Source organism: Limobrevibacterium gyesilva, assembly GCF_025989185.1.
GTDB lineage: Bacteria > Pseudomonadota > Alphaproteobacteria > Acetobacterales > Acetobacteraceae > Limobrevibacterium > Limobrevibacterium gyesilva.
The window spans coordinates 1-55412 of sequence record NZ_JAPDNT010000020.1; the positions used below are offsets into that span (position 1 = coordinate 1).

Consider the following 55412-nt stretch of genomic DNA (forward strand, 5'->3'; position numbering starts at 1 on the left):
GCGATCGGCACGGCGCCGCCGGCGATGGCGGCCTGCATGATCGCGTCGCGCAAGGCGGCCAGCGCGTCGCCGGGGGAAGCGGCCAGCGCCGCTGCGGCGAAACCCGCGATGGCCGGCAGCGGCGGCGTGCCGCCGCGGCGTCCCCGCTCCTGGCCGCCCCCGACGATCAGCGGGCGGAGCCGGGCCGAAGCCTCAGGGGACAGCAGCAGCGCCCCGGCCCCGGCGGGGCCGCCAAGCTTGTGCGACGACAGCGCCATGCTGGCGGCGCCGAGGCCGGCGAAATCGACGCCGACGCGCCCGGCGGCCTGGACCGCGTCGACATGCAGCAGCGCGCCGGCGGCCCGGCACAACGCGGCGGCCTCGGCGACGGGCTGGAGCGTGCCGGTTTCGTTGTTCGCCAGCATCAGGCTGACCAGCGCCGGGCCCTCGGCCAGCAGCGCCTCCAGGGCGGCGAGGTCGGCGACGCCGGAGCGGTCCACCGGCAGGATGGCCGCACCGGGGGCAGCGGCGCGCACCGCGTCGTGCTCGGTCGCGCCCACGATCAGGCGGCGGCCCTGCCCCAAGGCATGGATCGCCAGCGCGTCCGCCTCGGTGCCGCCGGAGGTGAAGACGAGATCGGCCGGCCGGCCGCCGAAGCGCCCGGCGATGGTCTCGCGCGCATCCTCCAGCACCCGGCGGGCGGCGCGGCCGGCGGCGTGGACGGATGACGGGTTGCCGGTGAGGTCGAGCGCCGCCAGCACCGCGGCACGCGCCTCGGGGCGCACGGGCTCGGTGGCGTTTGCGTCCAGATACGTCATGTCGTCGGCTCCGGCAGGCGGGCCGGCTCAGTGCCGGTCCGGGTCAGGGCGCGGCCCACGACCCGCCCCTCGACGACGTCCGCAACGCTGATCGAGGCCAGGAACAGGTGGATCTGCCGCCCCAGTTCGCTCCACAGGTCGTGGGTGGCGCAGACCATACGCTCGCCCTGCGAGTCGCGCAGGCAGCCGATCTCGCCCTCGGTGCAGCGGGTCGCCCGCATCGGCTCGTCCACCGCCTCGACGATATCGGCGATGGTCATGATGTCCGCCGGGCGGGCCAGCCGGTAGCCGCCGCCGGGACCGCGCGCGGAGGTGACAAGCCCGGCCCGGCGCAGCCCGCCGAAGAGCTGTTCGAGGTAGCACAGGCTGAGCTGCTGCCGTCCGGCGATGTCCGCAAGAGTCACCGGGTGCGCCGCGTCGCGGCAGGCAAGCTCGACCATGGCCATCACCGCATAGCGGCCCCGCGTGGACAGATGCATCCCCTAACCCTCCGCCTGTTGATCCATGTCCGCTGCCCGGGATTGGACCATGCGGGCCACCCGTGCCTCGAACGCGGCAAGTTCGGCACGCATCCCGTCGATGTCCCGCAGCAGCGGATCCAGCACGCCTTCGGCCGGCGTGCCATACGCATCGAAAGAAGGGCGGTCGCGCCCGGGCCGGCGCTCGACCGGCCGGGCCGGAATCCCCACGACAGTGGTGCCGGCCGGCACCGCCGCAAGCACGACCGCATTCGACCCGATCCGGGCGTTGTCGCCGACCGTGATGGCGCCCAGGATCTTCGCGCCGGCACCGATGATGACGTTGTTGCCGATGGTCGGGTGTCGCTTGCCGCGGGCCAGCGACGTGCCGCCCAGCGTCACCTGGTGGTACAGGTAGACGTCATCGCCGATCTCGGCCGTCTCCCCGATCACCACGCCCATGCCGTGGTCGATGATCACGCGCCGGCCGATGCGCGCGGCCGGGTGGATCTCGATCCCGGTCAGGAAGCGGCCGAAATGGGAGAACAATCGCGCGCACAGGTACAGGCGCCACCGCCACATGGCGTGGGCCAGCCGATGCCAGATCAGGGCGTGCAGGCCGGGGTAGCACAGCAGCACCTCGAGATCGGAGCGCGCGGCCGGATCCTTTTCGCGGTACGCCCGGATCGTCTCCCGCAAAAACATGAACGCCATGCGACATTTCCGTTATGAAAGATCGGGCCGCCGACATATATTCCGGCGGCTTCGGATGTGGCGACCCCGCCCGAAGCAATTCAAGGGCGATATGGGGTCGCACGTCGTCAGTTGGAACGGTACGCACAGACGGTTCTGGTCGGAACGGGGGGTATCCCCGCGGCATCGGTATCACCCGGCGCCGCGCGCAGCCTAGGCATTCCCTATCTGGTGGAAGAAGAATCAGTGCCGGGGATGGTTTGCAAGGGAGTGGCACCCTATCTCGTGCTGATCGGCAGATGGTCCGGAGGTCATCAGGGTGGTCTTGACCACGTATGTTGCCCGGGAGTCTGCGGACAGCAGGCGCCAGCCGCCGTGCATGGGTCTTCAGCCCGGCCATATTCGGCCCGGAGCGAACAGGAAACGGATTTCGAATCATCATGCCTGAGGTCATGTTCGCCGGCCCTGATGGCCGGTTGGAAGGTCGCTACCATCATTCGAAGGAGACCGGCGCGCCGCTCGCACTGATCCTGCATCCGCACCCGCTCCATGGCGGGACGATGAACAACCGCATTTCCTACACGATGTATCAGTCCTTCCAGCGGCTGGGCTTCTCCGTGATGCGGTTCAACTTCCGCGGGGTCGGGCGCAGCCAGGGTCGCTATGACGGCGGCATCGGCGAGATCGGCGATGCCGCGGCGGCACTGGACTGGATGCAGGCGGTGAACCCGAATTCCGGCGGCCTGTGGATTTCCGGCTACTCGTTCGGCGCGTTCATCGGCATGCAGCTGCTGATGCGCCGCCCGGAGATCTCCGGCTGGGTGAGCGTGGCGCCGCCCGCGAACCACTACGATTTCGGCTTCCTGGCGCCCTGCCCCTGCGGCGGGCTGATGCTGCACGGCGATTCCGACGAGCTGGTGCCCGAGCCGGCGGTGCGCAAGCTGGTGGACAAGCTGAACACCCAGAAGGGCGTGCAGGTCGACTACCGCATCTTCGCCGGCGCCGACCACGTCTTCGCCAGCCACGCCGACCATGTCTCCGACGCGGTCGAGGATTATGTGAAGAAGACGATGGCGCGCAGGACGATGGCGCTCGCCGCCGACTGACGCGCCGGCGGATCGGCGACCGACAGCGAGGCCCTGGAACCGTCGGTTCCGGGGCTTCTGTCATTCTGGCCGTCGGTCAGGGTGCGACGATCACTCCGCCCGGCAGGGCGCGGGGGGCCCCGGTGGTGCCGGGATAGCTGAGCGGCAGCCCCGCTCGCACCCGCACGGCCAGGAAGCCGAAGCACTGCGCCTCCAGCGCGTCGCCGTCCCAGCCGACCGCCTCGACCGGCTCCACCGGCACATGCAGCCGCTTGTGCAGGGCTGCCATGATCGTGGGATTGTGCCGCCCGCCGCCGGTGACGAGCCAGCGCCGCACCGGCCCCGGCAGCAGCGCGCTCGCCGCCGCCTGGGCGGTGAAGGCAACCAGTGTCGCGGCACCGTCGGCGGGCGAGAGGCCGTCCACCCCGCTGGCCGCCAGCGCCCGGCCGAAATCCAGCCGGTCCAGTGATTTCGGCGCCGGCCGGGCGAAATACGGATGCGCCAGCAGCCGCGCCAGCACCGCCGCATCCACCTGCCCTTCGGCGGACAGGGCGCCGTCCTGGTCCACGCCCTGGTTGGTGTGGCGCGCCGCCCAGTCGTCCAGCGGGCCGTTGCCGGGGCCGGTATCGAACGCCAGCAATCCGCCATGGGCGCCGACCCAGGTGACATTGGCGACGCCGCCGATGTTCAGCACCGCGAGTGGCCGCTCCAGGTCCTGCGCCAGGGCGGCATGATAGACGGGCACCAGCGGCGCGCCCTCGCCGCCCGCGGCCACGTCGGCCGAGCGGAAATCATGGGCGACCGGCGTCGCCGTCTCCCGCGCCAGCATCGCGGCATCGCCGATCTGCCAGGTCCGGCGCTGCTGCGGCTGGTGCAGGATGGTCTGGCCGTGGAAGCCGATGATGTCGGCGGGCCGGCCGATCGCCCGCACCGCCTCCACATGGCGCTGCGTCAGCCGCGCGATGACGTCGGCGAGGAACGGATCGGCGGGGTCGAGCGTGGGCGCGAGGTCGAGCAGCCGGCGCAGATCGGCCCGCAGGATGGCATCATAAGGCAGCGTCAAGGCAGGCCCGAAGCCGCCGATCCGCTCGCCGTCCGTCTCCAGCCAGGCCGCATCGACGCCGTCCAGTGACGTGCCGCTCATCAGCCCGATCGCACGCAGCATTTTCATGCGGCCCCTCCCTGTGCTAGCCCCACGCCTCCGACCACCGGGACCAAGGCCGATGTCCAGCAACGAATTCCTGCGCGAAGCCACCGAACGCGGCTTCCTCTTCCAGTGCACCGACGCCGAGGGCCTCGACGCGGCCCTGCGGGAGGCGGTCGTGTCGGGGTATATCGGCTTCGACTGCACCGCGGACAGCCTGCATGTCGGCAGCCTGGTGCAGATCATGCTGCTGCGCCTGATGCAGCGCCACGGCCACCGGCCGGTGGTGCTGATGGGCGGCGGCACCACGCGCATCGGCGACCCGTCCGGCAAGGACGAATCCCGCCAGTTGCTGACCGACGCGCAGATCGCCGCCAACATGGCCGGCATCCGCCGCTGCTTCGACCCGTTCCTGACCTTCGGCGACGGGCCCACCGACGCGATCATGCCCAACAACGCGGATTGGCTGGATCGCCTGGGCTACATCCCGCTGCTGCGCGATGTCGGCGTCCATTTCACCATCAACCGGATGCTCGGCTTCGATTCCGTGAAGCTGCGGCTGGACCGTGAGCAGCCGCTGACCTTCCTCGAATTCAACTACATGATCCTGCAGAGCTACGACTTCCGCGAGCTGTGGCGGCGCCACGGCGTGATGCTGCAGATGGGCGGGCGGGACCAGTGGGGCAACATCGTCTCCGGCGTGGACCTGGTGCGCCGGACCGAGGGCAAGACCGTGTTCGGCCTGACCACCCCGCTGATCACCACCGCGTCCGGCGCCAAGATGGGCAAGACCGCCCAGGGCGCGGTGTGGCTGACCGCCGACCGGATGCCGGTGTTCGACTACTGGCAGTTCTGGCGCAACACCGAGGACGCAGATGTCGGCCGGTTCCTGCGCCTGTTCACCGACCTGGCGCTGGACGAGATCGCCCGGCTGGAACGCCTGGGCGGGGCCGAGATCAACGAGGCCAAGAAGATCCTGGCCACCGAGGCGACCGCCCTCGCCCATGGCCGGGCCGCCGCCGAACAAGCGGCCGAAGCCGCGCGCCGCACCTTCGAGGCCGGCGAGGCCGCCGACACCCTGCCCCGCGTGACCGTGCCGGCAAGCGAACTCGCCGACGGCGGCATCGCGGCCTTCCGCCTGTTCACGCTGGCCGGGCTCGCCGCCAGCAACGCCGAGGCCCGCCGCCTGATCCGCGGCGGCGGCGCGCGCCTGAACGACGCGGCGGTGCAGGACGAAGGCCACATGGTCGGCGAAGCCGAGCTGCGCGCGGGCATCAAGGTCTCCGCCGGCCGCAAGCATCATCGGCTGCTGCAGGTGGCGTAAGGGCCGTCAGGTCCCCATCCGGCCCGCGAGGTCACCGATATCGGCGGCGACGACGTCCCAGTCGCTGTCGGCGGCGAAGTCGCGGCTTTGCAGCGGGCCGTATTCGGTGGGCCGGGGGAAGAAGCAGGTCTGCAGCCCGCAGGCCCGGGCGGCCTTCAGGTCGTTGTTGTGCGCGGCGGCCATCATCACCTCCGCCGGCGGCAGGCCCAGCAGGCGGCAGGCCCCCAGATAGGCTTCCGGGTCGGGCTTGTAGTGGCCGAACAGCTCGGTCGAGCACACCATGTCCCAGGGCAGCCCCGCCGCCTTGGCCATGTTCACGAGCAGCGCGACATTGCCGTTCGACAGCGGGCCGATGACGTAACGGGTCCTGAGGCGCTGCAGGCCGGGCACCGAATCCGGCCAGGGCCGCAAGCGGTGCCAGCCACGGTTGATGTGGTCGAGATCGGCTTCGGACAGGCCGGCGATGCCGAACCGTAGCACCAGCTTGTTCAACGTGGCGCGGTGCAGGTCATCGAGGATCGTCCAGGGCAGCTCCCCGCTGCGCACGCGGTCCATCGACGGCGCATAGGCCCCCCGCCAGGCATCGACGAGCCCGGCCCAGTCGGCGGTCAGCCCGCGCGAACGGCCCCAGGCGGTCAGGTCGCCGATCAGGCTGCCGCGCCAATCGACGACGGTGCCGAAGGTGTCGAACAGGATGGCCTTGACGGCGGGAACCGGCTGCGCTTGGTCCCCCCGCCTACCGAGGAAGATGTTTTGGCGGCGCCTTGATCTGGCGGGAACCGGCTGCGCTTGCACCCCCCGCCTACCGCTTACGTGCCGTATGCAGCACGCCGCCCTGTTTCAGCGCGGCGATCTCGGCGTCGCTGTAGCCGTGCTGGGCCAGCACGGCGTCGGCGTGCTCGCTGAACGCCGGCGGCTTGCGGCGGGTCCCGCCGGGGGTGCGGGACAGCTTGATGGGCGTGCCCAGGCCACGATAGTCGTCGAGCTCCGTCACCATCTCCCGCGCCGCCGTGTGCTCCGCCGCCATCGCCTCGTCCACGAACAGCACCGGGCCGGCGGGCAGGCCGGTTTGCAGCAGGCGGCGGGTCAGCGCATGGCCATCCTGGTCAGCGAAGGCGGCTTCGAGCTGCTCGGTCAGCGCCGCGCGGTTGACCAGGCGGTCGCCGTTGGTGAGGAACCGCGGATCGCTGCTGAGCTCCGGCCGACCCACCGCCTCGCACAGCTTGCGGAACTGGCCGTCATTGCCGGAGGCGATGAAGATCTCGCAGGTCTTCGTCTTGTATTTCTCGTACGGCGCGATGTTCGGATGCGGGTTGCCCATGGGCATCGGCCGCTTGTTGTTCAGAAAGTAGTTGGCGGCCTGCGGATGCAGCAGCGCCATGCCGCAATCGTGCAAGGTCATGTCCACGTACTGGCCACGGCCGGAGCGGTGGCGCTCCTGCACCGCCATCAGGATGCCGACCGCGGCATACAGGCCGGTGGCGAGATCGACGACCGGCGTGCCCATGCGCATCGGGCCCGTGCTCGGGTCGCCGTTGATGCTCATCAGCCCGGTCATGGCCTGCAGGATCGCGTCGTAGCCGGGCAGGCCGCCGAGCGGACCGTGCCCGCCGAAGCCGGACACGCGGCAATGGATCAGCCCGGGGAAGCGCGGCGCCAGGTCCTGCTCGTAGCCGAGCCCCCATTTCTCCATGGCACCCGGCTTGAAGTTCTCGATCAGGACGTCCGCGCCCTCCAGCAGGCGCAGCAGCACCGCCCGGCCCTCCGGCTTGCCGAGGTCGAGCGCGATGGAGCGCTTGTTGCGGTTCACGCCGATGAAATAGCTGGCGTCGTCGCCCAGGAAGGGCGGGCCCCAGTCGCGCACCTCGTCGCCCTGGGGCGGCTCGATCTTGATCACGTCCGCCCCGTGGTCGGACAGGATCATGGTGCAATAGGGGCCGCCGAGCACGCGGGTGAGGTCGATCACCTTCATCCCGGCCAGTGCGCCCGGCGAGGCGGCGAGCCCCTTGCCCCGGGTCTCGGGCTTCAGCGGTGCGTCCATCAGGCGGCTCTCCCAGCAAGGCCGGTCCGGTTCCAGACGCGGCGGCAGAATTCAGGATAGGTTTCCAGCATCTCGTCACACACCGGACCGCGCAGCAGGGCAAGCTCGGCCGCACTCGGGTCCGCCGTGACCGGGGCGGAGGCGCCGTCATAGGCGAAGCCGGTGGCGTCGCGGACGGTTTCGGCGGTCTCGCCGGGGTGGATGGACGCCAGCGAGAAGCGCGCGGATGCGGCGTCGAAGGCGAACACGCATTTCCCCGTCACCAGCGCCTGCGCGGTGCCGCGGCGGAACACGCCGGGGGGCGAGACGCCGGGGGCGGAGACGATGTCCACCCGTGGCACCAGCACACGCTGCGAGTGCTCCTCGCGGAACAGGATGGTGCGCGGCGTCATGAAATACATGAAGGCCGAGCCGAAGCTGCCGGGGAAGCGCGCGGCCCGGCCAGGCCAGTCGCCGGTGCCGATCAGGTTCAGGTTGGCCTGCCCGTCGATCTGGCCGCCGCCCAGGAAGAACAGGTCGATGCGGCCCTGGCCGGCCAGGTCGAACAGCTCGCGCGTGCCTTCGGTGAACGGGTTGCCGGTGGGGCGGTGCAGCAGCGACAGCCGCACGGGATGGCCGAGCTTCTTCACCAGCCAGCACGCCGCCGCCGGGATCGGGCTCGCGGCACCCACGGCGATGTGGCGGGCGGGCGGCGCCGCCGGGTCCAGGATCAGGCGGGCGATGGCGCCGATGAGGCGTTCCTGCGGATGCACGTCGCTCATGCCGCGGCGTCCGCGCGCGGGGCGGTCACGTATTGCGCCAGATAGGCCCGGAACCCGTCCTCGGTGCGGGCCATGCGCGCGTATTCGGCGATATGGGCGGCGTCGAAGCGGTACTCGTCCAGCAGGCCGATCGGCCAGGCGCCGCGTTCGGCCACGGCGACGGCCTCGACATAGATGCCGTTGATGGTGCCCGGCGCCAGGCGTTCGTCCTCCAGCAGGTTGCCGTCCACCATCCGCTCCACCGTGACCAGCACCCGGCGGGAGGCATGGGCGATGGTCGCCAGCTCGCGCCGGCGCCCGACATAGACGTTGCCGTGCGCATCGGCGCAGACGGCGTGGAAGGCGGCGATGTCGGGCGCGAGCGCCGGCAGCAGCAGGATCGGGTCGCCGGTTTCGGCGAAAGGATTGTCCATCACCTTCCAGTCCGGCCGGTGCGCCAAGACGTCGCTGCCGATGACGCCGCGCAGGGGCATGAACGGCACGCCCTTCTCCGCCGCCTGCAGCATGGTGTGGATCGCCGGGCAGGTGGCGTCGATCACCTCGATCGTGCCCGCCGCCACCGCCGCGGAGAAGCGCGGCGCCATGCCGGCCTCGCCGAGCGTCACCGCGCTGGTCTGCACCGACGCCACGCAGCCGGCGCCGATCAGCAGGTCGGTGGCGTAGCCGGACACCGGCACGCCCAGCAGGCGCAGCCCGCGCACGCCGCGGCGCACCAGCGCGCGGGCGAAGGCCGCCGGCGAGAGGGAGTTGTCGGGCGGCAGCGCCATCAGCGCCCCATCCGGGACGAGGGCGGCGAGCGCATCCAGTTCGAGCGGATTCATCGGAAACTCCAGCGTGTCAGCCGAGGGCCGCGACCAGGGCCTCGGCGCTGCGGCCATTGGCGATCCAGGCGGACCGCCCGTCCCAGTGCACGCCGCCCACGCGGGCGAAGGCATGGTTGGCGTTCGGGTAGACATGGGTGGCGACGGTCTTGTTGCCCTTTGCCGCCTCGATCACCTTCGCCTGGCCTTCCGGCGGAAAATACTCGTCCTTCCCGGCGATATGGACCAGCAGCGGCTTCGTCACCTTGCCGATGTCGCCGATCAGCCCGTCCAGCCCGACGCCGTAATAGGAGATGTTGACGTCAGCGTCGGATTGCTCGGCCATCATGAACGCGAGCCGCCCGCCCAGGCAGTAGCCCATGGTGCCGGCGCGGCCGTTGCAGCCCGGCAGCTTGCGCGCGGCGGCCAGCGTCGCCTTCAGGTCGCCGATGCCCTTGGCGGCATCGAACGCCTGCATCAGCGCGAACGCCTTCTGCCACTCCTCCGGCGTCTTGTCGGTCAGGTCCACGTTGCGCTCGATGCGCCAGAACAGGTCCGGCACCACCACGAGGAAGCCGAGATCGGCAACCTGGGCGGCGGTTTCGCGCATGGACTGGTTGACGCCGAAGATCTCCTGGATCAGCACCACCGCGCCGGCCGGCTTGTTCTTCGGCTCCACGAGATAGGCGTCGAAGCTGCCGGCGCCGTCGGGCGCGGCGATCTGGATGGTTGCCATGGCTCGGTTTCCCCCGCTCGGTTGTCCGCGGAACCATAGCGTCGTTGGCGGCGCGGACCAGGGGGGCTCTGCCCCCCTGGCGCCAATGTCAGATGTAATGCTCGGCCAGCGGCGCGAAGCCGTTGAAGCGCTGGCTGGCATAGGTGGTCACGTAGGCGCCGGTGGACAGCAGCTCCACGCGGTCGCCCGAGGCCAGGGCCATCGGCAGCCGGTAGTTGCTGCGCTCGTACATGATGTCGGCGCCGTCGCAGGTCGGCCCCGCGATCGCCACCGGGCCGGTTTCGCCGCCGTCATGCGGCGTGGTAATGCGGTACTTGATCGCCTCGCCTTCGGTCTCCGCCAGCCCGCCGAAGCGGCCGATGTCGAGATAGACCCAGCGGATCGGGTCGTCCTTCACCCGGCGGCAGACCAGCACCACCTCGGCGCTCACCACGCCGGCGTCGCCGACCACGAAGCGGCCGGGCTCGATCACGATCTCCGGCAGCGCGTTGCCGAAATGCCCGGTCATGGCCTGCATGATCGCGGTGGCGAAGCGGTCGATCCCCGGCACCTCGTCGCGGTAGCGGGTCGGGAAGCCGCCGCCCAGGTTGATCATGCGCAGGTTCACGCCGGCATCGCGCAGGTCGGTGAACAGCATGGCGACCTTGCCGATCGCCGCCTCGTAGGCCGCGGTGCTGGTCTGCTGGCTGCCGACATGAAACGACAGCCCGTACGGGTCCAGCCCCATCTCGCCGGCGCGCAGCATCAGCTCGCGCGCGGTCTCGACGTCGGTGCCGAACTTGCGCGACAGCGGCCAGTCGGCACCCGCGTTCTCGACCAGGATGCGGCAATAGACGCGGCTGCCCGGCGCATGGCGCGCAAGCTTCTCCAGTTCCTCGGCCGAATCGAAGGCGAACATGGTCACCCCGGCGGCATGCGCGCGCCGGATGGCCGAGGCCTTCTTGATGGTGTTGCCGTAGCTGACGCAGGCGGGGGTGGCGCCGGCCTCCAGGCACGCCTCCACCTCTTCGATGCCGGCGGCGTCGAAGCTGCTGCCCAGGCGCACCAGGCGCTCCAGGACCGGCCGGGCCGGATTGGCCTTCACGGCATAATAGATGCTGGCCAGCGGAAGGGCCGCGCGCAACGCGCGGAAATTGCTTTCCACGCGATCGATGTCGAGCACCAGGCACGGCGTGGCCGGCTGCTGCTCAGCAAGGTAACGTGCGACCTTCGGAGTCATCGCGCGTGGCCTCCCTGGATGATGCGCCCGCCTGTGAAGGCGACGGGTGCAGATTGCGAAACGGTCGAACGAACCAGCGACCAGACGATTGCCAGAACGCTTGACGTCGTTGCGTAACCCGGTCGGGACGACCGTTGGGGGCCAGAGGCACGTGCGTTGCTGCGTGGGGGGCCCACATAGGACCCCCACCCCCCCGGCGCAAGAAGATTTTTCGGGCAACGGGCAACACATGTTCCAGTGTCGCGTTACGATGTGCCAACCCATTGGCAATCCACGCGGGATTCGCCCGCTTCCTGCCGGGCGACGGAGGGACGGATGGGCGGATCGCTGAACGCATGGCGCAAGCTGCGCCCGCGCATCGCCGGCTGGTGGCGGACGCTGTACCCCACGCTCGACCGCCTGCAGAGCCATCGCACCAGCCTCGCCGCGGCCGGCTGCGCCTTCTACGCGACGCTGGCGCTGTTTCCGGCCATCAGCATGCTCGTGTCGCTGTACGGGCTGATGTTCAACCCACAGACGGTCGAGCCCCAGCTGGAGCTGCTGCGGCCCCTGCTGCCGCCCGAGGCGTATCAGCTGATCGCACGGGGATTGCATGCCTTGGTGTCGCAGCCGGGCCGCTCGCTGGGCCTCAGCCTGGCGATCGGCGCCGGAGTGGCGCTCTGGAGCGCTTCCACCGGCACCAAGTCGGTGATCGCGGCCCTCAACCTTGCCTATGAGGAGACGGAGCGACGCGGGATCCTGCTGTTCCAGTTCATCGGGCTGGTGATGACGCTGGCGGCGATCCTGGGGGCGGTGTTGGCGGTGGCCCTGCTGGTGGCGCTCCCGGCAGTGGCCTCGTTTGTCGGCCTTCCGCCACATGCCGGCTGGCTGCTGCGCCTGGCGCCGCTGGGCGTGATGATGCTGTTCGTCTCCGCGAGCTTCGCCGCCCTCTACCGGTTCGGCCCATCCCGCCGGCCCGGGCGCACGTACCGCATCCTGCCGGGCACCGCGCTGGCCACGCTGCTCTGGCTCGGCGCCTCGGCGCTGTTTTCGATCTACGCCGCGGATATCGTCAGCTTTGACGCCACCTATGGCCCGCTGGGCGCCGTGGCCGGCGTGATGCTGTGGTTCTGGGTGTCGGCCTATGCCGTGCTGGCCGGGGCGGAGCTGAACTCCGCCCTGGAGCTGCAGGCCGAGCGGCGGGAGAGCGTCAGCGGATCAGTCCGGTAAGCGGGCTCGACGGGTCGGCGCCCATGCGCCGCGGCATCCGGCCGGCGAGATGGCACAGCCGCCCGGACTCCACCGCCAGCTTCATCGCCCGCGCCATCCGGACCGGGTCCTTGGCATGCGCGATGGCCGAATTGAGCAGCACCGCCGTGCAGCCCAGCTCCATGGCGATGGCGGCATCGGACGCGGTACCCACGCCGGCATCCACCAGCAGCGGCACTTTCGTCTGCTCGATCAGCATGGAGATCATCGCCGGGTTCTGGATGCCCAGGCCCGAGCCGATCGGCGCGCCCAGCGGCATGATGGCCACGCAGCCCATGTCCTCCAGCCGCTTCGCCGCCACCGGATCGTCGGAGCAATAGACCATCACCTCGAACCCGTCCTTGAGCAGCGCCTCCGCCGCCTCGAAGGTCGCGGCCATGTCCGGGTACAGATGCGGCGGCGGGCCCAGGACCTCCAGCTTCACCAGGTTCCAGCCGCCGGCCTCGCGGGCCAGGCGCAGGGTGCGGACCGCATCCCTGGCGGTGTGGCAGCCGGCGGTGTTGGGCAGGTAGGTGTATTTCTTGGGATCGACGTAATCCTGCAGCATCGGCGCGTTGGGGTCGGACAGGTTCACCCGGCGCACGGCCACGGTGACCATCTCGGCCCCGCTCGCCTCGATCGCCGCCGCGGTCTCCTCCAGGTCCTTGTACTTGCCGGTGCCGACCACCAGGCGCGAGCGGAAATTCCGCCCCGCGACGGTCCAGACATCCTCGGCGCCCGCAACGAGCGCAGCCGTTCCAGTGATGCCGTCCATGTCAGCCTCCACCGATAAAATGCACGATTTCCAACGAATCGCCCGACTCCAGCCAGGTCTGTGGATAGGCCGACCGGGGCACGATCTCCTCGTTGCGCTCGACCGCGACCTTGCGCGTGTCGAGCCCGATGCGCGCAAGCAGGCCCGCGACCGTCAGCGGCGTCTCGAAGGCCCGGTGTTCTCCGTTCAGGGTCAGGGTCAGTGCGTCGTCCATGTGACCACTATGGGCATCCCTGCCGCCGTGAACAAGAAAGCCCCGCCGCGCATTCTGCCGGCGCGGCGGGCGGATCTGCGCCGCGCGCCCGGCAGCGATGGGCGCATTGAAGCGACACGGTCCGACATGCTAGGCGACAGCACATGTCGACACCCCCCCTGCCGCTGATCGCCGTGCTGAACGGGCCCAACATGAACATGTTGGGTCTGCGGCAGCCGCATGTGTACGGCCGCGCCACCCTCGACGATGTCGAGGCGTTGTGCGCCGAAACCGCCGAGGAGCTCGGACTGGCCATCGATTTCCGCCAGACCAACGGCGAAGGCGAGCTGGTGTCCTGGGTGCAGGAATGCCGCGGGCGGGCGGCCGGCATCGTGATCAACCCCGCCGGCTACACCACCACCTCGATCGCGCTGATGGACGCGCTGCTGGCCAGCGAGCTGCCGGTGATCGAGGTGCACGTGACCAACATCCATCGCCGCGAGGAGTTCCGCCAGCACTCCTACGTCTCCAAGGCCGCCGTCGGCGTCATCTGCGGCCTGGGTGTCACCGGATATGCCCTGGCGCTGACGGCCATGGCCGAACTGCTGGAGGAGCGCCCGTGACGTCACTTCCCTTCGACGCCGAGGCCGTGCGGTCGCTGGCGGTCATCCTTGCCGACACCGGCCTGACCGAGATCGAGATCGAGGGCAAGGAAGGCCGGATCCGCGTGGTCCGCGCCCCCGCGCCCGTGGCCGCGGCGACCGTGGCGGTGGCGCCGGTGGCGGCTGCCGCCGTGCCCGTGCCGGTGGCGGCAGAGCCGGACGACGCATCGCATCCCGGCGCCGTGCTCAGCCCCATGGTCGGCATCGCCTATCTGGCGCCCGAGCCTGGGGCGCAGCCCTTCGTCGCGTCCGGGCAGGCGGTCACGGCCGGGCAGACCCTGCTGCTGATCGAGGCGATGAAGACCTTCAACCAGATCAAGGCCCCGAAGGACGGCGTCGTCACCCGCATCCTGGTGACCGCCGGCGCGCCAGTGGAATATGGTCAGCCGCTGATGATCCTGGAATAGCCGCTTGTTCCAGAAGATCCTCATCGCCAACCGCGGCGAGATCGCGCTGCGCATCCAGCGCGCCTGCCGCGAGCTTGGCATCCCCACCGTCGCCGTCCATTCCACCGCCGATGCCGAGGCGATGCATGTGCGCCTGGCCGACGAGAGCGTGTGCATCGGCCCGCCGCCGGCACGCGATTCCTATCTGAACGTGCCCGCGCTGCTGTCGGCCGCCAGCATCACCGGCGCCGACGCGATCCATCCGGGCTACGGCTTCCTGTCCGAGAATGCCGCCTTCGCCGACATGGTGGAGGCGCATGGCCTGACCTTCATCGGCCCGTCCGCCGCGCATATCCGCATGATGGGCGACAAGATCGCCGCCAAGTCCGCCATGGCGTCGCTGGGCGTGCCGCTGGTCCCCGGCTCCGACGGCGAGGTGGCCGACATGGACGAGGCGGCGCGGGTTGCCGCCCGCATCGGCTATCCCGTGCTGATCAAGGCGGCCGCCGGCGGTGGCGGGCGCGGCATGAAGGTCGCGAGCAGCGCCGACGGGCTGGAGGAGGCATGGCGCGTCGCCCGCGCCGAGGCCCGCGCCGCCTTCGGCAACGACGCGGTCTATATCGAGAAATACCTCGACCGCCCGCGCCATATCGAGCTGCAGATCCTGGCCGACAGCCACGGCAACGTGGTCCATTTCGGCGAGCGCGACTGCAGCCTGCAGCGCCGCCACCAGAAGCTGCTGGAAGAGGCCGGCTCGCCGGCGCTCACCGCCGCGGCGCGCGACGCCCTGGGGGCGACCGTCACCGCCGCGCTGTCGCAGCTGGGCTACCGCAACGCCGGCACGCTCGAATTCCTCTACCAGGACGGGCAGTTCGCGTTCATCGAGATGAACACCCGCCTGCAGGTGGAGCACCCGGTGACCGAGATGGTCTGCGGGGTGGACCTGGTGCGCGAGCAGATCCGCATCGCCGCCGGCCAGGACCTCGGCTACACCCAGTCCGACGTGACCTTCACCGGCCACGCGATCGAGTGCCGGATCACCGCGGAAGACCCGGAAACCTTCACCCCGACCCCCGGCCGCGTCACCGCGTTCCACGCCCCGGGCGGGCTTGGGGTGCGCGTGGATTCGGCCCTCTACGCCGGGTATGTCGTGCCGCCCTACTACGACAGCATGATCGCCAAGCTGATCGTGCATGCCCCCAGCCGCGCCGAAGCGATCGCACGGCTGCGGCGCAGCTTGGCGGAGTTCGCGGTGGTCGGCATCAAGACCACCCTGCCGCTGCACCAGCGCATCGTCGAGGACCCGCAATTCCAGGCGGGCGACTATACGATCCACTGGCTCGAGCGCTTCGTCGCGGCGACGTAATCCCGCGGCCATAGCCCCGCGGCCTGGATTTCGGCAAACTGCCCCCATGTCGCAACGATCCTTCGAGATCACGCCGGAACTGATGCTGCGTGCCTACCGGGCCGGGCTGTTCCCCATGGCTGAGACCCGCCGCAGCGACCGCCTCTACTGGCTCGACCCGGAAATGCGCGGCGTGCTGCCGCTGGAGGGCTTCCACCTGCCGCGCCGGCTGCGGCGCACGGTGCTGTCCGGCACGTTCGAGGTCGCGGTGGACCGTGACTTCCGCGCCGTCATCGCCGGCTGCGCCGCAGCGTCCCCGGGCCGCGAGGACACCTGGATCAACCCGCAGATCGAGCATTTGTTCACGCAACTGCATGTCCTGGGCCATGCGCACTCGGTGGAGTGCCGGCAGGGCGGCAGGCTGGTCGGCGGCCTGTACGGCGTTGCCGTCGGCGGGGCGTTCTTCGGCGAGAGCATGTTCAGCCGCGCCCGGGACGCCTCGAAGGTGGCGCTCGTCCACCTGGTCGCACGGCTGCGCCTGGGGGGATTCCGCCTTCTCGACACCCAGTTCGTCACCGAGCACCTGACCCAGTTCGGCGCCGTCGAAATCCCGCGCGACACCTACAAGTCACTGCTCGTCCGCGCCGTCGACCTGCCGGCGCACTGGCTGCATGACGTCGCCACCACCGCGCTGGAAGCGGAGTTCCAGGCGCTGGCGGGAGAGGGGAAGAACGCGCAGCCGGGGCTCCGTCCGTGGCATGGCGGCGCGCAACGCACCTAGTGTCCTGAATCTGAAGTTCGCATAGGTGGCGAACTTCAGATTCAGGACACTAGCCCTTTGTTTTCTGTGGCCTGCTGGCCCCTGCGTCCGCCGCAAGATGCGGCGAACTTCGGGGGCAGGACACTAGCGCAATGCCAAGGGGCGTGATCGCGGTGCCGCGGGCGTCGGGCCGATCCGCGCCTCCGCGACAAGGCAGAGCGCCACCACGAACCAGAAGATCGGAACGCGGACGACCAGGTTGGTCAGACTGAAGACCCCGAGTCCGCACAGCAGCGCGGTGAGCCCGGCGACCCGGGCCCGGTAGGAGACGGCGAAGGCCGTCGCCATCAGCCAGACGAAGCCCAGGACGGCAATGACACCCCCCTGGGTGAAGAGATCGAGCGGCGTGTTATGGGCCTCGAAGTTCGGCATGCCGTTCGGCGTCGGGTGATCGCCGGTGTCCAGACCCGGCTCGGTCTGCCGTGCCGTCACGATGGACGACGGAATTGGCAGATGTGGTCCTGGCCCCAGGCCGAGCATCCCGGCCTCGATCCCCCGGCTGATGGCTTCGCGCCAGAGCTCAAGCCGCGTGTCGGCCTCCGCCGCGGCCTCCTTGCCGCCGTTCTTCATCAATCCCATGGCCAGGCTCTGCGAGTCGGCGACGGCGGAAAGGCCGAACGGGACGAGCGAGGCCAGCAGCAACGGCGCGGTGGTGACGGCGAGCAGCGCGACCCTGGGCCGCAGCATCATCTTCCGCTCTCGCGAGACGAGCCAGACCCGCATCTTGATGGCAAGAAAGACCGGCCCGGCCGCCATGAGCGCGAACGTGAACGTGTCCGTCTTCGTCGCCCGGCCAATGAAGAGCGGCGGAATCGCGCACGCCACGGCGCCGATCCACTCCCCGCGCCGCGTTGCCGTGTCGGCCAGATGCAGCGCCAGAAGCACGAGCACCGCGCACAGCAGCGCCAGCTGGTTCGGGTTGTTGGACCAGCCCCGGAACCGGTCCCCGAACCAGGGGTCGATGATCGGGAGGTCGACCAGCCCCCAGGCTCCGGCAAGCTGCGGCGTGAGCAACGCGGCCCCGAGCGCCAACAGGATCCAGCCGACCCGGTGCAAACGCGCGCCGGCATCGAGCCCTGCCACGCTCAGGCAACTGACGGCTGCCACGAGCGGATAGGCCATGACGTCGTGCAGGAACCAGACGGGATCGTGAACGTCCTGGATCGCAAGGGCGGTCAGCGTGCCCAGCGTCTCGGCGAAGGCGAACAGCGCCCAGAAGATCAACATCCGCGACAGCGGGATCGTCAGCGGCGGACCGAGACGGGCCACCTCGCGGACCAACGCCAACAGAACCCAGATCACCAGGCACATCTCGCCAGGCCCGATCGGCAGGCCGCCGAGCCGGAATTGGGAGGCCATCGTCAGAAGAAGGCCCAGCGCCAGCAGCGCATCCAACGCGATCTGTCCTCTTGAACGGGAATCCCCGGAGGCCTGGTCTTCCGGCGACCACATTCGGCCTCCTGGAGCGTCCAAGGCAACGAAACTTGCAATGAAGTGATGGTCGGGGGCGGCGAAAGCGGGCTTTGGACCGGCGCCTTGGCCCTGCGTGCTGTTCCTGCCGCCGCGGGCCTGTAACGTGCATCCGCCGTGGTGTGTCAGACGTAACGTGCGTGCCCGGTTGGTGGCGGTTAGGGTGGGGAAATGCGGATCACTTCGCTTTGGCGCGATCACGGCGGGCGCTTCTCGGCCCTGAAGGCGACGACGCTGGTGCTGGTGTTGTGGCCGGGGCTGACGCTGGCCGCGCGCTGGGCCATGCAGGACCTCGGCGGCCGGCCGATCACCGAGGTGATCCATGGCCTTGGCGACTGGACCGTCCGCTTCCTGCTGATCACGCTTGCGGTCACGCCGGCGCGCGCGGTGCTGGACTGGCCGCGCGTGGTGCTGCTGCGGCGCATGCTCGGCGTCACCACCGCCTGCTATGCCGCCGCGCACCTGACCCTCTATTGCGTTGACCAGAAATGGCACTTGCTGACGGTCGCCAGCGAGATCGCGCTGCGGTTCTACCTCACCATCGGCTTCGTCGCGATGACCGGGCTGTTCGTGCTGGCGGCCACGTCGACGGATGGCTGGCAAAAGCGGCTCGGGCGCAACTGGAAGAAGCTGCACCGGGTGGTGTTCGCGCTGGCCGTGCTGGCGCTGTTCCACTATTTCCTGCAGGCGAAATCCGACGTGACCGCCGCGGTGTTCGCGGCCGGCCTGTACTTCTGGCTGATGCTGTGGCGCCTGGCCCCCAGACGGTGGCAGACGAAGCTGTGGCTGCTGCCGGCGCTCGCGGTGGCCGCCGCCGTGCTCACGGCCGGCATCGAGACCGCATGGTACGGGTTGGCGACCGGAGCGAACGCGCAGCGCGTGCTGCTGGCGAACCTCGATGTCACCTTCGGCCCGCGGCCGGCGGTCGAGGTGCTGCTCGCCGGCGCCGCCGTCTTCGTGCTGGCCGCCTTGCGCCGGGCATTCCGGCGCCGCCAGCCCACGCTGGTGCGGGCGGCGCGCCGGGCCGCCTGATACAAGCGGCCCTTGATGATGACCGCTCCATCATCAGCGGACATCAGCGACGCCCGGCGCTTTCAGTCCGAGCGCCTCAGCCGCATCGAAGGGGTCCAGAACGCCAAGACGGATGTGCCCAGCCAGACGGCAAGGCAGGCGGTGGCACTGCCGGTATAGGCGTGGCGCAGAAGTCAGCGTTTTTGCACCGCCCGGCGAGCATCGCGGAAACGAAGCGCATCGACGAGCAGGGCGAAGGCTCGCGTGGGTTGTCGGCGGCTTGGGTAATAGAGATGGTAGCCTGAAAAAGACGAACACCAATCGGCAAGGACCCGGATGAGCCGTCCGTCGGCAAGCTGCGCCCGCACTTGATCCTCGGGCATGTATGCCAGCCCCAACCCGGCCAGCGCCGCGTTCAGTCTCAGGGCGATGTTGTTGAACACCAACTGCCCTTCGACCCGCACCTTCAGCTCGCGCTCGCCTTTCTTGAACTCCCAGGCGTAGAGCCCGCCATAGGTCGGCAGACGGAGATTGATGCAGCTGTGGTCGGTCAGGTCCTCCGGCGTCTGCGGCTTTGCCCGTCGGGTGAAATAGGAAGGCGCACCGACGACGGCCATGCGCATGTCCGGCCCGATGCGCACCGCGACCATATCCCTCGCCACCTGCTCGCCGAGGCGGATGCCGGCGTCATAGCGCGCGGCGACGATATCCGTCAGGCCATAGTCGATGATGACCTCCACGCTGACGTCGGGGTAGTCAGGCAGGAGCTTCGCCAGGACAGGCCAGAGGATCGCCTCGGCCGCGTGCTCGCCGGTCGTAATGCGGATGGTGCCGGCAGGCCTCTCCCGCAGTTCGCTCAGCGCGGCCAACGCCGCGTCGATCTCATCGAACCTGGGGCCCACGGTCCGGAGCAGGCGCTCGCCCGCCTCGGTCGGCGCGACGCTGCGTGTGGTGCGGGTCAGGAGCCTGAGGCCGAGCCGGGCTTCCAGGCCTCGGATGGTGTGGCTCAACGCCGACTGAGAGACGCCGAGCTTGGCGGCTGCCCTGGTAAAACTCCGCTCCCTCGCGACCGCAAGGAAGGCGAGGAGGTCGTTCACGTTTTCCCGGACCATTCGTGAATCTGTCTCATAGGTCTATGCGCATTTTGTCATCTAATCGCATATCGCCGGAAATGCTAAATAGCGATCCACCCGCTGATGGAAAATCAGAAGTCCATCCAGAGCTCAGAGACGCAATAGGGTAGAAAATGGAAATAAAGAGAAGTGGTTCACGTCCTTCAGACAAAGGACCGGCGGAGTATTTTACCGGAGCGGTGCGTATTGATCCGCTGTTCAGCCCGCCCGATCCGGCCCGTGTTGCGGGCGCCCTGGTCACCTTCGAGCCCGGCGCGCGCACGGCGTGGCATACCCATCCGTTCGGTCAGACCCTGATCGTCACGTCCGGCTGCGGCTGGGCCCAACGCGAAGGCGGGTCAATCGAGGAAATCCGGCCGGGTGACGTGGTCTGGTTTGCGCCCGGCGAGAAGCATTGGCACGGGGCGACGGCGACCACGGCCATGAGCCATATCGCCATCCAGGAGAAGCTCAACGGCTCGGCCGTCGACTGGATGGAAAAGGTCAGCGACGAACAATACCGATCCTGACGTCCCACTGATTCTCCATTCATAGAGAAGAACACATGCAAAAGCGCAAACTTGGCAGCAACGGCCTGGAGGTTTCGGCCATCGGCCTCGGCTGCATGGGACTGAGCTATGGCTATGGTCCGGCCACGGATACGCAGGAGGCGATCAAACTGATCCGCTCGGCCTTCGAGCATGGCGTCACATTCTTTGACACTGCCGAGGCCTATGGTCCCTACAAGAACGAGGAGCTTCTCGGCGAAGCTCTTGCGCCTGTCCGCGCGCAGGTCGTGATCGCAACGAAGTTTGGCTTCGAATTCGATGCGAGCGGCGGGCAGAGTGGCACGAATAGCCGGCCGGAGCACATCAAGCGGGTCGCCGAGGCCTCGCTCAAGCGGCTCAAGACCGATGTCATCGACCTCCTCTATCAGCACCGCGTCGATCCGAACGTGCCGATCGAGGACGTTGCCGGCGCGGTCAAGGAGCTGATCCAGGCAGGCAAGGTCAGGCACTTCGGATTGTCCGAAGCCGGCGTGCAGACGATCCGGCGCGCTCATGCGGTTCAGCCGGTCACGGCCCTTCAGAGTGAATACTCCCTGTGGTGGCGGCAGCCGGAGGCGGAGGTCCTGCCGACGCTCGCGGAACTCGGGATCGGCTTCGTCCCCTTCAGCCCGCTGGGCAAAGGCTTCCTCACAGGCGCGATCACCGAGAACACGACGTTCGACAGCAAAGACTTCCGCAACATCGTTCCCCGCTTCACGCCCGAGGCTCGAAAGGCGAACCAGGCACTGGTTGATCGGCTCGGCGAAATCGCGGCCCGGAAGCAGGTGACCTCCGCCCAGATCGCAATCGCCTGGCTGCTGGCGCAGAAGCCGTGGATCGTGCCGATCCCCGGCACCACGAAGTTGCACCGTCTCGCGGAGAACCTCGCAGCGGCCGCCGTCGAACTGACGCCCGGCGATCTGCGCGACATCGACGGCGCGCTCTCCAACATCACCGTACAAGGGGATCGTTATCCCCCGAACCTGGCGCAATTGGTCGGTCGCTGACCGCAGAAGAGGAGGCCGACGTTCAGAGAATGAGAGTTGCGAGCCGCCCATGGGCAGCTTCGCCTTTGGTCAGTTGTTGCATGCCTGAAGACCGGTGCCAGGGCCGATTCTTCACGACCCCTGGCATGATGCCGCGCTATTTCAGCGCCTGGGCGGCCGCCATCACCTCCTTGGCGTGGCCGGGCACCTTCACCTTGCGCCAGATCCTGGCGATGCGGCCCTGCGCGTCGATCAGGAAGGTCGCGCGGTCCATGCCCATGTATTTCCGGCCGTACATCGATTTCTCGACCCACACGCCATAGGATTCGGCAACCCCGGCGATCTCGTCGGAGGCCAGCGGGAAGGTGAGCCCGTATTTCTCCGCGAACTTCTCCAGCGCCTTCATCTTGTCCTTGGACACGCCGATGACGTCGATTCCGATCCTGCCGAGCTGCGGCAGCGCCTCCTGGAAGGCGCAGGCTTCCTTGGTGCAGCCGGGGGTGTCGGCGCGGGGGTAGAAATACAGGACGAACGGCTTGCCCTTCAGCGCCTTGAGGCTGACGGTCCGCTCGCCGGTCGCCGGCATGGTGAAGGCGGGCGCCTGGTCCCCCTCCGCCAGCTCGATCGCCGTTTCGCTCATATCTCGATCTCCCCCACATGCCGGATGAAGGTCGCGCGGACATCCCGCGCGACCGCGTCCAAGGTGGCGTGCAGCCCGGGCAAGTCAACCGCATCGGCGCCGGCCGCCTGCGCCGCCCGCAGCAGGGCGGCGGCGGCGGCATCGGACAGCTTCTCGGCCGGCGCGCGGCCATAGGTGATGCGCAACAGCCCCTGCACCGTCCGCCACAGCCGGTCCGCCCTGGTCAGCAACGCCGCATCCGCCTCCGGCAGGAATCCCGCCTTGGCCAGCCGCGCCAGCGCCTCGCGCGTGGTGGTGCTGGGAAGCTCCGCAAGCGCCGCGGCGTGCACGAGCTGCAGGGTCTGGGCCACGAACTCCACCTCGATCTGCCCGCCCGGCCGCAGCTTCACGTCCCACGGCCCGGATGGCGGCAAGTCGCGCAGCAGCCTCGCGCGCATCGCCGCGGCGTCCGCGCGGATCTGCTTCGGGTCGCCGGCGGAGGCCAGGGCCTTGCGGATCGCCGCCTCGATGCGCCGGCGCAGCCGCGGCGGCCCGGCGACCACGCGCGCCCGCGTCAGCGCCATGCGCTCCCAGGTCCAGGCATCCTCGGCGTGGTAGCGCTCGAAGCCCGACAGCGAGACCGCAACCGGCCCCTTGTTGCCGGAGGGGCGCAGCCGCATGTCCACGGCGAACATCGGCCCCTCCGCGTCGGGGGCGGTGACGGCGGCGATGTAGGCGTGCACGGCGCGGATGAACCACTGGCTGGCGGGAAGCCGGCGCGGGCCGACACTCTCATGCCTGCGTTCCGGATGGTCGTAGATCAGCATAAGGTCCAGGTCGGAGCCCGCCATCATCTCGCGGCTGCCGGCCTTGCCCAGCAGCACCACGGCCATCGTGCCGCCGGGAACCCGCCCGTAACGTTCGGCGAAATCGTCCAGCGCCCGCGGCAGCAGCATGGCCAGCGCCGCGTCGGCCAGGGCGGTGCGCGCGAGGCCGGCGGCGTCGATATCCATGCGCCCTTCCATGGTCGCCACCGAGATCGAGAACTCCTCCTCGCGCACGGTGGTGCGGATGATGGTGATCGCGTCCTCCAGCGTCCGCGCGTCGGCCAGGCGGCTGCGCAGCAGGCGGTCGCAATCCGGCTGCGCTTCCGGCGACAGCAGGCCCTCCAGCGCCGACGGCGTTCGCGCCAGGTGGTCGGCGAGCGAGGGCGAAGCGCCGAGCACCGCGGCCACCCGGTCCATCAGCGACGGGTTGCGCTGGAACAGCGACAGCAATTGCACACCGGCCGGCAGCCGGCCCAGGAAGGCGTCGAACCGGGCGAACGCGGCATCGGGCTGCGCCTGGCGCGACAGCGCGACCAGCAGGCGCGGCAGCACCGTGTTCATCAGCTCGCGCGCCCGCAGCGAGCGCAGCGCCCTCGCCCGTCCCGCCTGCCAGCTTCGCACCGCGGCAATGACGGCGGCCGGATTGTCGTATCCCATGCCCCGCAGGGCCACGACGGTCGCCTCCGGCAGGTCGCCGACGCCACGGAAATCGAGCGCCGGCGGCGCGCCGTTCTGATCCTCCTCGGGCACGTCCTCGAACACTTCGCCATAGCGCGCCTGGACCCGCATCAGATGCCGCAGCAGCACCGTGGCGAAGGCATCGGCGCTCGCGTAACCCATGAACACGGCGAAGCGCTCCATCTGGTCGGGGCTGTCCGGCAGCACGTGGGTCTGCCGATCGGCGACCATCTGCAGCCGGTGCTCCACCCGGCGCAGGAAGCGATAGGCGCTGGCCAGCTCGCCGGCGGCGCGGCGGGACAGGTGGCCGCCCCGCGCCAGCAGCCGCAGCGCCTCCAGCGTGCGCGGCGTGCGCAGCGTCGGGTCGCGGCCGCCCCAGACCAGTTGCAGCGTCTGCGCCAGGAACTCGATCTCGCGGATGCCGCCACGGCCCAGCTTGACGTTGTGGCCGAGGATGCGCGTGGCGGCATGGGTGTGCGCGCCGAGCGCGGTTCCCTTGTGCTCGTCGATGCGCCGCTTCATCGCGTGGATGTCGGCGACCGCGGCGAAATCGAGGTGCCGGCGCCAGACGAAGGGACGGATCGCGTCGAGGAACTCGGCCCCGAGCGCGATGTCTCCGGCCACCGGGCGCGCCTTCAGCATGGCCGCGCGCTCCCAGTTCTGGCCCATGCTTTCGTAATAGGCGATGGCGGCCGGCAGGGCGATGCAGGGCGGGGTCGCCGCCGGGTCTGGGCGCAGCCGCAGGTCGGTGCGGAACACGTAGCCGTCGGCGTCGCGGGTCTCCATCAATCCCACAAGGCCGCGAGCGATCCGTGTAAAGAACGCACCGGCGGAATCGCCGTGGTAGATACCCGATTCCGGATCCTGCAGCAGGATGAGGTCGACATCGCTGGAATAGTTCAACTCGCGGGCGCCGAGCTTGCCCATGCCCAACACCGTGAAGCCCGATCCGCGTGCCGGATCGTCAGGATTCGGCAGCCGCAACTCCCCGCTGTCATGCCCGGCCCGCAGCAGATGCGCGACCGACAGCCGCAATGCCGCCTCGGCCAGATCCGTCAGCGCCGCCGTGACCCGGTCGAGCTGCCAGATGCCGCCGATATCGGCGATGGCCGTGGCCAGGGCGACGATGCGCTTGGCCTGGCGGAGTGCGGCGGCCACCCGCGCGCGCGGCGCCGTGGGCGGCACCGCGGCCAATGCGGCCATCGCCCGTTCGACCGCGACGCCGGGCCCCGCCTGCGCCACGAGCCGGACCGTCGCCACCTCCCGCGCCGCCAGTTCGGCGAGGAACGGGCTGTTGCCGCCGAGGCTGCGCAGCAACGCGCCGCCGGCGCCGCGCGCGAACCGCGCCTCGGTGCGGCCGAGGCTTTCGTAATGCTCGCGCAACCGCCCGGCGGCCTCGGCATCGGCCGGGAGGGGCCAGGTGGCGGGGAGGGTGAAGCGCTTTTCAAGGGTCGTGACCATGATCCGGCAGGCTGGCCGTGAGGGCGCTCGCCGGTCAAGCGGTGCTGCGCACCGGGCGGCTGCTGCACCGCATCCTGCAACTGCTGGTGGCGCTGATCGTGCTCGCCGCCTTCGGCGTCGGCGTACTGACGTGGCGGCTGTCGAGCGGGCCGCTGGAGCTGTCCTGGCTGACGCGCCGCCTGGAAGCCGCGGCCAACGCGGATGGCGGCCCTACCCGCCTCGTTATCGGCTCCGCGGCGCTGGCATGGGAGGGATTCAGCCGCGGCGTCGACCGGCCGCTGGACATCCTGCTGACCGATATCGCGGCGACCGACGCGCAAGGCGGCCGCATCGCCCGCATTCCACGCGCGGAGGTCTCGCTGTCCGTGGGCTCGCTGCTGCTCGGGCGGGTGGTGCCGCGCGCGATCGAGGTCGAGGGCCTCCGCGTGCGCGTGCTGCGTGCGGCCGATGGCAGGGTGACGCTCGATCTCGGCAGCCTGACCGACGCGGCCACGGACAACGCCACCGACCAACCGCCCCCGGCCGGGCCGTCCGCCGCCGACGTCGTGGCCAGCGCGCTCGCCGAATTGTCGCGGCCACGCCAGTCCGATTTCGCCGCCAGCGGGTCCCGCTGGAGCCAGTTGCAGCGCTTTCGCATCCGCGATGCGGCGATGACCGTGGTCGATCGCCAGCTCGGCGTGCAGTGGCGGGCGCCGTATATCGACCTCGACGTGCTGCGCCGCCGGCGCGGCGGGGCCGACGGGACCGCCGTCATCGGCCTCGCCCTCGCCGACCAGACCGCGCAACTCACCCTGCGAGCCGCGCTGCCGGGCAATGGCGGCAGCATCGCGGTCAGCGGGGAGTTGACGCAGATCCGGCCCGCCGCGCTTGCCGCCGCCGCCCCTGCCCTGGCCGACCTGGCGGCGCTCGATGTCCCGGTGGTGCTGACCGGCTCGGCCGAGATCGGCGCCGATCTCGCGCTCGCGGGGGCCAGGTTGCAGGCGCGCCTGGGCAAGGGTGCGATCCGCATCGGGCGCGGCCAGGTGTCGCTGGTCGGCGCCACGGTCGATCTCGCCGGTTCGCTGTCGGCGCTGGAGGCCCGGCTGGTGCGCGCCGAGGTGGTCCCGCGCGAGGACGGGCCCGTCAGCGTGCTCACGGGCCAGGTCAAGGCCGAACGTGCGGGCGGGCAGGTGCGTGCGACGGTAGGTGTGGAACTGGACCAGGTCGCCTTCGCCGATCTTGCGACGCTATGGCCGGACGGCATCGGCGGCCCCGGCACCAAGCCGTGGATCACCACCAACATCACCGCGGGCATCGCCCGCAACGGCCGCGTGGAGCTTTCGCTCACCGCGCCCGAGGATCTCTCCGATGCCGAATTGACCGCGATATCCGGCGGCATCGAGGGCCATGACGTGACCGTGCACTGGCTGCGCCCCGTGCCGCCGATCGAGCATGGCGAGGCGTACCTGTCGTTCCGCACCCCGGACCTGATCGAGATCGCCGTCCAGTCCGGCCGGCAGGCTGGCGGCGCGCGGGGCGGGATCGCCCTTCAGGCCGGCAGCGTGCGCCTGTCCGGCCTTGCCGCGCACGACCAGTTCGCGGATATCGAGGGCGACATGTCAGGGCCGGTGTCCGACGTTCTCGCTTTGCTGCGCCACCCCAAGCTGCGGCTGCTCGACCGGCACCCGATCGAGATGCGCGACCCTGCGGGTCAGTTCGCGGGCCATCTCACCGTCACCCGCCTGCCGCTGCAGGACGACGTATCGATCGATGATCTGCGCATCGCCGCCACCGCGCGCCTGCGCAACCTGCATCTGGGCGGCGTCGCGGTCGGCCGCGACCTTGACAACGGAACCCTGGAGCTGCGGGCCAGCAACGACGACCTGAAGATCACCGGCACCGGCGACATCGCCGGCATCCCCACGAAATATCAGGTGGAGATGGATTTCCGCAGCGGGCCGCCGTCGCAGGTCCTGCAGAAGGTGTCGGTTTCCGGCACCGTCGATGCCCGCCAGGCGGAGGCGGCGGGGCTGGCGACCGGCGGCCTGGTCTCGGGCTCGGCCGCGGTGCAGGCGAACGTGCAGGCGCGCCGCGACGGCCGCGGCGAAATAACCGTGCGGGCCGATCTCGCCGGCACGACGATGCAGCTGGCCCGCCTCAACTGGAAGAAGCCCGCCGGCCGCCCGGCCTCGGCCGACATGCACGTGGTCCTGGCCGGTGACCGGCTGGCCGCGATCGACCGGCTGCAGATCCAGGGCGAAGGCATCGATCTCGACGCCCGCATCGAGTTCGCCGACGGCAAGCCCGTACGCGCCCGCCTGCCACGGCTGGTGTTGGGCAAGACGACGGACCTGCAGGGGGATGTCCGCTGGCCCGCCCGCCCCGGCGCGCCCTGGATGATCAGCGCCTCCGGCCCCAGCCTGGATGTGTCGTCCCAGTTCGAGCGGCACGCCAGCACGCCGCCCAAGCCCGCCGATTCGCAGCCGGGGCCGCCCTGGTCGCTGGATGCGCAGTTCGACCGGGTGGTGCTCGGCGACGGCCGCACCCTGTCGGGCGTCGTCGTGGCCGCCGACAACGACGGCCGCATCACCCGTCAGGCCTCGGTGAGCGGCCGCACCGCGGCAGCGCCGTTCGATCTGTCCATCACGCCGGCCCCCGGAGGCCGCCATCTGTCCGGCACCACGAAGGACGCCGGCGGTCTGCTGCGGGCGCTGGATGTCGTCGACAGCATGCAAGGCGGGCTGATGACGCTGTCCGGCAGCTACGACGATGCCAGGCCGGACAATCCGCTGTCCGGGACGGCGGAGATCACCGATTTCCACATGCGCAAGGCGCCGGCGCTGGCGAAGCTGCTGCAGGCCATGACGCTGTATGGCCTCGTCGCCGCGGTGCAAGGGCCAGGCCTCGGCTTCGACCATCTGGTGGCGCCATTCCGGCTGGTCGGGGACAACCTGGAACTGAACGATGCCCGTGCCTTCAACCCGTCCTTGGGCATGACGGCAAAAGGGCGGCTGGACCTGGCCAAGGAAAGCTGTGACGTCCAGGGCACCATCGTGCCCGCCTATTTCTTCAACACCCTGCTGGGCCACATCCCCCTGGTCGGGCGGCTGTTCAGCCCCGAACGCGGCGGTGGCCTGTTCGCCGCGACCTACACGGTGCAAGGGAACTGCAACGACCCGTCCGTGACGGTGAACCCGCTGGCGGCGCTGACGCCGGGATTCCTGCGCGGCATCTTCGGGATCTTCGACCAACCGGCCGGCAGCAAATCCCCGGCCGCGGTCCCCCCGGCGGACAACAAGCAGGGGAGCCGGAACTGATACCGACGGTCCTTGACGATGACCCTTCCATCGTCAAGGGCCGTTGGTATCGCGCGCCGATCCGCTTGCGGCACGCAAGCGCGTGCCTGTCGCGGGCTTGGTGGGCGGCGGCGCGCAAAATAACGACTCGTGCCAGCGGTCATTCTTCATGGCCGCTGGTATGAAGCGATGTCCGGCGCGCCGGCCGCGTTCTACGCGCTCGCCTCGCTCTCCGGCTCCGCATCCTCCTCGGCTTCGCGCTGGAGGCGGTGGAAGCTGCGGGCGCTGAACGGGAGCATTCCGACATAGATGAGGCCGCCGGCGGCAAGTGCCGCCCACGGATCGGCCACCAGCAGGGCGGCGAACAGCCCGGTGCCCAGCAGCAGCGGCAGCACGTATTCCGCGGGGACCTTGAAGTTCTTGAAGCTCCAGACCGGCAGCGTCGAGACCAGCAGCAATGCGGTGCCGACGAGCACGGCGGCGACGAACGGGGCCGACTGGGCGGCGGCGAGCAGCCAGCCCCACCCCATCGATTTCGCTTCCAGGCCGACGAAAAGCGGGAACAGGGCAAGCCCGGCGCCGGCCGGCGCCGGAACGCCGGTGAAGAAGTTGTACGCATAGGCCGGATGCGGCCCGGAATCGAGGGCGGCGTTGAAGCGCGCCAGGCGCAGGGCCATGCAGACCGCGAACATCAGGCACGGCATGAACCCGTAGCCGTGGACTGTCTGCAGCGACCAGAGATACAGCACGAAGGCCGGCGCGACGCCGAAGCAGAGGAAGTCGGCGAGGCTGTCGAACTCGGCGCCGAAGCGCGAGGTCGCCTTCAGCAGCCGGGCGATGCGCCCGTCCAGGCCGTCGATGCAGGCGGCGACGAGGATCGCCACGGCGGCGGCGCCGAAACGGCCCTCCAGCGCGAAGCGCATCGAGGTGAGGCCCGCGCACAGGCCCAGCATCGTCAGGATGTTGGGGATCATCCGGTTGAACGACGGGCCCTTGAACCGGGGACGGTGGCGCGGGCGCAGCCGCCGGTGCAGCCGGCGCATCGGCGATTCCATCAACGGCACCGGGCGCGGCCGCGGCGCGCTCACGATCCGAGATCCGCGATCACCGTCTCGCCGCCGATCATGATCTGACCCTCCGCGACCAGGGGACGCACGCCTTCCGGCAGGTAGATGTCGGTGCGGCTGCCGAAGCGGATGATGCCGAAGCGGGCGCCGGCCTGGACGGCGTCGCCCTCGCGCACATGGCACAGGATGCGCCGCGCGATCAGGCCGGCGATCTGCACCACGGCGATCTCGCGGCCGTCGGGCAGGCGGACGGCCAGGGCGTTGCGCTCGTTGTCCACGCTGGCCTTGTCGAGGCTGGCGTTGAGGAACTTGCCGTGGCGATAGGCGATGCGCGTGACCGTTCCGTCCACGGGGATGCGGTTCACGTGCACATCGAGGACCGACAGGAAGATGGCCACCCGCCAGCGCGGCGCGGTGCCGAGATCGAGCTCGGGCGGGGGCGCGGCCGGGGCGATCGACACGATCCGGCCATCGGCCGGCGCCAGCACCAGGCCGGGCCGGCCCGGCGGCACGCGCTCGGGATCGCGGAAGAAATACAGGCAGAACAGAACGAAGGCCAAACCGAGCACGGCCAGCCAGTCCGCCACGAACAGGCCGAGCACGAACACGATCACGCCCCCGATGATGAACGGGCGGCCGGCGGGATGGGGCGGCGCGAGCACGAGGCGGAGCGAAGACGCGAAAGCCATGATGATCCTGGCGAAAACTGCGCTCAGTTTATGGATGCTTCACCAGGTCCGGGCAAGACTGGCGTGGGTTCGCGACAAAGCGAGGCCGGGACCGCCGGCACGGCGTCGCGCAAGGCGGGGGGTTCGCGATGCCGTTGGATGCGCCGTTCAGGCTCGGTCCTTTCACCGTCGACGAGGTGGGACGGTTGATGCCCTGCACGCCGGCGGATTTTCCCACATTCTGCGTGCTCTGGCGGGGGCTGACGGTGCGGGTGGAGCTCACCGTGCGCGCGATGGCGGCGCCGGAGGGCCTGCTGGCGCTGGGCATGGCACTGGGGCGCGTGCCCAGCAGCGCCGACCCGGCGGCGATGCCGCGCGGGCAGGTCCTGGACATGCTGCACGATCTCGCGACGCGGTTGCCGGCAGGCTGGAAGCTCGACCTGCTGGCCGATCACAGGGTGGGCCTGAAGGCGGCGCGTGCCCTCGCTGTCCCGACCACGGTGACTGCCCTGGTGAGCGAAGTGGCGCTGTTCCTGCTGGCGCTGTCGCCTTACCTCGACGTGCTCGGCGAGACCGGACTCGGCACCGGGGGCGCGGCGGGGACCGCGAATACCTGGCCAGGATAGATCAGGTTCGGGTTGCGGATCTGATCCCGGTTCGCCTCATAGATCACCGTGTATTGCGTGCCCTGGCCGTAGGTGCGGCGGGCGATGCGCCAGAGGCTCTGCCGCGGCTGGACGACGACATGGCCGTCGGCCATCTCGTTCGCCGTCATGACCGTGCGCTGGAACGGCAATTCGATGCGCATGGCCACCTGCCCGGCCGCCGCCAGCTGGTCGATGCGCAGCTTGTGATCCCCGGCGGCCACGGCGGCGGCCGGCTTCAGGGTCCAGCGGCCTTTGGCGTCGGCGGTGGCGTCGCCGGCTGGGGCATTGTCGATATAGACACGCAGCGCCGCGCCCGGTGGCGCGGTGCCGGAGAAGCGGATCTGGCCGCGATCGTCGTAGTCGACCACTTCCAGGCCGAGGCGCTGGCCGGTGGCGGGCGAGGCGGCAGGCGCCTGCAGGATGCGCGACGGCGCATTCGGGGACATCAGAACCGCCAGTGGCGGCGCGGACACGGGTGCCTCGGCTGTGCCCGCCGGCCGCTGCGGCAGCACGACGACGACGGGTTCGTCGCCTTGCACCTGCGGTCCGCCCGGCAGCTGCGCGGTCAATTGCAGTTCCTGGCCGCCGGCAGCCAGAGGTGCCGCGGGAATGATGACCCATTGCCCGCGTGCGTCGGCCTGGGTGCGGCCGATCTCGCGCCCGTTGTCCACCACGGCGACATCCGCGCCAGGGGCCGCACGGCCGGCGATGACGGCATCGCCTGTCGGGCTGACCCGGACGATGTCGAAGCTCGGCTTCGCGGGCGGCGCGACAGCAAGCGTCGTGTCCGGCGCGGCGGCCGCGGGCGCGGAAGGCTTTGCGGGAGCTACCGCGGCGGCTTGCGGCACCGAAGGCACCGGCACGGGGACGGATGCCGCCTGCGGCGCGGGCGGCGGCGCGGGCGGCGGCGCAGGCGGGGCGCCGCCGTGCGGGCCCAGATTCAGCCAGAGCACGCCACCGACAACCGCCGCGCCGGCGAGCAGGAGGATCGCCGGCAACGGCCGGGGGAAGTGGCGCCCGCTCGAACCGGTCATTGACATGTTTGTGACCCTAGTGTCCTGCCTCAGGCCTTCGCAAGGCGAATCTCAGGGAAAGCAGGCCACTATCCTACTGATCTCGTGTCCCGATTCAGGAGCTCGCAAGGGCGAACATCCAGGGCCGGACACTAGGACCAATGGCAGGCAGCCGCAATTCCCGTCTCATTGCCTACCGGCGGCCGCGAAACGGCGCACGGATATCCCTGTTCGGCCTGCGGCATCTGCGGGCATATTCGCCCCCCCCCTGGGCAGGCACGCTGCCGGGCATTCGATATGCCGTGCCGACACGAAAGGATACGCCGGAATGGCACTCCGCGATTTAAGCAGGCCTTTGAATTTGCCGATGCGGGTCTGGGATGCGCCGACGCGCCTGTTCCACTGGCTGCTCGTGATCCTGGTCGTTCTCAGCTATGTCAGCACCCGCCTGAGCTGGATGGATCTCCACCTGCTGTCCGGCTACGCGATCCTGACGCTGCTGATCTTCCGGATCGCATGGGGCTTCCTCGGCAGCGACACGGCGCGGTTCAGCCACTTTCTCCGCAGTCCTCTGGCCGCTTTGCGCCAGCTCGGGCGGATGCACCGGCGCGAGCCGGATACGCAGGTTGGCCACAGCGCGGCCGGCGGCTGGATGGTGGTGATCCTGCTCGCGCTGCTGTCCGTTCAGGCCGGGACCGGGCTGTTCGCGAACGATGACGGCGCCACCGAGGGGCCGCTGATGAAGTTCGTCAGCAAGGCCGACAGCGACTGGCTGTCCAAGATTCACGGGATCAATTTCAACATCCTGCTGGCGGCGATCGGCCTGCATCTGGCGGCCATCGCCGTCTATGCCGTGGTCAAGCGGCACAGTCTCGTCAAGCCGATGATCACCGGCAAGAAGCGCCTGCCTGCGGCAACGCCGGCGCCGCGCATGGCGCACCCGTTGAAGGCGCTCGTCATCCTGCTGATCGCGGGCACCGCCGTGTGGGTTCTGGCGACCCGGGTGTGATGGCGTCCCCCGATGATGATGCCCGCATCATCGGGGGGCCGGTGCCTCAACGGCTGCGATAGGCCGTATGGCAGGCGCCGCAGGTCGCCCCCGTCGCCTTGAACTGCCGGGCGAATCCGTCCTTGTCGTTGGCTTGCGCCAACTGCGCCAGCTTGTCGGCCTCGGTCGCCAGGTTGGCGGCCGCCTTGTCGAAATTGGCGCGGTCGGACCAGATGGCCGGCCTGGCCTTGGTGTCGCGGCCGCTCTCGGTTCCCGGCGGGAACAGGGTCGGCATGGTCCGTCCCCAGTCGGCGATCTCTTTCGCCAAGCCGGCCAGGGGCGCCACATCCTGCCCAGCAGCCACCGCATTGCGGATGGACGCAGTGTGTTCGCCGATTCGCTTGTAGCCCGCCTGACGTGCGGCAATGATGTCCTCCGGCGCTGCCATGGCCGTCGAGGCCATCGGGTCGAGCGCCAGCCCTGCCACCGCCATCCATCCGAGAAAACGACTTTTCGTCAAAACCATACTCATTCAACCCCCTGCACGCATTGATCGCGACACGCCGGACGCCCCGGCACGGGCGGCCATGCCCGCGCCCGGAAAAAATCTTACGATGCCCACCGGCGCGGGACACACCCTGTCCTGCGCCGCAGGATTCCTCAAGGAGACGATGATGCCCGAAATCCACTCGGTTGCCGTGTTCTGCGGCGCAAGTCACGGCAACGATCCGATCTTCCGCGAAGCCGCGGAACAGCTGGGCCGGGGCCTGGCGGCCGAGGGCTTGCGGCTGATCTATGGTGGCGGGCATGTGGGCCTGATGGGCACGGTGGCCGACTCCGCCGTCACCGCGGGTGGCACGGTAGTCGGCGTGATCCCGGATTTCCTGCGGCGGCGGGAAGTCGCGCATGAGGGAATCGCCGAGCTGATCGTCACCGACAGCATGCATGGCCGCAAGCGCCGGATGTTCGAAATGGCCGACGTCTTCGTCACCCTTCCGGGGGGGCTCGGCACGCTGGACGAAACCTTCGAGATCCTGACCTGGCGGCAGTTGAAGCTGCACGACAAGCCGATCCTGATCTGCGACATCGCCGGCTCCGCGGCGCCCTTGCTGGCGATGATCGAGGCAGCGATCGCCGCCGGGTTCGCGCGGCCGGATATCCGCGGCCTCTATGAGGTGACCGTCGGCGTTGCCGAGCTGATGGAGCGGCTGAAGCGCCTCGCCACGGCAAAGGGCGCAGCCACCGCGCTGCTGTAACGATATCGGCCCTTGATGACGCCCCTCCGATCATCAGGGGCCGCTTGCCCTGCGCGCCGCAGGCGGCTATATGCCCCGCCTCGGTCGGAGTGTAGCTCAGCCTGGTAGAGCACTGTGTTCGGGACGCAGGGGCCGGAGGTTCGAATCCTCTCACTCCGACCAGTCCCACCCTTCCCGCCCGGGGTGGGTTCAGGCCGTGGCGTCGAGACGCAGGCCGGCTTCTGCATCGAACACATGGATATGCGCCGCGGGAAACGACACCTGCATGGCCTCCGTCGGCGCGTCCGCTTTCGCGACCTTCACCGACAGCATCTCGCCGCCCGGCAGGCGGCCGATCACGACGGTCTCCGACCCCAGCGGCTCCAGCAGGTCCACCTGCAACGCGAGCCCGGCCGGGTCCGGCTGCACATGCTCGGGGCGGATGCCGATGGTGAGTTTGCGGCCGTCCGGGCCCGGGCGGCGGCCATCGGCGAAGGGGATCGTGACCCCGATGTCCAGCTCCACGGCACTGCCGCCGTGGCCGAGTCGGCCGGCCAGGAAGTTCATGGCCGGGGCGCCGATGAAGCCCGCGACATAGGTGTCGGCCGGGCGTTCGAACACCTCCATGGGGGTGGCGAACTGCACCGGCCTGCCCAAATGCAGCACCAGCAGCCGGTCGCCCAGGGTCATCGCCTCCACCTGGTCATGCGTCACGTACAGGCTGGTGACGCCCATGCGCCGCTGCAGCCGCCTTATCTCCGCGCGCATGGTCACGCGCAATTTGGCGTCCAGGTTCGACAGCGGCTCGTCGAACAGGAACAGTTTCGGCTCGCGCACGATGGCGCGGCCCATGGCCACGCGCTGGCGCTGCCCGCCCGAAAGCTGCCGCGGCTTGCGCGCCAGCAAGCCGCCGAGGCCCAGCAGCTCCGCCACCTCGCCCACGCGCTTGCGGATGGCATCGCGGGTCAGCCCGCGGATGCGCAGGCCGTAGGCCATGTTTTCGAAGACGGTCATGTGCGGATACAGCGCGTAGTTCTGGAACACCATCGCAATGTCCCGCGCCGCCGGATCGAGGCCCGCGACATCCCGCCCGTCCAGCACGATGCGCCCGGCGGTCGGCACCTCCAGCCCCGCGACCAGGCGCAGCAAGGTGGACTTGCCGCAGCCGGACGCGCCGACGATCACCAGCATCTCGCCGGACGCGAGGGCGAGGTCGATGCCGTGCAGCACCGGCGTGCTGCCGAAGCTCTTGCGCAGGTCTTCCAGCAGCAGCGTTGCCATCACTTCTCGCCTTCGGTCAGTCCCTTGACGAACCAGCGCTGCATCAGCACCACCACCGCCACCGGCGGCAGCAATGCGAGCACGGCGGTCGCCATGACGCGGTTCCATTCGGTCTGCGTTTCCGTGCCGATCATCTTGACGATGCCGATCACGATCGTATCGAGCCGCGGATTGGTCGCCACCAGCAGCGGCCACAGATACTGGTTCCAGCCATAGACGAACAGGATCACGAACAGCGCCGCCAGGTTGGCGGCGGAGACCGGGATCAGGATGTCCTTGAGGAATCGCAATGGCCCGGCGCCGTCCATCCGCGCGGCCTCCACCAGCTCGTCGGGCACGGCGAGGAAGGTCTGGCGGAACAGCAGCGTCGCGGTGGCGCTGGCGATCAGCGGCACGGTCAGGCCGGGAAACGTGTTGATCAGGCTGAGATCGGACATCACGGAATAGGTGGGCATGATGCGCACCTCCACCGGCAGCATCAGCGTGATGAAGATGGTCCAGAACGCGGTCATGCGGAACGGGAAGCGGAAGAACGTCACGGCATAGGCCGACAGGATGGAGATCACGATCTTCCCGGCCGCGATCGCCAGCGCCATGCCGGCCGAAACCAGCAGCATGCGCCCGACCGGCTGCGCCCCGGGGGCACCTTCCGCCAGCACCGCGGCATAGACGCCCCAGCCGTCCAGCCGCGGCACCAGCGACAGCTCGCCGCGGGCGATCGCCGCGGGGTCGAGCGTGGCGCCGGCCAGCACCAGCCAGATCGGCAGGATGAACAGCAGCACGCCAAGGCCGAGCATCACGTGCGCCGGCCAGTCGATGCGCCCGTTCATTCAGCCACCTTGCGGCCGAGGAAGCGGAACTGCAGCACGGTCAGCACGATCACGCCCAGCATCAGCACCACCGATTGCGCGGCCGACGAGCCGATATCGAGATTCACCACGCCGTCGCGGTACACCTTCACCACCAGCGTTTCGGTGGCCTTGCCAGGCCCGCCCTGGGTCAATGCCTGGATCGTGCCGAACGTGTCGAACGCCGAATAGACGAGGTTGACCACCAGCAGGAAGAACACCGTGGGCATCAGCAGCGGCAGCACGACGGTACGGAACCGGAACCAGCCCTTGGCGCCGTCCATGCGCGCCGCCTCGATCACCGCGCGCGGGATCGACTGCAGGCCGGCCAGCAGGAAGATGAAGTTGTAGCTGACCTGCTTCCAGGCGCTGGCCACGATCACCACCAGCATCGCCTGGGTGCCGTCCAGCTTGTAGTTCCATTGGACCCCAGCGCGGTTGAGCCAGCGCCCGACCAGCCCGATCTGCGGGTGCAGCAGCAGGATCCACAACACGGCGGATACGGCGGGCGCCACCGCGTACGGCCAGATCAACAGGATCCGGTAGAAGCCGCGGCCGCGGATCTCGCGGTCTGCGTAGACGGCGAGCAGCAGCGCGAGGCCCATCGAGAGGGCGGTGACGGCGGCGCAGAACACCACCGTGCGGCCGATGGAATCGACGTAGAGCGGGTCGCTGAACAGGTCGGCGAAATTCTCGAGCCCGACGAACTGGGTGCGGATGCCGAACGGGTCGGCGCGCGTCATGCTCGACCAGATCGCCTGCCCGGCCGGCCACAGGAAGAACACCACCGTCAGCAGCAGCTGCGGCAGCACCAGCAGCATCGGCAGGGCGATGCCGGGGAAGATCGTGCGCCGTTCCATGGCGTCAGGCGCCGCACCGCGCGGCGGTGCGGCGCCGCGGCATCAGGTACGGACCGATTTCTCGAACTCGCGCAGCACGCGGTTGCCGCGCTGGACCGCCGAATCGAGCGCCTGTTGCGCGCCCTGCTGGCCCTGCAGCGCCTTCTCGACTTCCTCGTAGATGATGTTGCGGATCTCCGGCAGGCGCCCGAGCCGCAGCCCGCGCGAATTCTCGGTCACCGTGCCGCGGGTCAGCGACGTGATGGCGAGGTCCGCACCGGGGTTCTTCTCGTAGTAGCCCTGCGTCTTCGACAGCTCGAACCCCGCCAGCGTCACCGGCACGTAGCCGGTATGCTGGTGGTACATCGCATCCTGCGCAGGCTGGCCGATGAACTGCAGGAGCTGCGCGACGGCCTTGTACTCGGCCGGCGTGCGGTTCGGCGTGGTCATGGTCCACAGGCTGGCGCCGCCGATGATGGTATTGTTCGGGCTGGGCGTCACCTCGGGGTCGTAGGGCAGCAGCGCCGGCGCCCATTTGAACTTGGCGTTGCGCACGATGTCGCCCCGCCCCGCCGAGGAGCCGAAGCCGATGGCGGCCTGGCCCGAATAGAACAGCGGGTCGGGCGCGGTGTCGCGGCCCGCATACTTGAAGGTGCCTTCCTTGGCCATGTCGAGCAGCCGCTGCAGATGCTTCACCGCCGCGGGGTTGTTCAGCTTCAGCTCGGCATCCAGCCCCTCGAAGCCGTTGGCCTTGGTGGCGTAAGGCAGGTTGTGGATGGCGCAGAACTGCTCGAGCTGGATCCAGGTGAGCCAGGACGTGGTGGTGGCCACCCGCTCCAGCCCCTTGTCCTTGGCCATCGTCGGGATCGCCCATTTCTCCTTGAGCGCGCGGGCGGCGACGACCAGTTTGGGCCAGGTGTCCGGCGGGCTTTCCGGGTCCAGCCCGGCCATCTCGAACGCGTCCTTATTGTACCACATGACCGCGGTGGACGAATTGAGCGGCATCGAGGCCATCCGCCCGTCCGGCAGGCTGTAATAGCCGCGCACGGCCGGGATATAGGCGGCCGGGTCGATCTTCAGTCCGGTGTCCTGCACCAGCTGCCAGACCTGCTTCACCGCCGGGCCCGCCGCAAGCATCGAGCCGGTGCCGACCTCGAACACCTGCACGATATGCGGCGCCTGCCCGGCGCGCCATGCGGCGATGGCGAGGGTGAGCGTTTCAGGGTAGGTGCCCTTGTAGATCGCTTCCAGCTCGACCGCGGACTGGCTCGCGTTGAAGTCGCGGGCGATGCGGTTGATCTCGTCGTTGTTGGCGCCGGTCATCGCGTGCCAGAAGACGATCTTGGTCTTGCCGCCGGCCTGCGCCAATGCAGTTGGTGCGAACGCGGTGGGCGTGGCCGCCAGCGCAGCCGCGCCGGCCAGCAATGTGCGACGCTTCATCCCGGGTTTCCTCTCCACATCAGTTGGCGTTCGGGTCCGTAATGGCGATCCGTTTCACCGCCATGACATTAATATGACGCTTGATTGAAGGTCGAGACGTTCATTTGCGCGCGGCCCACACGATCAGCCAATACGCCGGCACCACCCATAGCAGGCCGGCGACGACATAATACAGCGACTGGACAGCCCAGTGGGCCGACGCCAGATGGTCTGCCATCGTTACGGCTGCGGCGAGATAGGCGGTGAACCCGGCAAGGCCGAGAATGAGAGCGATCAGCGTGCGGGACATGGCGGCTGGGTTAGCCGCTGCCGGCGCCCGGCGCCAGCCCCGCGCTTGTCCGGCTGCCGAAGCGGGCTATACACACCCCCTCGCATCGCGCTGGAGCCGCCCCGCCATGGACCTGAAAGACCACATCAGAGCGATCCCCGATTTTCCGAAGCCGGGGATCCTGTTCTACGACATCTCCACGCTGCTGCGGCATGCGGACGCCTGGCAGGTCGCCATGGGCCGGATGGCCCGGGCGGTGCGCCCGCACCATCCCGACCTGGTGGCGGGGATCGAGTCGAGGGGGTTCCTGATGGCCGCGCCGCTGGCGCTCAAGCTGGGCTGCGGCTTCGTCATGCTGCGCAAGCCCGGCAAGCTGCCCGGCGGCACGATCGGCCTCGACTACGCGCTGGAATACGGCTCCGACCGGATCGAGATCCAGGCTGACGCGGTGCAGAAGGGGCAGCGGGTGGTGGTCGTGGACGATCTGCTGGCCACCGGCGGCACCATGGCCGCGGCGATCCGGCTGCTGCAGAACATCGGCGCCGAAGTGCCCGCCGCCGCCACGTTGATCGAGCTGTCATTCCTGCGCGGCCGCGAGCGCATTGGCGTGCCTGTCGAATCGCTGGTGAGCTACGACACCTGATCGGGGCCGGAAGCGACAGCTTCAGGCTCGCGCCGTCTCAAAAATGCGCCGCGTTAACGCGAGGTCAATGCTTTCGCGGCATGGTCGGCCGGACGTCGCAGACGCCAGACGTCGCAGACAATGGGCGAAGGCGGTGCCGATCGACATGACCATCCGGGGTATCGGCGCAGTGCCAAGACCGCCCGAGCCGGTCGCGCGACCCGATATCGCGAGCACAGGGCCGGCCGTTTCCGCGCATGCGGACGCCGCGAAGCCGAACCCGAGCCTGCGGATTGACCCCGCGCTCGGGCTGGTGGTGATCGAGTTTCGGGACACGGACGGCCGCGTCGCGAATTCCATCCCGACGGAGCACCAGCTGGAAGCCTACCGTTCCCACGCCGCCACCCAGGCTCACCCGACGCCGGCATCGCCGAAGGGCGTCGCGCCCGCGAAGGACTAGCACCCTTCATCCGCCGCAGGCCATGCGGGCGCGATGGGCGGCCAGCATGGCGATCTCAAGGCGTTCGGCCGTGAACGCAACCTCGGGCAGCATGGTCTCGATCGCCGTCATCGCGTCGGCGAGATGCCGGGCCATCCACATGGCCGGCACCCCGTCCTCGGCGGCCAGGCGCGCGATGCGGTCTGGCAGGGCGCTGCGAAACGCCGCGGCCTCCTGCCGCAGGCCCGGCAGCCAGCGGCCGCGGAAGACGCGCCTGGCGTCCTGCAGCAGCCGGCGCCGCGCGGCCTCGTCGACCCGCGCCAGCGCGAACACCTCGATATGGGCATAGGCCGTGGTGATCAGCGGCGTGGTCCAGCGCAAATCGGCGAGCGCGTCATCCGCGGCGAGGCCGCGCTGCGCAGACGCCGTGCAGCTGCGCGCCAGGATGCCAACGTCCTTGCCGCCGTCGCGCCGCCAGAACAGCAGCTCCGGCACGTGGCGGATCTCGCCGTAGAGCGCCAGCTCCGCCAGCACGGCATGATCCCATCCTGCCCGGTACGGGATCCGGCTGAGGCGGTTGACGGCATCGCGCCTGTAGATGCCCCAGAAGCTCGGCGCGCTGGTGTAGCGCGTCATCACATGCACGGCGCGATCCACCGGATCGGGCCCGACCGCCGCGAGCCGGTGCGCCTCCGGATAGACGTGATGCACGGTCCCGGCGCCCGAGAAGACCAGCCCGCCGGCGTGGCACATCGCGCAATCGGGATGCGCCAGCAGCACGGCCATGACCCGCTCCACGAAATCCGGAGCGAGGATGTCGTCGGCCGTCTTCGGCATCACGAAATCGGCATCCCCATGCCAGAACGCGCGCTGGCAGTTCAGCACCGCGCCGGTGTTGACGCGGCTTGCCGTGAGCCGCACCCAGTCCAGGCGGCGCGCGTAGCCGGCGACGATGTCGGTGGTGCGGTCGGTCGACCCGTTGTCGATCACCGTCAACCGCAAATTGGGCCAGGTCTGCGCGGCGATGCACTCGATTGCGTCCGCGATTGTCTTCTCCCCATTGAAGACGAACAGGTTCACGTCGACCGCCGGAGCGGTGGAAGCGGCCATTCAATCCCGCTCCCGCGCACACCAGTCGCGCCAGGCATGCCGCAGCGCCGCCCCAAGATTGCGGCCGAAACGCGGGCCGTCGCAAAGCGGGCTGGCCTTCACCCGTGCCCGCAATCCCTGCCGCAGCTGCGCGAGGGCGGCGAGATCGCCCGCCCAGCGCACCGCCAGACGCTCATACTCCGCCCGATCGGCCGCAACCCAGTCGGCGAGCCCGACATTGCTGAGATGACTGGTCGAATGCCGGGAGGCGAAGGTCTCGCCGGGAACCGTGACGGTGGGAACGCCCATCCACAACGCCTCGCAGGTCGTCAGGCCGCCGTTATAGGGAAACGGATCGAGGACGATGTCGATGTCGCCATACTGCCGCAGCAGCTCGCGATGCGGCGATGCGCCGCGCAGTTCGATGCGATCCGCCGCGACGCCATGGCGCGCGAAGCCGTGAAGAATGCGCGCGCGTGTCTGCGCATCGGCCATCTGATGGCATTTCAATACGAAACGGGAACCGGGAACGCGGCGGAGAATGGCCGACCAGGTCTCGATGACCGTTGCCGTCACCTTGGCCAGGTTGTTGAAGCAGCCGAACGTCACCCTGCCCGCCCGCAGCGCCGGCAGCGCCGCCACGGGCGGCGCATAGGCCGGCGGGCTGTAGCAGACATAGCCATCCGGCAGCACCAGCAGCCGTTCCGCGTAGAACGCTGCGAGTTCGGGCGGCGTTTCCCAGCGATCGGTCAGGAACCAGTCCATTTCCTTGAGGCCGGTGCTGTGATTCTGCGACCCCACCCACTTCACCTGAACCGGCGCCAGCCGCTCGGCGCAGAGTCCCATCAGGCCGTGATCGCCATAGCCGCTGAGCTCGATCAGCACGTCGATCTCCAGCCCTCGGAGCTGCTCGACGCGTGCGCTGCCGACATGCTGGTCGAGCGTGTGCCACTCCGCCGCGATGGCGCGGAACTGGCGCTGGATCGGGTCGTCGGCGTAGTGCGGGCCGAGACAGACGATGTCGAACGCTTCGGGATCGAGCGCTTCGAACGCAGCGACGGTCAGCCATCCCACCGGGTGGACCTTGAGCGCGGGCGAGAGCAGCCCCAGCCGGATTCGCCGCTGCGGATCGGGCGGCGTGCCGACCCGTCCTGGGGTTCCCCGCGACAGGGTCGCGGCGGCGCTGCGGTAGGCCTGCAGCAGCGCGGCGCCGCCGATCCCGTCGCAATAGGGCAAGGCGTTGCAGAGAGTCCGCCAGGCGGTATCGGCGCCGGGGGCAATCTCCACCGCCCTGCGCGCCGTTGCCGCACCTTCCTCCTGCAGGCCCAGCGAGGCCAGCGCATTCGACAGGTTGCAAAGCAGGCCGACATGCTCGCCGTGCTCGCGGATCAGCGCCTCCAGCGCGTCGTGCGCCTCACGGTGCCGGTTGGCCCTGACGAGCGCGGCCGCATGGTTGTTGCGCAGGCCCAAATCATCCGGCGCCAGCGCGATCGCCGCCTCGAAATACGGAATGGCCTGGGCAATGCGGTGCTCGCGTGTGAGGCATTGGGCCAGTTGCGCGGTCGCCGTTGCGCTGCCGGGGGCAAGGGCAACCGCGACTTCCAGCAGGTCCGCGGCCTCGCTCCGCCGGCCCAGACGCTCCAGCAGCGCGCCGCGTGCGCAGATCAGCGCGGCGTTGGTCGGATCATTCCCGGACGCGAGTTCAAGGCGGCAAAGCTCCGTCTCGCCGCTGCCGGCGCCGAGGGCGGCGTCCACACGCCGCAGCGCGATCTCGATATTGCCGGGATCCAGCCGATGCGCTTCGGCGAAGGCGGACTCCGCGGCCGGCCAGTCACCGGACAGCAGCAGGGAAACGCCGAGCGCATCCCACACATCCGCCCGATCCGGCGCCACCGCGCAGCATCGCAGAATCAGCGTCTGCGCCTGCTGCCAGTCGCCGCATTTCAGCCGGAGGCAGCCGAGTCCCAGAAGCGCCTCGGGGCGATTGGGATTCAGTTCCAGGACCCGTTCATAGGCGGCGCCGGCTTCTGTGTCGTCGCCGGCGAAACGGAAGCTCTCCGCCCGACGCAGAACCGGCTCGTCCCATTCCGGCAGTTGCCGGCTCACTTCCGCGAACCAGGCGCGCGCGGCATCGGCGTTTCCCTGCCGTTCTTCCGTCAGCGCCTTGTTCAGAAGCATCGTCGGCGAGGTGTCGTCGCCGGTTTCGGGAAAGCCGGGGGCACGCGACGAACGAACAACCGAAGCCGGCATGTCCCGTTCGGTCAGGAGTGCGGTCATCCGGATCGCCTCCTGTCAGTGCCGCGCGCGCCGGGCGACGATGAGCAGCCCTTCCACCTCGGCCCCCGCTTCCATCCGCAGCGGCTCGCGGCGGAACCGGGAGATGGTGAATCCACATTGCTCGACGATCCGCCGGATGTATGCGGCGCCATGGACGTAGCGGCCCTGGATGCCGAGCCGCCAATCCTGTGTCCCCGCGTCGTTGCCGTTGCCCTGGGGGATGTCCCCGCCAAGCGCCTCGACCGTGAAGATGAAGACTCCGGCGCGCTGCAGCCGGGGCCGCAGCTTTTCCAGAACGCCCTTCAATTCCCCGAAATAGCAGAACACGTCGGCGGCAACGATGATCGCCCATTCGCGTTCGTCGGTGTCGAGCATCTGCTCGATATCGCCATGCACCAGCTCCGCGTACAGGCCTTTCCGCTCCGCCTCGGCCAGCATGCCGGACGATGCATCGACTCCGGCGAGGTGCGAAATCCGCAGATCGGACAATACCACGCCGACGAGGCCCGTGCCGCACCCCAGGTCGAGTATCGGACCCAGCTCACGCGGTGCCGCGTCGCCCGCTTCGGCGAATCCGAACTCCGCCAGGATCTCCGCCCGGATCAGGCCGGGCACGCGATACCCCAGTCCGATCAGATGGCTTTCGAAGCGTTCGGCATAGCCGTCGAACACCGCCTCCAGATACTCCGTGGGCGCGCGCGCCGCGTGCGGGCGGATGCCGGCGGCGCTGACGAGGTGGCGCACATACGGATCCTCCGGGGCAAGCTTCAGCGCCTCGGCATAAGCGCCGGCCGCCTCGTCGTGGCGGCCGACGATGGACAATGTGTGTCCATACAGCCCGAACACCGCCGCATCGACGACGCCCTCGCCGATCGCGGCCTCCGCCACCGCCATCGCCGTCCCGAACTGACGGGTGCGCAGCGCGAGCATGAGGCGCGAGACCCTGAAGCCGACGGCCTGGGGCGATTCCCGTATCCCTGCGGCCAGCACATCGTCGGCCCCGGCAAGATCGCCCTGCCGTTCCAGCGCCTCCGCAAGCGCCTGGCGGTATGCGACCCGTTGCGGGTCGGCGCCCACCGCCTCGCGCAGGCAGGCGGCCGCATCGGCGAACTGCCTTGCTTCGATCAGGATGATTCCCAGAATGGCCTTGGCCCGGTGATTGCCCGGCTCGCGAATCACCGCCTCCGCCGCATCCTCGGCCGCACCGGCGATGTTGCCGGCCCGGATGCGCGCATCCGCGCGGCACAGCCGCAACGCCACGAATGACGGCTCCCGGGCGATCGCCTCACCGAGGAGTGTTTCCGCATCCGCCACGCGGCCTTCCGCCAGCAGCAATTGGCCCTCAAGCTCATCGAGTTGCATCGACAACGGCGAAGCCGCCCGGGCCGCGTTCAGCAGCGGCCGAACGGCGTGCAGGCGCCCGCTTGCGAACATGTCACGGGCGCGGCGCGTGAGGGCGGTGTGGAGCGATGCGGGATTACTGAAGGACATGGAGGGCTCCTTTTGAGCCGTGCGGTGAGCTGGCGCGTCCTGCTGCGGACGCGAGGCCCGCCGCAGTCAGGGGCGCGCGGACAGGCCGAGTGCGAGGTTCTCGTTGACGTTCACAAGGAATTCGAGATCCGGCGTCTCGTTCTGCATTTCCCGCTGCACCGCCAGGCCGACCGAGATGATCGACGCCCGGATCGCCTGCGGCAGCTGGTTCTGCGGGTCCCGCGTCAGGTCGATCAACGTGGTCCACAGGCGGCCATTGTCCGCCAGCGCCCGCGCGCGTGTCGCCGCCCCGGCAGTGGCGCTCTGGCGCAAAGCCACGTTGGCGCGGCGAAAAACATCGGCCTCCTGCTCCCTGGCGCTGCGATGCGCGGACGAGGCGGCATAGGCACGTGTGGCATCAGCCATTCTCTGCATGGGTTTTCCAATCGCTCTGGGAACCGCACATCAGCCGGCGCTGCCAGCGATCATGCGCGGCGCGGTTCGCGTGACTTCATCCTGAAGCTCCGCCGGGGCTGGTGCGGCAACGGTCATGCGCGCTCCGAACACCGCCCCAGCACCGAGTCCTCGTGGCGGATGATCCGCCGCGTGAGTTTCAGCGCCTGGTAGCAGTCGTCGGACTCCGCGGCCGCCAACGCCCGGTCGAGGATATCCCGGGCGAGATGGGACGTCGTGGAGTCCTTGAACGACCCGATGAGCGCCCTGGCGGCATCGAGGCCCCTTCTGCGTTCCTCGTCGTCGCCGATATATGATGACTGCAACGCGAAATAGATCCGCCGCGCCGGGCTGTCGGCCTCGTTCGGCGCCATGATCTGCTTGCCGAACAAAAACCTCGCCCGCCCCGTGAGCTCGATCCTGGTCTTGGTGCGAAATCTGATCGGCGCGCCATTGACGATCATCATCTCCCCTTGCCGGAGCTCCAACACGAGAGTCGACATGCCTGGCCTCATGAACCCGGTTGAGTGGGGATCTCTCCAAGGCCGGCACCCGACCTCTTGTCGGCTGCCGCCTCAAAGCGAGCCGCTGCCCTACTTGAACAGGCTCAACAGGCTCTGCGGCGCCTGGTTCGCGATCGACAGCGACTGCGTGCCGAGCTGCTGGCGGATCTGCAGCGACTGGAGCTGCGCCGACTCCTTGGCGAGGTCCGCGTCGATGAGCGCGCCGAGGCCGGTATTGAGCGCATCGATCTTGTCGCTGTTGTAGCTGACCTGGTTGCTGACGTATTTCGCGGCCGCACCATAGGTGTTCATGGCAGTGCCAAGAGAGGTGAGCTGATTCATGAAGGTGGCGCCGGCCGCCGTCCCGATCAATGCGGCGACGCTGGCCGCGCCCTTCAGCGTCGTACTGGTGAAGCTGATGCTGGCCATGAACGCCGACCCGCTGAACGTCGCAATGCCATAGGTCGCGCCGGCCTCGTTGCGAACCACGGCGACGCTCCCGAAGCCTGACGCACCGCCGATATTACCGATCAGCGACTTGCCGTTATAGGCGGCATCCTGGAAGAAGGATTTGATGTTCGACACCAGCGACTGGAACTGCTGGACATACTGATCACGCTGCGTGCCCTGGATATTGCTGTCGGCCAGCTTCACCAGAACGTCGCGCGCCGAGTTCATGGTGTTCGACACGTTGTTCAGCGCCGAATTGGTCGTCGACAACAGGCCCTGCACGTTGCCGAGCTGCTGGTTGGCGCTCGTCAGCGCGCCGACGTCGGAGCGCACACGCTGCGCCACGGCGTAGGCGGCGCCGTCATCGGTGGCATCGGCCACGCGGTAACCGGTGGAGATGCGCTTCTGTGTCGCCTGCAACGCCGAACTCGTGACGTTCAGGGACTGCAAGGCGATGCTGGCGCCAATGTTGGTATTCACGGAATTCAGGGACACGGTGCGTTTTCCTACTTGCCCAGATGTTTATTCATGCCCCCGCCTTTTGCGGGCGGCCCGATCCTGATCTGCGGTCCTTAACAGCCGGTGAACCGCCCGCCGGGAATTTCGTCGCCGGCCTCCAGGGGCGGCAGCGGCCACGCCCGCGGGAATATCTTGACCGGCACCGCAACGGTCCCCTAGCTATCCGGGCCGCGCAGCGAGTCCGGCGGCGAACGATCGATATGAGGAGCGAACGGGATGCCTATCTCCGCCACCATCCTGGCACTGGGCGCAGCGCCCTTCCGGCCAGCGGGCAGCGCGGCGGCGCGCCTCTCCCGCGGCTCCGGGTTCCCGCAATGACCACTCAGGGACGGTCCCGCATGCGTCTCCTCGGCCTGCTCGCCCTCGCTTGCGCGTTGACCACGACCGCCGCCCAGGCGCAGAGCCCGCTGGAGCGCGGACGCTATCTGGTGGAGACGATTGCGGGCTGCGGGAACTGCCACACGCCGCAGGGGCCGAACGGCCCGCTGCCCGGCCGCAGCCTCGCGGGCGGCATGGTCGTCGAGGACAATCCGGCGTTCACCGCGATCGCCTCCAACATCACGCCCGACCGGAAGACCGGCATCGGTGCCTGGACGGACGAGCAGATCTTCCGGGCGATCCGCGAAGGCATCCGTCCGGACGGATCGCTGATCGGCCCGCCGATGCCCTTCGGCCTGTATCGCGGGCTGGCGGATGCCGACGTACGCGCCATCGTCGCCTACCTGCGTACCGTGCCGCCGGTACCCAACCCGGTGGCGAAATCCACCTACCGCATCGCCCTGCCGCCCGCCTACGGGCCGCCGGTCGGGCATATCGATGCGCCGCCCCGGACCGACAAGGTTGCCTATGGCGCCTACCTCGCCGGACCGGTCGGGCATTGCATGGAATGCCACACGCCGATGCTGCCAGACGGGCAGCGGGATACCGAGCGCCTGGGCGCCGGCGGGCAGCCGTTCAACGGGCCATGGGGCACCTCGGTGGCGGCGAATATCACGCCGGCCAAGGCCAGGGGGCTCGGCGACTGGTCCGACGCGCAGATCGAGCGCGCGATCCGCACCGGCGTGTCGGCCGATGGGCGCAAGCTGTTTCCGCCGATGGCATTCGGCTATTATGCGAAGATCGCGGCGGACGACATGGCGGCGCTGATCATCTATCTCCGGTCGCTGCCACCGCAGGACTAGGGCGCATGACCGCGACGCGACGTGCCCAGGTCGGCCGGGGCGCGGGCGGACACGTTCTGTTACCGGCTCGCGCCGGTCGCGCATTGGCAAACCGACAGGGCTGGCCCTATCCTCGGGGCTCAACAAGGGCACAACGCCCGACGACGTCCAGGGAAGGCAGGCAAGGCTGATGGCGACAGTCTCGATTCGCTCGGTCCGCAAGGCGTTCGGCAGCACGGAAGTCCTGCATGGCGTGGACGTGGAGGTGCAGGACGGCGAGTTCGTCATCCTTGTCGGCCCCTCCGGCTGCGGCAAGTCGACGCTGCTGCGCATGATCGCCGGGCTCGAGAACATCACCCGCGGCGAGATCGCCATCGGCGGGCGGGTCGTGAACAACGTCGCGCCCAAGGAACGCGACATCGCGATGGTGTTCCAGAACTACGCGCTGTATCCGCACATGACCGTGCGCGACAACATGGCCTTCTCGCTGAAGCTGGCGAAGGCCCCGCCGGCGGTGATCAGCGACAAGGTCGGCCGCGCCGCCGACATCCTGGGCCTGACGCCGTACCTGGACCGCTATCCCCGCCAGCTCTCGGGCGGCCAGCGCCAGCGCGTCGCCATGGGCCGCGCCATCGTGCGCGACCCGCAGGTGTTCCTGTTCGACGAGCCGCTGTCCAACCTCGATGCCAAGCTGCGCGTGCAGATGCGCGCCGAGATCAAGGACCTCCACCAGCGGCTGAAGACCACCACCGTCTATGTCACGCACGACCAGATCGAGGCGATGACGATGGCCGACAAGATCGTGGTGATGCATGCCGGCAACGTCGAGCAGATCGGCGCCCCGCTGGAGCTGTACGACCGCCCGGCCAACCTGTTCGTGGCCGGGTTCATCGGCTCGCCGGCGATGAACTTCTTCAAGGGACGCGTCGAGAGCGGCGCCTTCCGGTTCGATGGCGCGCAACTGCCGCTGCCGCGCGCCGCACCTGGCGTCAACGGCGCCTCGGTCATCTACGGCGTCCGCCCCGAACACTGGCAGCTCTCCGCCGACGGCATCGACGCCGTGGTGCACGTGCTGGAGCCGACGGGGTCGGAGACGCAGGTCATGGCGCGCATCGCCGACACGCCGGTGGTCTGCGCCTTCCGTGAGCGGATCACGGCACAGCCCGGAGAGAGCATCCGCATCGCACCGGATCCGGCCCTGGTGCATTTGTTCGACGAGAAGACGGGAGTCCGCCTGAACTGAAAAGACCAGAATCGACAACGCGCGGCGTCAACGCCGCCATTCGGGGAGAAACACGATGGACGAAATCACGCGACGCGGCTCGCTGGCGCTGGGCGCCGGCGCCCTGGCGACGGCAGGGCTGATCGGCGCCCGTCCGGCAGGGGCCGCCATTCCCGTCGCCGACGTGCCCGCGCCCAAGCAGCCGATCGAGGCCGGGGCAACCCTTCGTGTCATCCGTCCGACCAAGTTCGTCGACCCCGACGAGACCATCTGGAACGCCAACACCGAGAAATTCACCAAGGCGACCGGCGTGCCGGTGCGCGTGGACTTCGTCGGCTGGGAGGACCTGCGGCCACAGGTCGCCGTGGCGGCTCGCACCGGCGCCGGGCCCGACGTCGTGGTCGGCTGGGCCAACGACCCGCATCTGTATTCCGACAAGATCCTCGACATGACCGAGCTTGCCACCTACCTCGGCAAGAAATACGGCGGCTGGGGTGCGCTGCCGCAGAAATACGGCAAGAAGTTCGGCTCCGACACCTGGATCGCCCTGCCGATGGGTTGTGGCGGCGGCGCGCTGGTCTGGCGCAAGTCCTGGGTGAACGAGGCCGGCTACAGCACCGTTCCCGACGACCTCGGCAAGTTCCTCGACCTCTGCCAGAAGCTGAAGAAGAACGGCCACCCGCCCGGCTTCGCGCTCGGCAATGCGGTGGGCGACGGCAACGGCACCGCCACCTGGCTGCTGTGGGCGCATGGCGGCTACCAGGTGGACGACAAGGGGCAGGTCGCGATCAACCGCAAGGAGACGATCGCCGCCCTGAAATACGGCGCCGAGCTGTACAAGACGTTCATCCCCGGCACCCTGTCCTGGCTCGATCCCAGCAACAACAAGGCCTACATCGCCGAGGAAATCAGCCTGACCCAGAACGGCGTGTCGATCTACTTCGTCGCCAAGAACGACCCCAAGACCGCCCATGTCGCCGCGGACACCGAGCATTCCCGCATGCCCGGGTCGCTCAACGGCAAGGCGCCGGAGGCCGCCAACACGCTCAACGCGATGGTCTTCAAGCACACGAAGTTTCCCAACGCGGCCAAGGAATATCTGCGCTTCATGATGGAGGCGGAGCAGTACGACCCGTGGCTGACGAAGTGTCTGGGCTACTGGGCGCACCCGCTGCTGGCCTTCGACCAGAGCGATTGCTGGAAGAGCGACCCGAAGATCATCGCCTACCGCGATGCCCAGAAGATGCAGTTCTGGGACGGTTACAAGGGCCCGATCAACGCAGCCGCGGCCGCTGTCAGCTCGGAATACGTGCTGGTGCAGATGTTCGCGGGCGTCGCTTCCGGCCAGCAAACCCCGGAGGACGGCGTGAAGGAAGCCGAACGCCGCCTGCGCCGCATCTACAAGAGCTGATGCCGAACGGGTGCCGCCGGATCGGGTTCCGGCGGCACCCCCGGCAGGCTGTCCGGGCATGCTGCGCCGGGCGGTCGACCAACCGGAAGGATGACTATGGACGCTTCAACCTGGGTGCCGACGCGGACGCCGCCGAACCTGCTGGCACGGCTGTTCGACTACAAGCCGTTCCTGATCTGCGTCTGTCTGGCGCCAGCGCTCGGGTTGCTGCTGGTGTTCCTCACCTATCCGCTGGGCCTGGGCATCTGGCTGGCCTTCACCGACGCCGAGATCGGCCGGTCCGGCTCGTGGGTCGGGCTGGAGAATTTCGACAGCCTGATGGAGGATCGCGTCTTCCTCAACGCGGTCTGGTTCACGGTGTTCTACACGGCGGCCGCGACCGTGGTGAAGTTCGCGCTCGGGCTGTGGCTGGCGCTGCTGCTGAACCACCATATTCCGTTCAAGTCGATCATCCGCGCCATCATCCTGATGCCCTTCATCGTGCCGACGGTGCTGTCGGCGATCGCCTTCTGGTGGATCTACGACCCGCAATTCTCCATCCTGTCCTATGTGCTGGTGGACGTGCTGCACTGGCGCGACACCTATATCGACTTCCTCGGCACGCCCTGGGCCGCGCGCTGGTCGCTGATTGCCGCCAATATCTGGCGCGGCATTCCCTTCGTCGCCATCACGCTGCTCGCCGGGCTGCAGACGATCTCGCCGGCGCTGTACGAAGCGGCGTTGCTGGACGGCGCGTCGCCCTGGCAGCGCTTCCGCTTCGTCACCACGCCGCTGCTGATGCCCATTCTCGCGGTCGTGCTGACCTTCTCGGTGCTGTTCACCTTCACCGACTTCCAGCTCGTCTACGCCATCACTCGCGGCGGGCCGATCAATTCCACCCATCTGATGGCGACACTGGCCTTCCAGCGCGGCATCCCCGGCTCCCAGCTCGGCGAGGGCGCCGCCATCGCGGTCGCGATGATCCCGTTCCTCGTGCTGGCAACGCTTTTGAGCTACTTCGCGCTGGCCCGGCGCAAGTGGCAGCAGGGACCCGAGAATGAGTGACACCACCGCAACGACCATCGGCGCGACCACCGAGCCGGAGGGCCCGCAGCTGCTGTCCTGGGACAGCCGCGCGCGCCGCGTGGTGACGATCTATGTGCCGCTCGCCTGCTTCCTGGTGATCCTGCTGTTCCCGTTCTACTGGATGGGAATCACCACCTTCAAACCGAATTCGGAGCTGCTGAACTACAAGGACAACAATCCGTTCTGGATCAGCTCGCCGACGCTCGACAACATCCGCAAGCTGCTGTTCGAGACCGACTACCCGCGCTGGCTGACCACCACCATGGCGGTGGCGTTCGCCTCCACGGCGCTATCGCTGGTCTCCAGCGTACTCGCCGCCTACGCCATCCAGCGCCTGCGCTTCCGCGGCTCGAACTATGTGGGGCTCGCCATCTACATCGCCTATCTGGTGCCGCCCTCGATCCTGTTCATTCCGCTGGCGCAGGTGGTGTTCCAGCTCGGCCTGTTCGACACGCCGTTCGCGCTGATCCTGACCTACCCCACCTTCCTCATTCCGTTCTGCACCTGGCTGCTGATCGGCTACTTCAAGTCGATCCCGTACGAGCTGGAGGAATGCGCGCTGATCGACGGCGCCAGCCGGTTGCAGATCCTGCGCCGCATCACCCTGCCGCTGGCGGTGCCCGGCCTGATCTCGGCCGGCATCTTCGCCTTCACCCTGTCCTGGAACGAGTTCATCTACGCGCTCGCCTTCATCTCCTCGACCGAGAAGAAGACGGTGCCGGTCGCGATCCTGACCGAGCTGGTGCAGGGCGACGTCTATCACTGGGGCTCACTGATGGCGGGCGCGCTGCTTGGTTCGTTGCCGGTGGCGATCTTCTATTCGTTCTTCGTGGAATACTACGTCTCCAGCCTTACCGGCGCGGTGAAGGAATAGGCGGCAGCCTTCGGATCAGGAAACAGCCCCCTCCGCCACCACCAGATCGGTGCTGCGCTCGGCAGCGACCGCCAGCAGGATCTCAATTCCCCTGGCGATCGTCTCCACCGCCATGGACGGCGCCTTCGGGTGATTGGCCGCCTGCTCGGGCAGATAGGGCACGTGCATGAAGCCGCCGCGGAAGCGGGCCTTGCGGGTCGCGGCGTAGTGCATCAGCCCGTAGAAGACGTGGTTGCACACGAACGTGCCGGCGCTGTTGGACACCGCGACCGGCAATCCGGCCTGGCGCATCGCCAACACCGCAGCCTTGATCGGCAGCGTGGTGAAATAGGCGGCCGGCCCGTCCTCGGCCACCTTCACGTCGACGGGCTGGGCGCCCTCGTTGTCGGGAATGCGGGCGTCCTGCACGTTGATGGCAACCCGCTCCGGCGACAGCTCCGTGCGGCTGCCGGCCTCGCCCGTGCACAGCACGATGTCGGGATCCTCACGCTCGATCGCCGCGTACAGCTCCGGCAGGGAGGCCGCGAATGCCGCCGGCAGGCGCTGGGTGACCACGATCAGCTCGCCAATCCGCGCCGGCAGGCGGCGCACCGCCTCCAGCGAGGGGTTCACCACCTCGCCGCCGAACGGGTCGAACCCGGTGACCAATGCCTTCATCTCAGCCCTCCAGCGCGTCGGGGTTGGCGGTCAGCCACGCGGCGTAGTCGGCATAGGCAGCTTCCGGCTGGAAGCGCGGCGACCAGCCCGTGGCGGCAATGCGCGCGATGTCCATGGTGCCGCGTGGGCGCAGTTCGGTGAAGCGGATATTCACCTCCGCGGGGTCGGCGGACTGGCGCCAGGTGAAACCCGGGAACGCGCGAACCAGCCGGTCCGCCCACTGCGTGATCACAGGGCCCCATTTGCTGCCGGAGCAGATGTTGAACACGCGCTGCGGTGGATTGGCCATGTCCAGCAGATGCAGCAGGCCCGACGCGATGTCGCGCGAATACACCCACGTATAGGCGGGAATCACCGCCGGCAGCACCGCCTCGCGCCGCGCCACTGCACGCCGCGCCAGGCTCCAATGCGGGCCGATCATGTCGCGCAGGCCACTGTCGCGCTCCCAGGGGCCGAACACCGAACTGATACGCGCGGAGATCACGTCCACGCCCCACAACTCGCCCAGCCGCAGCCCGGTGCGCTCGATGGCATATTTGGTGGTGCCATAAACGCCGGTGGGCACGCAGGGCGTGGTCGCCTCGTCCAGCCTGTCATGGTCATAGAAGCTTTCGCCGTACACCGCCGCCGAGGCCGGCGCGATCACGCGCGCCACACCAGCGTCGCGCGCCGCCCGCAACTGGCTGATGAAGCCAAGCAGGTTCACCTCGATCACCCGCTCCGGCATCTCCCGCTCGCGGGCGGGGCCGGAGGTGATGGCGGCGAACGGAAACAGCCGGTCCACCTGGTGGCGGCGCAGCAGCCCGGTCAAGGCCTCGGTGTCGCGAACGTCGCCGACCTCGGTGGTCAGCCGCCCCGGCAACCCGGCAAAAACACGCAGCGCCGAAGCCGGCATGGCATCGAGGGCGACCACCACCACGTGCTCGCCACGGGCCAGCAATGCCTCGACCAGGTTCAGGCCGACGAAGCCGGTTCCACCGGAAATCAGGACGGTCATGCAGTGCGCTCCCGTAGCGATTGAACAAGCAGGGCTGCCCTGCACCCGCCAAGCCCGCTATAGGCACGCGCTCGCACGCCGCAAGCGGCTGGGGCCGAGGGCCTTTGGAAACCCGTTACGCTCTTGGCTGCATCGGCAGCCTTCAGATGATATCAGATACCAACCGAAGTCTGTCGGCGCAGGCAACTCCACCCGCAACTTCACCGACCTCGACGGCGTGAAGCGCGTCGAGATCGTACGAGGGGCGGCGCACGCCGGTGGAGACGATCGCCCGCCCCGATGGGCCGGCCGTGTTCCTGACGGCGTAATGCACCTGAAGCGGTTCACGTGAACCGTCCATTCGTGGCCGCGCGCCTGTGAGTCTGGACGCGAAGCCTCTATCTTCGGGCGTTTTCCGAACCGCTCAGGTAGAGATCGATGACGACGTCGCAGAAGCTGGGATTTGATCTCTGGCAATTGGAGGTCTTTCGAACCGTCGTCGCCACGGGCAGCCTGACCAAAGGCGCGCGGCAGGTCGGGTTGACGCAATCGGCGGTGTCGCAACTTGTCGCAAATCTGGAAAAGGCCATAGGGGTCGCCTTGCTCGACCGCGACATCCGGCCCGTCCAGGCGACGACGGCGGGGCGGCTGCTCATGGAAAAGGCGCATGACTTGCTGGAGCAGGCGCGCCAGCTCGAGACGGCCGTCAGATCGACTGCCCGCCATGCGATCCCAACCCTGCGAATCTCCATGATCGCCTCCTTGACCACGACGCTCGGGCCCGATTTCGTCCGGGAGCTGGGCAAGAGCGTCAAACGGTGCGCGCTGTTCGCAAATCTGCGCGGTGTCAGCGAACAGCAGTTCCATGCGCGCGAGATCGACGTTCTCATCGGCGTCGATCTTCTCAGGGAGGTCGATGCGGCGATCTCGATCCCGCTGCTGACGGAGCCATACGCCCTCGCACTTCCCGCCGAATGGGATATCGACGTCCGATCACTGGCGGATCTCAAAGGGCGCAATTTTATCCGGCATACCCATCGTACGAGCGCCGGCCGCCAGGTCGAACAAGTGATCCGGCAGTTGCGACTGGAGTTTCCGCGAGAGTTCGAGAGCGACACGGCAGACACCATCGCGACGATGGTGTCTGCCGGCCTCGGATGGTCGATCACCACGCCACTGATGGCGCTGCAGACGAAAGACCGGATGACAGGGGTTCGGCTGCTGCCGCTCCCGGGAATCAAGGTACGCCGGCGCATCGATCTGTATGCGCGCAAGTCCGAGCTCGGCACCATCCCGCACGAGGTCGCCCATGTGCTGCACGTTCTTCTGCGGGATCAGATTGCGCCGCGCCTCCATGCGATCGCTCCGTGGATGGGCGATCAGTTCCATGTCTTCAAGCCGCGACGGGGATGATCGCGGCCCGGACCGGGAACGTCGTTCTACTTCACCGGCTCGCTGTTGATCGCCACCGCAACGAC

56 protein-coding genes and 1 tRNA gene (1 of these 57 running past the window's edge) are annotated in these 55412 nt (G+C 68.9%); 23 read left to right on the forward strand and 34 right to left on the reverse strand.

Features of this window, described 5'->3' with window-relative positions:
* From OL599_RS18075 to cysE, 3 genes are all read right to left on the reverse strand, one after another.
* Positions 1 to 797, reverse strand: a 797-nt coding sequence (locus OL599_RS18075) for a cysteine desulfurase family protein (protein WP_264715269.1), incomplete at its 3' end; no start/stop codon positions are given.
* Positions 794 to 1276 (reverse strand): Rrf2 family transcriptional regulator, encoded by a 483-nt coding sequence (locus OL599_RS18080; RefSeq protein WP_264715270.1) that lies wholly within the window; start codon positions 1274 to 1276, stop codon positions 794 to 796. The genes OL599_RS18075 and OL599_RS18080, both read right to left, overlap by 4 nt.
* A gap of 3 nt (positions 1277 to 1279) precedes the next feature.
* Entirely contained in the window at positions 1280 to 1969 is a 690-nt protein-coding gene (gene cysE / locus OL599_RS18085) for a serine O-acetyltransferase (protein ID WP_264715271.1), read from the reverse strand.
* 419 nt (positions 1970 to 2388) lie between these two features.
* Between cysE and OL599_RS18090 the strand changes: the two genes are divergently transcribed.
* Complete coding sequence (locus tag OL599_RS18090; protein WP_264715272.1) at positions 2389 to 3054, forward strand: alpha/beta hydrolase; 666 nt, start codon at positions 2389 to 2391, stop codon at positions 3052 to 3054.
* Positions 3055 to 3130: 76 nt separating this feature from the next.
* Here OL599_RS18090 and OL599_RS18095 read toward each other — a convergent pair whose 3' ends face one another.
* The gene (locus OL599_RS18095; RefSeq protein ID WP_264715354.1) at positions 3131 to 4195 is read right to left on the reverse strand and encodes an anhydro-N-acetylmuramic acid kinase; all 1065 of its coding nucleotides are present in this window, start codon (positions 4193 to 4195) and stop codon (positions 3131 to 3133) included.
* 61 nt (positions 4196 to 4256) lie between these two features.
* Here OL599_RS18095 and tyrS point away from each other — a divergent pair, with 61 nt between their 5' ends.
* Positions 4257 to 5501 (forward strand): tyrosine--tRNA ligase, encoded by a 1245-nt coding sequence (gene tyrS / locus OL599_RS18100; RefSeq protein ID WP_264715273.1) that lies wholly within the window; start codon positions 4257 to 4259, stop codon positions 5499 to 5501.
* 6 nt (positions 5502 to 5507) lie between these two features.
* On the opposite strand, the gene OL599_RS18105 is transcribed toward tyrS, so the two are convergent.
* From OL599_RS18105 to OL599_RS18130, 6 genes are all read right to left on the reverse strand, one after another.
* Positions 5508 to 6296 (reverse strand): haloacid dehalogenase type II, encoded by a 789-nt coding sequence (locus tag OL599_RS18105; RefSeq protein ID WP_264715274.1) that lies wholly within the window; start codon positions 6294 to 6296, stop codon positions 5508 to 5510.
* Positions 6297 to 6303: 7 nt separating this feature from the next.
* The gene (locus OL599_RS18110) at positions 6304 to 7542 is read right to left on the reverse strand and encodes a CaiB/BaiF CoA transferase family protein (protein ID WP_264715275.1); all 1239 of its coding nucleotides are present in this window, start codon (positions 7540 to 7542) and stop codon (positions 6304 to 6306) included.
* Positions 7542 to 8303 (reverse strand): CoA-transferase, encoded by a 762-nt coding sequence (locus OL599_RS18115; RefSeq protein ID WP_264715276.1) that lies wholly within the window; start codon positions 8301 to 8303, stop codon positions 7542 to 7544. The genes OL599_RS18110 and OL599_RS18115 overlap by 1 nt, the downstream gene beginning before the upstream one ends.
* Positions 8300 to 9124, reverse strand: a complete 825-nt coding sequence (locus tag OL599_RS18120) for a CoA transferase (protein ID WP_264715277.1) — start codon at positions 9122 to 9124, stop codon at positions 8300 to 8302. Before OL599_RS18120 ends, OL599_RS18115 begins: the two co-directional genes overlap by 4 nt.
* 16 nt (positions 9125 to 9140) lie before the next feature.
* The gene (locus tag OL599_RS18125) at positions 9141 to 9839 is read right to left on the reverse strand and encodes a dienelactone hydrolase family protein (RefSeq protein ID WP_264715278.1); all 699 of its coding nucleotides are present in this window, start codon (positions 9837 to 9839) and stop codon (positions 9141 to 9143) included.
* Between the two features lie 88 nt (positions 9840 to 9927).
* Entirely contained in the window at positions 9928 to 11058 is a 1131-nt protein-coding gene (locus OL599_RS18130) for a type III PLP-dependent enzyme (RefSeq protein WP_264715279.1), read from the reverse strand.
* 315 nt (positions 11059 to 11373) lie between these two features.
* Between OL599_RS18130 and OL599_RS18135 the strand changes: the two genes are divergently transcribed.
* Complete coding sequence (locus OL599_RS18135; RefSeq protein WP_264715280.1) at positions 11374 to 12267, forward strand: YihY/virulence factor BrkB family protein; 894 nt, start codon at positions 11374 to 11376, stop codon at positions 12265 to 12267.
* Here OL599_RS18135 and OL599_RS18140 read toward each other — a convergent pair.
* Positions 12248 to 13060 (reverse strand): thiazole synthase, encoded by an 813-nt coding sequence (locus tag OL599_RS18140; RefSeq protein ID WP_264715281.1) that lies wholly within the window; start codon positions 13058 to 13060, stop codon positions 12248 to 12250. The genes OL599_RS18135 and OL599_RS18140 overlap by 20 nt on opposite strands.
* A gap of 1 nt (position 13061) precedes the next feature.
* Entirely contained in the window at positions 13062 to 13274 is a 213-nt protein-coding gene (gene thiS / locus OL599_RS18145; protein ID WP_264715282.1) for a sulfur carrier protein ThiS, read from the reverse strand.
* Positions 13275 to 13417: 143 nt separating this feature from the next.
* On the opposite strand from thiS, the gene aroQ reads away from it, so the two are divergent.
* From aroQ to aat, 4 genes are read left to right on the forward strand one after another with little or no spacing between them, the layout of a single operon-like run.
* On the forward strand, positions 13418 to 13876 hold the full coding sequence (gene aroQ, locus OL599_RS18150) for a type II 3-dehydroquinate dehydratase (RefSeq protein WP_264715283.1): 459 nt from the start codon (positions 13418 to 13420) through the stop codon (positions 13874 to 13876).
* Positions 13873 to 14322 (forward strand): acetyl-CoA carboxylase biotin carboxyl carrier protein, encoded by a 450-nt coding sequence (locus tag OL599_RS18155; protein WP_264715285.1) that lies wholly within the window; start codon positions 13873 to 13875, stop codon positions 14320 to 14322. Before aroQ ends, OL599_RS18155 begins: the two co-directional genes overlap by 4 nt.
* Positions 14323 to 14326: 4 nt before the next feature.
* Positions 14327 to 15667, forward strand: a complete 1341-nt coding sequence (accC, locus tag OL599_RS18160) for an acetyl-CoA carboxylase biotin carboxylase subunit (RefSeq protein ID WP_264715286.1) — start codon at positions 14327 to 14329, stop codon at positions 15665 to 15667.
* Positions 15668 to 15713: 46 nt separating this feature from the next.
* Positions 15714 to 16427 carry a leucyl/phenylalanyl-tRNA--protein transferase gene (aat, locus tag OL599_RS18165; protein ID WP_264715287.1) on the forward strand — a complete coding sequence of 238 codons (714 nt, stop codon included), beginning with the start codon at positions 15714 to 15716 and terminating at the stop codon, positions 16425 to 16427.
* A gap of 123 nt (positions 16428 to 16550) precedes the next feature.
* Here aat and OL599_RS18170 read toward each other — a convergent pair whose 3' ends face one another.
* Entirely contained in the window at positions 16551 to 17861 is a 1311-nt protein-coding gene (locus OL599_RS18170) for an O-antigen ligase family protein (RefSeq protein WP_264715288.1), read from the reverse strand.
* Positions 17862 to 18107: 246 nt separating this feature from the next.
* Between OL599_RS18170 and OL599_RS18175 the strand changes: the two genes are divergently transcribed.
* Positions 18108 to 18968 carry a protein-methionine-sulfoxide reductase heme-binding subunit MsrQ gene (locus tag OL599_RS18175; RefSeq protein WP_264715289.1) on the forward strand — a complete coding sequence of 287 codons (861 nt, stop codon included), beginning with the start codon at positions 18108 to 18110 and terminating at the stop codon, positions 18966 to 18968.
* A gap of 173 nt (positions 18969 to 19141) precedes the next feature.
* Here OL599_RS18175 and OL599_RS18180 read toward each other — a convergent pair whose 3' ends face one another.
* Positions 19142 to 20059, reverse strand: coding sequence for a LysR family transcriptional regulator (locus OL599_RS18180; protein WP_264715290.1), 918 nt, complete (start codon positions 20057 to 20059; stop codon positions 19142 to 19144).
* Between the two features lie 134 nt (positions 20060 to 20193).
* Between OL599_RS18180 and OL599_RS18185 the strand changes: the two genes are divergently transcribed.
* Positions 20194 to 20589: a (R)-mandelonitrile lyase gene (locus OL599_RS18185; RefSeq protein WP_264715291.1), complete on the forward strand. Its 396-nt coding sequence runs from the start codon at positions 20194 to 20196 to the stop codon at positions 20587 to 20589.
* A 35-nt stretch (positions 20590 to 20624) separates the two neighbouring features.
* Positions 20625 to 21614, forward strand: a complete 990-nt coding sequence (locus OL599_RS18190) for an aldo/keto reductase (RefSeq protein ID WP_264715292.1) — start codon at positions 20625 to 20627, stop codon at positions 21612 to 21614.
* Positions 21615 to 21750: 136 nt separating this feature from the next.
* On the opposite strand, the gene bcp is transcribed toward OL599_RS18190, so the two are convergent.
* Positions 21751 to 22233, reverse strand: coding sequence for a thioredoxin-dependent thiol peroxidase (gene bcp / locus OL599_RS18195; RefSeq protein WP_264715293.1), 483 nt, complete (start codon positions 22231 to 22233; stop codon positions 21751 to 21753).
* Positions 22230 to 25178: a bifunctional [glutamine synthetase] adenylyltransferase/[glutamine synthetase]-adenylyl-L-tyrosine phosphorylase gene (locus tag OL599_RS18200; RefSeq protein WP_264715294.1), complete on the reverse strand. Its 2949-nt coding sequence runs from the start codon at positions 25176 to 25178 to the stop codon at positions 22230 to 22232. The genes bcp and OL599_RS18200 overlap by 4 nt, the downstream gene beginning before the upstream one ends.
* 17 nt (positions 25179 to 25195) lie before the next feature.
* On the opposite strand from OL599_RS18200, the gene OL599_RS18205 reads away from it, so the two are divergent.
* On the forward strand, positions 25196 to 28474 hold the full coding sequence (locus OL599_RS18205; protein WP_264715296.1) for a YhdP family protein: 3279 nt from the start codon (positions 25196 to 25198) through the stop codon (positions 28472 to 28474).
* A 191-nt stretch (positions 28475 to 28665) separates the two neighbouring features.
* Here OL599_RS18205 and OL599_RS18210 read toward each other — a convergent pair whose 3' ends face one another.
* Positions 28666 to 29508 (reverse strand): CDP-alcohol phosphatidyltransferase family protein, encoded by an 843-nt coding sequence (locus tag OL599_RS18210; protein ID WP_264715355.1) that lies wholly within the window; start codon positions 29506 to 29508, stop codon positions 28666 to 28668.
* 29 nt (positions 29509 to 29537) lie between these two features.
* Positions 29538 to 30209 (reverse strand): phosphatidylserine decarboxylase, encoded by a 672-nt coding sequence (locus tag OL599_RS18215; protein WP_264715297.1) that lies wholly within the window; start codon positions 30207 to 30209, stop codon positions 29538 to 29540.
* A gap of 128 nt (positions 30210 to 30337) precedes the next feature.
* Between OL599_RS18215 and OL599_RS18220 the strand changes: the two genes are divergently transcribed.
* On the forward strand, positions 30338 to 30814 hold the full coding sequence (locus OL599_RS18220) for a hypothetical protein (protein ID WP_264715298.1): 477 nt from the start codon (positions 30338 to 30340) through the stop codon (positions 30812 to 30814).
* Here OL599_RS18220 and OL599_RS18225 read toward each other — a convergent pair.
* Positions 30739 to 31833, reverse strand: coding sequence for a LysM peptidoglycan-binding domain-containing protein (locus OL599_RS18225; protein ID WP_264715299.1), 1095 nt, complete (start codon positions 31831 to 31833; stop codon positions 30739 to 30741). The two genes, OL599_RS18220 and OL599_RS18225, sit on opposite strands and share 76 nt — an antisense overlap.
* Before the next feature lie 382 nt (positions 31834 to 32215).
* Here OL599_RS18225 and OL599_RS18230 point away from each other — a divergent pair, with 382 nt between their 5' ends.
* Positions 32216 to 32857, forward strand: coding sequence for a cytochrome b/b6 domain-containing protein (locus OL599_RS18230; RefSeq protein ID WP_264715300.1), 642 nt, complete (start codon positions 32216 to 32218; stop codon positions 32855 to 32857).
* Positions 32858 to 32903: 46 nt separating this feature from the next.
* Here OL599_RS18230 and OL599_RS18235 read toward each other — a convergent pair whose 3' ends face one another.
* Positions 32904 to 33356 (reverse strand): c-type cytochrome, encoded by a 453-nt coding sequence (locus OL599_RS18235; protein WP_264715301.1) that lies wholly within the window; start codon positions 33354 to 33356, stop codon positions 32904 to 32906.
* Between the two features lie 151 nt (positions 33357 to 33507).
* Here OL599_RS18235 and OL599_RS18240 point away from each other — a divergent pair, with 151 nt between their 5' ends.
* A complete protein-coding gene (locus tag OL599_RS18240; protein WP_264715356.1) occupies positions 33508 to 34092 on the forward strand; it encodes an LOG family protein in 585 nt (194 codons plus the stop codon).
* A gap of 85 nt (positions 34093 to 34177) precedes the next feature.
* Positions 34178 to 34254: transfer RNA gene (locus OL599_RS18245), tRNA-Pro, on the forward strand.
* 27 nt (positions 34255 to 34281) lie between these two features.
* Here OL599_RS18245 and OL599_RS18250 read toward each other — a convergent pair.
* The 5 genes from OL599_RS18250 to OL599_RS18270 all read right to left on the reverse strand — a co-directional run bounded on the left by OL599_RS18250 (position 34282) and on the right by OL599_RS18270 (position 38768).
* Entirely contained in the window at positions 34282 to 35352 is a 1071-nt protein-coding gene (locus OL599_RS18250; RefSeq protein ID WP_264715302.1) for an ABC transporter ATP-binding protein, read from the reverse strand.
* Positions 35352 to 36182, reverse strand: a complete 831-nt coding sequence (ugpE, locus tag OL599_RS18255) for a sn-glycerol-3-phosphate ABC transporter permease UgpE (RefSeq protein WP_264715303.1) — start codon at positions 36180 to 36182, stop codon at positions 35352 to 35354. Before ugpE ends, OL599_RS18250 begins: the two co-directional genes overlap by 1 nt.
* Positions 36179 to 37060 (reverse strand): sn-glycerol-3-phosphate ABC transporter permease UgpA, encoded by an 882-nt coding sequence (gene ugpA, locus OL599_RS18260; RefSeq protein WP_264715304.1) that lies wholly within the window; start codon positions 37058 to 37060, stop codon positions 36179 to 36181. The genes ugpE and ugpA overlap by 4 nt, the downstream gene beginning before the upstream one ends.
* A 42-nt stretch (positions 37061 to 37102) precedes the next feature.
* Entirely contained in the window at positions 37103 to 38479 is a 1377-nt protein-coding gene (ugpB, locus tag OL599_RS18265) for a sn-glycerol-3-phosphate ABC transporter substrate-binding protein UgpB (RefSeq protein ID WP_264715306.1), read from the reverse strand.
* Between the two features lie 100 nt (positions 38480 to 38579).
* Positions 38580 to 38768: a DUF2842 domain-containing protein gene (locus OL599_RS18270; protein WP_264715307.1), complete on the reverse strand. Its 189-nt coding sequence runs from the start codon at positions 38766 to 38768 to the stop codon at positions 38580 to 38582.
* A 106-nt stretch (positions 38769 to 38874) separates the two neighbouring features.
* Between OL599_RS18270 and OL599_RS18275 the strand changes: the two genes are divergently transcribed.
* Positions 38875 to 39390, forward strand: coding sequence for an adenine phosphoribosyltransferase (locus OL599_RS18275; protein WP_264715308.1), 516 nt, complete (start codon positions 38875 to 38877; stop codon positions 39388 to 39390).
* Positions 39391 to 39523: 133 nt separating this feature from the next.
* Positions 39524 to 39829 carry a hypothetical protein gene (locus OL599_RS18280; RefSeq protein ID WP_264715309.1) on the forward strand — a complete coding sequence of 102 codons (306 nt, stop codon included), beginning with the start codon at positions 39524 to 39526 and terminating at the stop codon, positions 39827 to 39829.
* Between the two features lie 6 nt (positions 39830 to 39835).
* On the opposite strand, the gene OL599_RS18285 is transcribed toward OL599_RS18280, so the two are convergent.
* The 6 genes from OL599_RS18285 to OL599_RS18310 form a co-directional block, all read right to left on the reverse strand.
* Entirely contained in the window at positions 39836 to 40918 is a 1083-nt protein-coding gene (locus tag OL599_RS18285) for a glycosyltransferase family 2 protein (RefSeq protein ID WP_264715310.1), read from the reverse strand.
* Positions 40919 to 43174: a tetratricopeptide repeat protein gene (locus OL599_RS18290; protein WP_264715311.1), complete on the reverse strand. Its 2256-nt coding sequence runs from the start codon at positions 43172 to 43174 to the stop codon at positions 40919 to 40921.
* Positions 43175 to 43189: 15 nt separating this feature from the next.
* Positions 43190 to 44665: a tetratricopeptide repeat protein gene (locus OL599_RS18295; protein ID WP_264715312.1), complete on the reverse strand. Its 1476-nt coding sequence runs from the start codon at positions 44663 to 44665 to the stop codon at positions 43190 to 43192.
* Positions 44666 to 44731: 66 nt separating this feature from the next.
* The gene (locus OL599_RS18300; RefSeq protein WP_264715313.1) at positions 44732 to 45070 is read right to left on the reverse strand and encodes a flagellar biosynthesis regulator FlaF; all 339 of its coding nucleotides are present in this window, start codon (positions 45068 to 45070) and stop codon (positions 44732 to 44734) included.
* A 122-nt stretch (positions 45071 to 45192) separates the two neighbouring features.
* On the reverse strand, positions 45193 to 45600 hold the full coding sequence (locus OL599_RS18305; protein ID WP_264715314.1) for a flagellar biosynthesis repressor FlbT: 408 nt from the start codon (positions 45598 to 45600) through the stop codon (positions 45193 to 45195).
* 90 nt (positions 45601 to 45690) lie between these two features.
* Positions 45691 to 46545 carry a flagellin gene (locus tag OL599_RS18310; RefSeq protein WP_264715315.1) on the reverse strand — a complete coding sequence of 285 codons (855 nt, stop codon included), beginning with the start codon at positions 46543 to 46545 and terminating at the stop codon, positions 45691 to 45693.
* A 362-nt stretch (positions 46546 to 46907) separates the two neighbouring features.
* On the opposite strand from OL599_RS18310, the gene OL599_RS18315 reads away from it, so the two are divergent.
* The 5 genes from OL599_RS18315 (at position 46908) to OL599_RS18335 (ending at position 52301) form a co-directional block, all read left to right on the forward strand.
* Positions 46908 to 47750, forward strand: coding sequence for a cytochrome c (locus OL599_RS18315; protein ID WP_264715316.1), 843 nt, complete (start codon positions 46908 to 46910; stop codon positions 47748 to 47750).
* 169 nt (positions 47751 to 47919) lie between these two features.
* On the forward strand, positions 47920 to 48972 hold the full coding sequence (locus OL599_RS18320) for an ABC transporter ATP-binding protein (protein WP_264715317.1): 1053 nt from the start codon (positions 47920 to 47922) through the stop codon (positions 48970 to 48972).
* Between the two features lie 55 nt (positions 48973 to 49027).
* A complete protein-coding gene (locus OL599_RS18325) occupies positions 49028 to 50362 on the forward strand; it encodes an ABC transporter substrate-binding protein (RefSeq protein WP_264715318.1) in 1335 nt (444 codons plus the stop codon).
* Positions 50363 to 50458: 96 nt separating this feature from the next.
* Positions 50459 to 51406, forward strand: a complete 948-nt coding sequence (locus OL599_RS18330) for a carbohydrate ABC transporter permease (RefSeq protein WP_264715320.1) — start codon at positions 50459 to 50461, stop codon at positions 51404 to 51406.
* Positions 51399 to 52301: a carbohydrate ABC transporter permease gene (locus tag OL599_RS18335; protein ID WP_264715321.1), complete on the forward strand. Its 903-nt coding sequence runs from the start codon at positions 51399 to 51401 to the stop codon at positions 52299 to 52301. The genes OL599_RS18330 and OL599_RS18335 overlap by 8 nt, the downstream gene beginning before the upstream one ends.
* Before the next feature lie 15 nt (positions 52302 to 52316).
* Here the strand turns inward: OL599_RS18335 and pcp are convergent, their stop codons facing one another.
* Positions 52317 to 52958: a pyroglutamyl-peptidase I gene (gene pcp / locus OL599_RS18340; protein ID WP_264715322.1), complete on the reverse strand. Its 642-nt coding sequence runs from the start codon at positions 52956 to 52958 to the stop codon at positions 52317 to 52319.
* Position 52959: 1 nt separating this feature from the next.
* Positions 52960 to 53955: an NAD-dependent epimerase/dehydratase family protein gene (locus tag OL599_RS18345; protein WP_264715323.1), complete on the reverse strand. Its 996-nt coding sequence runs from the start codon at positions 53953 to 53955 to the stop codon at positions 52960 to 52962.
* A 417-nt stretch (positions 53956 to 54372) separates the two neighbouring features.
* On the opposite strand from OL599_RS18345, the gene OL599_RS18350 reads away from it, so the two are divergent.
* Positions 54373 to 55347 carry a LysR family transcriptional regulator gene (locus OL599_RS18350; RefSeq protein ID WP_264715324.1) on the forward strand — a complete coding sequence of 325 codons (975 nt, stop codon included), beginning with the start codon at positions 54373 to 54375 and terminating at the stop codon, positions 55345 to 55347.
* Between the two features lie 26 nt (positions 55348 to 55373).
* Here OL599_RS18350 and OL599_RS18355 read toward each other — a convergent pair whose 3' ends face one another.
* On the reverse strand, positions 55374 to 55412 hold the final stretch of the coding sequence (locus OL599_RS18355) for an ABC transporter substrate-binding protein (protein WP_264715325.1). Its footprint extends 795 nt past the window's final position; 39 of the gene's 834 nt are visible here — the last part of the coding sequence; its start codon lies off the right edge, out of view — the gene reads right to left on this strand; the stop codon is at positions 55374 to 55376.

Excerpts from the sequence above, each read along its gene's own strand:
- OL599_RS18080 (WP_264715270.1), bottom strand. The coding sequence starts at position 1,276 with ATGCATCTGTCCACGCGGGGCCGCTATGCGGTGATGGCCATGGTCGAG.
- cysE (WP_264715271.1), bottom strand. The coding sequence starts at position 1,969 with ATGGCGTTCATGTTTTTGCGGGAGACGATCCGGGCGTACCGCGAAAAG.
- OL599_RS18090 (WP_264715272.1), top strand. The coding sequence starts at position 2,389 with ATGCCTGAGGTCATGTTCGCCGGCCCTGATGGCCGGTTGGAAGGTCGC.
- tyrS (WP_264715273.1), top strand. The coding sequence starts at position 4,257 with ATGTCCAGCAACGAATTCCTGCGCGAAGCCACCGAACGCGGCTTCCTC.
- OL599_RS18110 (WP_264715275.1), bottom strand. The coding sequence starts at position 7,542 with ATGGACGCACCGCTGAAGCCCGAGACCCGGGGCAAGGGGCTCGCCGCC.
- OL599_RS18115 (WP_264715276.1), bottom strand. The coding sequence starts at position 8,303 with ATGAGCGACGTGCATCCGCAGGAACGCCTCATCGGCGCCATCGCCCGC.
- OL599_RS18120 (WP_264715277.1), bottom strand. The coding sequence starts at position 9,124 with ATGAATCCGCTCGAACTGGATGCGCTCGCCGCCCTCGTCCCGGATGGG.
- OL599_RS18125 (WP_264715278.1), bottom strand. The coding sequence starts at position 9,839 with ATGGCAACCATCCAGATCGCCGCGCCCGACGGCGCCGGCAGCTTCGAC.
- OL599_RS18130 (WP_264715279.1), bottom strand. The coding sequence starts at position 11,058 with ATGACTCCGAAGGTCGCACGTTACCTTGCTGAGCAGCAGCCGGCCACG.
- OL599_RS18135 (WP_264715280.1), top strand. The coding sequence starts at position 11,374 with ATGGGCGGATCGCTGAACGCATGGCGCAAGCTGCGCCCGCGCATCGCC.
- OL599_RS18140 (WP_264715281.1), bottom strand. The coding sequence starts at position 13,060 with ATGGACGGCATCACTGGAACGGCTGCGCTCGTTGCGGGCGCCGAGGAT.
- thiS (WP_264715282.1), bottom strand. The coding sequence starts at position 13,274 with ATGGACGACGCACTGACCCTGACCCTGAACGGAGAACACCGGGCCTTC.
- aroQ (WP_264715283.1), top strand. The coding sequence starts at position 13,418 with ATGTCGACACCCCCCCTGCCGCTGATCGCCGTGCTGAACGGGCCCAAC.
- aat (WP_264715287.1), top strand. The coding sequence starts at position 15,714 with ATGTCGCAACGATCCTTCGAGATCACGCCGGAACTGATGCTGCGTGCC.
- OL599_RS18175 (WP_264715289.1), top strand. The coding sequence starts at position 18,108 with ATGCGGATCACTTCGCTTTGGCGCGATCACGGCGGGCGCTTCTCGGCC.
- OL599_RS18180 (WP_264715290.1), bottom strand. The coding sequence starts at position 20,059 with ATGGTCCGGGAAAACGTGAACGACCTCCTCGCCTTCCTTGCGGTCGCG.
- OL599_RS18185 (WP_264715291.1), top strand. The coding sequence starts at position 20,194 with ATGGAAATAAAGAGAAGTGGTTCACGTCCTTCAGACAAAGGACCGGCG.
- OL599_RS18190 (WP_264715292.1), top strand. The coding sequence starts at position 20,625 with ATGCAAAAGCGCAAACTTGGCAGCAACGGCCTGGAGGTTTCGGCCATC.
- bcp (WP_264715293.1), bottom strand. The coding sequence starts at position 22,233 with ATGAGCGAAACGGCGATCGAGCTGGCGGAGGGGGACCAGGCGCCCGCC.
- OL599_RS18200 (WP_264715294.1), bottom strand. The coding sequence starts at position 25,178 with ATGGTCACGACCCTTGAAAAGCGCTTCACCCTCCCCGCCACCTGGCCC.
- OL599_RS18210 (WP_264715355.1), bottom strand. The coding sequence starts at position 29,508 with ATGGAATCGCCGATGCGCCGGCTGCACCGGCGGCTGCGCCCGCGCCAC.
- OL599_RS18215 (WP_264715297.1), bottom strand. The coding sequence starts at position 30,209 with ATGGCTTTCGCGTCTTCGCTCCGCCTCGTGCTCGCGCCGCCCCATCCC.
- OL599_RS18220 (WP_264715298.1), top strand. The coding sequence starts at position 30,338 with ATGCCGTTGGATGCGCCGTTCAGGCTCGGTCCTTTCACCGTCGACGAG.
- OL599_RS18230 (WP_264715300.1), top strand. The coding sequence starts at position 32,216 with ATGCGGGTCTGGGATGCGCCGACGCGCCTGTTCCACTGGCTGCTCGTG.
- OL599_RS18240 (WP_264715356.1), top strand. The coding sequence starts at position 33,508 with ATGATGCCCGAAATCCACTCGGTTGCCGTGTTCTGCGGCGCAAGTCAC.
- OL599_RS18250 (WP_264715302.1), bottom strand. The coding sequence starts at position 35,352 with ATGGCAACGCTGCTGCTGGAAGACCTGCGCAAGAGCTTCGGCAGCACG.
- ugpE (WP_264715303.1), bottom strand. The coding sequence starts at position 36,182 with ATGAACGGGCGCATCGACTGGCCGGCGCACGTGATGCTCGGCCTTGGC.
- ugpA (WP_264715304.1), bottom strand. The coding sequence starts at position 37,060 with ATGGAACGGCGCACGATCTTCCCCGGCATCGCCCTGCCGATGCTGCTG.
- ugpB (WP_264715306.1), bottom strand. The coding sequence starts at position 38,479 with ATGAAGCGTCGCACATTGCTGGCCGGCGCGGCTGCGCTGGCGGCCACG.
- OL599_RS18270 (WP_264715307.1), bottom strand. The coding sequence starts at position 38,768 with ATGTCCCGCACGCTGATCGCTCTCATTCTCGGCCTTGCCGGGTTCACC.
- OL599_RS18275 (WP_264715308.1), top strand. The coding sequence starts at position 38,875 with ATGGACCTGAAAGACCACATCAGAGCGATCCCCGATTTTCCGAAGCCG.
- OL599_RS18285 (WP_264715310.1), bottom strand. The coding sequence starts at position 40,918 with ATGGCCGCTTCCACCGCTCCGGCGGTCGACGTGAACCTGTTCGTCTTC.
- OL599_RS18290 (WP_264715311.1), bottom strand. The coding sequence starts at position 43,174 with ATGACCGCACTCCTGACCGAACGGGACATGCCGGCTTCGGTTGTTCGT.
- OL599_RS18295 (WP_264715312.1), bottom strand. The coding sequence starts at position 44,665 with ATGTCCTTCAGTAATCCCGCATCGCTCCACACCGCCCTCACGCGCCGC.
- OL599_RS18300 (WP_264715313.1), bottom strand. The coding sequence starts at position 45,070 with ATGGCTGATGCCACACGTGCCTATGCCGCCTCGTCCGCGCATCGCAGC.
- OL599_RS18305 (WP_264715314.1), bottom strand. The coding sequence starts at position 45,600 with ATGTCGACTCTCGTGTTGGAGCTCCGGCAAGGGGAGATGATGATCGTC.
- OL599_RS18315 (WP_264715316.1), top strand. The coding sequence starts at position 46,908 with ATGCGTCTCCTCGGCCTGCTCGCCCTCGCTTGCGCGTTGACCACGACC.
- OL599_RS18320 (WP_264715317.1), top strand. The coding sequence starts at position 47,920 with ATGGCGACAGTCTCGATTCGCTCGGTCCGCAAGGCGTTCGGCAGCACG.
- OL599_RS18325 (WP_264715318.1), top strand. The coding sequence starts at position 49,028 with ATGGACGAAATCACGCGACGCGGCTCGCTGGCGCTGGGCGCCGGCGCC.
- OL599_RS18330 (WP_264715320.1), top strand. The coding sequence starts at position 50,459 with ATGGACGCTTCAACCTGGGTGCCGACGCGGACGCCGCCGAACCTGCTG.
- OL599_RS18335 (WP_264715321.1), top strand. The coding sequence starts at position 51,399 with ATGAGTGACACCACCGCAACGACCATCGGCGCGACCACCGAGCCGGAG.
- pcp (WP_264715322.1), bottom strand. The coding sequence starts at position 52,958 with ATGAAGGCATTGGTCACCGGGTTCGACCCGTTCGGCGGCGAGGTGGTG.
- OL599_RS18345 (WP_264715323.1), bottom strand. The coding sequence starts at position 53,955 with ATGACCGTCCTGATTTCCGGTGGAACCGGCTTCGTCGGCCTGAACCTG.
- OL599_RS18350 (WP_264715324.1), top strand. The coding sequence starts at position 54,373 with ATGACGACGTCGCAGAAGCTGGGATTTGATCTCTGGCAATTGGAGGTC.